Raw genomic sequence first — 43,281 nt, 5'->3', positions numbered from 1 at the left:
GGGACCGTCCACCGCATCAAGGTGAAGATGGCCAATGCGGCATAAACAAGAGCGTCAGGGTTCGGTGCCTCTTCTGGCACCATCATTTGAACATCGATGCCTTGTCGAGAGCAGGCGATCGTGAACTCTTCTCGACTTCAGCAGGGTTGGTAGTGGCGAGCGGTACCTAAGTCGCGCCGACGCGCGCTTCTCATCTCGGCGTCAGGGTAAATTCCGGATTCCATGGGTCAGCGTGAGCAGGACCGCTCTCAATGCCCCATTCAGACTTCCCAAATCTGCATCTCGTGTTCGATTTGGCTCTGCCCGAAGAGCCAAAATCGGATCGTTAGACGCTGAGATATCATCTGATGACGGGAGTTTTGTGGTCCGGCGGCGGTTTTAAAGAAGAAATTGGAATGTACGAAGAAGGAAGTAACCTTAAAATAATGCTAATAGTAATCTGTAGATATAACTATAGGTTTGGTGTAAATAATCGAATTCATATAACAGGCGAAACCTGCATTTCATCCATTGTGGAATCGAGATTTTTGGGGTTGCAAACATTCGATCTGTTTGTACCTATTAAATCGGTACGAAAATCCGATGAATCGCTTGCTGCTGTAACCATAATCGATGAAGGGGTCGCAATAATGACGCAAATCATTGAAGATAAAAGCGTTGCGATTCGCACAAATGATGACTTCGGTTATCTGGTTATCGACGATGTCGTCGTCCCGCAGGAACGGGATGAGTTGCACCGCCACGTCATGCGTGACACTTTCTTCTACGAAAATTCCTTCGAATGGAACAAGGTCTGGCACCCCCTGTCGGGGATGTCGCTGTTGACCGGCCCGAAGTCCTATGGCGAAACCGGCAAGCCCGGTCCGGCCTATCCGACCGGCACGTCGTATGACCTCTTCTTTGCGTCCGTCGAACGCCATCGCGATGTGATCACCGATTTCCTGGGGATCGACAAGGAGTCGCTGAAATATGTCCTGGCGGCCTATCTCTACCGCGCAGGCTGGGCACTTCCGTGGCACGAGGACATCGGCGAAGGGGCCGAATATCGCGGCGCTTTCTCCTATTACCTGCACAAGGAATGGCGGGGAAACTGGGGCGGCGAACTCATGATCCTCAACGACGAGCGTTTGCACGAGCCCGGCGAGAATACGATCGACCTCGCATTTTCTCAGGGGACCGGTCTCTATCCGCCTTCGCATGTTGCCGGCGGCATCGGCACCTTCATCGCGCCGAAGCCCAACCGGCTGGTCGTGATGCGCCCCAAGGTGCTGCACGCGATCAACACGGTATCGCCGCTCGCCGGCGAGAACATGCGCTTGGCCCTCGCCGGCTTCTACCTCTGACAATCGCGGGACAGGCCATGGAAGAGATACTCAGGCACGCCGAGATGCTCGATACCATCGACGCGATGGCACAGGCATCTCTCGACGAGGCGAGGGCGGAGGTCGAGCCGTCGTCGGCCCTCGCGCAGGAAGATGACGATACGCGCGAACTGGTGATGCTGCTGACGCGCAGCAACACGGCGCTGCTGCGCAAGGCGCGGCTGCGCACCTGCATTGCCGGACTGCAGGCGGTCAACCAGCATATCTCCCGCGCGCCTGACGCTTAGAACCGGAGACGAAAATGACTGTCCACCAGCCCGTCCCCGAAGCGCGCCCAATGCGGGCGGCGCTGGTCGGCATGCCTTGGTTCTGGGCGCACATGCCCTCGATCCAGCTCGCCATCCTGAAGGACATCCTGGGCAGCTGTGGGGTCGAAAGCGAGGTCTTCGAATTCTATGCCGACTTCGCGGATACCTTCGGCGTCGATCTCTACGGCAAGATCGCCAACACCGGTACCTACGTGGGCGAGCGCCTGTTCAGCCAGTTCTATTTCGACGAACTGCGCGAGCAACGGCCCGAAGACATTCCGCCGCTGGCCTTCAACGAGCCGGAGATCGAGAAGCATATCCTGCGGTTCGGTACGCCGCTGGTAGACCAGTTCCTCGATAATTGCGTGGAGGAAACCGACTGGTCCCGCTTCGACCTGGTCTGCCTGACGCTGACCGCCCAGCAGCTGGGCACCAGCATGGCGTTCGCCCGGCGCCTCAAACGTCGCTACCCCGACCTGACCGTCATCGTCGGCGGAGCGGGTTGTGCCGGGGATATGGGCAAGGCGCTGCTGCGGGTCTGCCCCGAATTCGAGATTGCCGTTCATGGCGAAGCCGAAGCGACCCTTCCGCTGCTCGTGCAAGCCTTGCGTGACGATGCCTCGCTGGAGACGGTCGGGGGTGTCAGCTGGCGCGATGCCGAAGGCGTAGTGCGAACCGGCAGCTCGACCGCGATGCATGTCTTCACCCATGCCCGCGAGCCGCTCGACTTCTCGGCCTATTTCGCTCGGGTCGGAAAGCTTCCGAACCTTGGCCGGCTGCCCAGCTGGATACCCTTCGAAAGCAGCCGCGGGTGCTGGTATGGCGAAAAGTCCCAATGCACGTTCTGTGGCCTCAACGAGATCATCAAGTTCCGCAAACGCGATACCTCGCAAATCTTCGGCGAGCTTGCGCACTACGAGAAGACGTACGGCCGGACGAATTTCTTCTCAGTCGACCTCATCATGCCGCGATCGTTCCTTGGTGATTTCCTCCCGGCCGTCCGAGAGGCGGGAAAGGACTGGACCATCTTCTACGAGGTCAAGTCCAACATGCAGCGGGCAGAAGTGCAGGATCTGGCGGCGGCCGGAATCAACTGGATCCAGCCAGGTATCGAAAGCCTGAGCGATCACGTACTCAAGCTGATGAAGAAGGGTGTTTCCGCCGCCCGCAACATCCAGTGCCTTCGCCTGTCGCGCGAGCAAGGGGTTACGGTTAGCTGGAATATCATCTCCAATTTCCCGCAGGAAACCGCGCAGGACTATGCGGACATGGCGGTGATGATGAAGTACCTGCACCACCTGGACCCCCCAAGCGGTATCGCGCCGTTCGAGGTGCACCGGTTCAGCCCGTTTCACGAGGAGCCGCGAGAGCACGGGATAACGCTGAAGGGGCCGCACCACCGCTATCGGTCGGTGTTTCCGGTAGCCGAAGAGCTGCTGTCGGAGATCGTCTATCGCTTCGAATACGATTTGATCGAGCCGGGAGACGAAGGACTGGATGCAGCGCGAAAGGCGGTCGCGGACGCCGTGGCGAAGTGGAAGGCGGCCGAGGCCCGGTCGTCCCTGTTCGAGATCGAGTACCTTGAGGACGGCAGCGCGGTCCTGCGGGATACTCGCGCGAGCGAACAGGAAATCGTCACGCGACTGCCATCCCATGAGGCCGCGTTGCTGGGTTTTCTCGATGAACTGAAGCCTAGCGTCCGCGCTGTGCAGCTTTTCGCCCAGGCCTTTCCGCAGGCTGTAGCATCGTTCGGCGGTGTCGCTGCCGTGGAAGCGAAGATCGCGGGATGGGAAGCTGACGGTACGGTCCTGAATGTCTCGGACACGCTTCAGTCGCTCGCGACACGGCGCCTGTCATCGAGGAGCGCCGAACAGCACACGCTCTCGGACCCGGAACTGGTTCCCGCCCAGTGAACGCTCAGGAAACAGGCGCAGCCCCACCCTTCCTGCGCAATCCCCTGGTCGCGCACGATCTGCTGGTTGTGCGTGGCTTGATCCGTAGCCTGACCGCAAGGGCGCTTGACGCGCTGAGCGCCGTGTTCCTGCTCTTTGTCGTCATTGCGGCCCTCAGGCATGGTCTGGCTGGTCTCCCGGTTGCTTATCGTTCGATTGCGATCTCCGTCTTACCGGGCATTCCTGCGACATTGCTGTTGGTCGTCCTGCTGCGACGGCTGGAGTTCTTCCGCACCCAATCCGTTGTGGCAAATGCGGCGTTGTGTCGCCGGCCTGCGGCTGCCTATGTCGGCCTGTTCCAGCTAGCGGCGAGCATCGCATTCTCGATCGCTTTCTTCGCGCCCGATGGTCCCGCGGTGGTGCTGTCCATGGCATCGTGGTGGATCGCCTTGTTCGTGGCCTTCGCCATCGCGCGCGGCCTGCGCCAAGTACTGTCGTGGCTGGACACCTACGGGCAGGACCGGCTTGCGCAGATAGTCGAGGCCCGTGGATCCGACCGCGTGAGGCGAGCGGCCATGCTCGCCGTTGCCATCGCCATCGCAACCGTTTCAGCCGTGATGTCACCGACCACTGCCGGGATTGTCAGCGTCGTCTCGGTACTGGCTTGGGGCCTGTTCTTCGTGCCCATTTCCTATCCGGTGATCGAATACGAGGGTATGGTCGGTCGGCCCCTGCGCGATAGTTTAGCAGGACGGCTGGGGTATCTGGCTGCGGCCACCGTCGGGTTTGCCGGGGCATCGCTCGCTTCGTTCGACTGGCGCGTGGGAGCTTCGATCGTTTCGGTGGGCGTGGCTCTGGCCGCCTACAAGATGCTTGAAATCCTGCTGGCCCGGGCGTTGGGTGGTAGTCGCGTGCAGTTCGCGCTCGCTGCCTGCCTCTTCGTGCTGGTCTCCGTTGCACTTGTCCAGCCGCTGGCATTTGCGATCATTGCACCGGTTCTTGCCTACTGGCTTTCGCGCCTGGCGCGCAAAAGACTCTGGCTCATAGCTTCATGAATGCCATCGAGCTTCGCGACATGAGCGTACGCCGCGGCCGGACCATGGCCGTCCAATCGGTGTCGCTGGATGTCCCGCAAGCCCGCTGGTTCGGCGTAATCGGAGCAAATGGGTCCGGCAAGACGAGCTTGCTCCGGGCACTTGCCGGTCGGCTGGAATGCACAGTCGGCAGCTGTCTCGTCCATGGGGTCGATCTTGCGGGCGACAGAAAGGCGCGCGCCGACGCGTTCGGCTTCATGGTTCCGGCAGAGAATTTACCTGGACCCCTCACGGCGCAGCAGTTGTTCCGCCTCATCGAGCCGGGGGAGGAGCGGTGGCGCCCGCGCGCAGGCCCAGTCTGGGATGCGTTGCAAATCGAGCGACTGCTCTCCCGCCGGATCGCCACCTGCTCTGCGGGCATGCGTCAACGGATCGCTGTCGCCGCCGCATTCGTCGGCGCCAGTAGTACCATCATTCTGGACGAGCCCTTCAATTGGCTGGACCCGGTGGCGGCAACCGATTTGCGCAGCGCGCTGAGGGAGAGCGTGATCCAAGGCGTAACTCTTATAACCGCTTTGCATGACATGATCAGCCTGGCTTCCTGCGACACGGGGATTTTACTCGGCAAAGGAAAAATCATAGAAGCCATAGACGAAAAAGCATTGGAACTTGGTCGCAAAGATCCATTCAAGTTCGAGATTGGTATAACGGAAGTCCTAAGGCTTAATAGCGTATTGGATTGACTCATTTCTGTCTTGCCTTACTGTAACGATGTCGCAGATTCCGCGGCGCGTTACGAAAGGAAACACAATGTCCAACGTCGTTGCCTTGAAGCAAATCAATGAGCCTGATCCGATCGACCAGAACGTTGCCCAGGCGCGGATGCTGCAGCGCATCAAGGAAATCAAATCCGATCCCTCGCAGTACCAGGCACTGCGCGAGCGGCTGAAAGGTCTTTCGACTGACGAAGAACGCGCGGAAGTTCTTGTCGAATTCATTACCGACAACGAAGATCTTCTCACCGCTCTGCCCGACGGAGAGGACGAGCGGATCAAGGCTGCTTGGTCGATCACGGTCACGACCGTCTTCATCTTCGCGAGCCCGGCTTACTGAGCTTGTTCCAATGATCGCGACCGGCGATGGTGCACGCCGGTCGCGAACTTCCCCCACTCAATCTGGCAGAGCCTTACGTACGTTGAACGAACCATCAGTCATGGCGGGTGACACGTCCACCCAAGCTGAGCCAGCGGCCGACGCCGAGTGGACCTTCGTAGGCCGTATGCCGAGTGTGACGCAGGGCTGGAAGCTGTATATCTCCGCCTCGGCAAGGGATTTCGCAGCGGCGCTCCAAGCGGGGCGTAGCGTTTTGGACGTCCATGGCGCCCCGTTCAAATTTGCATCAGACATGAATGTGTTACGCCGGCTGAACGCGGGACTGTGCGGCTATTCGCAAATCGGCAAATCCATCGTGGTTTATCTCGATACCGAGGTGAACGCACAGGAGCTGGTGCGGGATCTGAAGCTCGCGCTGGAGGATTTCCGCGGTTCCAACCTGAGGCCGCCCTTCGCCCATCCGATCGGCGGCGGATATCCGCTCTCCTTTCGCTACGGGGCGTTCTCAGGATTGGAGGTGGTGCTGCACGACCGAACCATTCCCGACGAACGCTCCAGGCGACAGGATCTATCGGCGCTTCCGGCATTGCCTTTCGCCGATGCGCTCGAGGTCGAAGAAGCCGACCATGCGATGAATCGCTTCCTCCTGTCCTATCCCGTGTTCGAGGTGCTCGGCCAGGCGGGCAAAGGCGGGGTATATGCAGCGCTGGACATAGCCTCGCCCGTGTTTCGCGAAGTGATCGTCAAGATCGGGCGCCGGCATGGCAACCTTCTGCCCGACGGGCGTGACGGCATGGACCTCGTCGCGCATGAGCACTGGTTCTACCTCGCCGTGAAAGACCTTGGACTGGCTCCGCACATGCCGACGCTTGTCGACTATGCCGAGTTTGCCGGCGCTGCCGCCCTGGTGATGGAGCGCCTCGAGGGCGTTACGCTTCTGGGACGACAGATCGAGGGTTCGCTGCAGACCGAGCACATTTCCAGGGCACTGGAATTGCTCGACGAATTCCATGCGGCGGGCTTCATCGTCGGCGATGCGAAACTGGCGAATTTCATCGAAACGCCCGATGGGCTGCTAAAGGCGATCGATTTCGAATCTGCGGCACCAGTCACGGACCTGCTTTCGCGCCAGCAGCATGCCAGTTTCCTGTTCGCCGACAGCGCGCTGCTGGAACGACCGAGGCTGTGGGAGAAACTGCATTTTCTCTATTCGGTCATGCACGGAAGCGGAGGCCACAGCGATGAGGCAAATGCAAGGATCGTAGATCTGGATGCGATGCTGGACAGGGGGCGCGACCTTCGACCGATCGAGGAATACGCACGCGAACTTGCGCGCGAACTTTGCCTGCGCGACGCGTTCCGAGTGGCTTAGAATGCCGTCAGGAGAGGACGGTTTTCGACGTCATGTCGGCACCGGCCTCGTATCTTTCCTGCCAGATCGAACAGTAGTCCGGCACCGAGCCCCTCGAGGGATTGTAGAACGGCAACTGTGAGGCGAACAGGCTCGCCGTCATCCTCGCGCGGTCGAGGCGGGGTACATCCGCCATCGCTTGACGCATATCGATCCCGGCCGCCTCGGGCACGATCCGGAAGAACCGATCGGCAATCCGCATCATGTTCGCGGCGAGGTGCTGGCCGACGTCGGGAAACACCCGAAGACGGTAAAAGGGTTTGCCGACCAACGCATTGTACAGCTTCAGCGCGGAACTGCGATGCTCGATCTCCTCGCAGAAATGCCACAGCAGCAAGGAGGCGACCCGCGCATCTCCCGGCAACACCAGGCGTTCGCGATGGCGGATGATGATCTTGTAGAGCGGAAGCGAAGTCCCCTCGACGATTGCCGAATAGGCCAGGCGGTATTCGGTGCTGTGGGCGGCCCACTTGCTTTCGAAATCGCGCACCGACTCGTTGAAGACATCCTGAAGGTCAGGGTAGCGTCCGATCAACCCGCGTACATGTGTCATGTGCCCTTTCGAGTGCATCATCTCCTGCTTGGCGAAATCCTCCGCCTCAGCCCTCAGCATGTGGTCTTCGATCAGCGGCAAGACCTCGTGCACCGTCTTGCAGATGAACTTCTCGAAACCGATCGTCTGGAACGAAATGACATTCGCCAGATAGGAAAAGGCGGGATTCTGTGGGTTCCATACGAAATCGATACCCTCGAAATCGTAGGACAGCTGGCGAATGTTCAAATTGCTCACGGGACCAGCACCGGGTCATGCGAAGCCACGGGCGTGGTCGGTTGGAGCGTCAGGGGAGTGGCCTGCGTATCGAACAGGGCGGGGCCGTACCTGTCGACAAGTTTCGCAATTGCACGATCGTTCAGAACTCCGCGATTGTTCTGCCAGAGCGAATTCTCGCGCGTCCCCGGCCAAAGGATCGGCAAGAATCGTGGCCCAACCTTTTTTGTGGCGAGCCCGTTCAGCCGCGCCATCGCGAAGAACCAGAGGTCGTCGGCATCCGGCGCCAGTTCCTGAAACAGGGCCACCCGGGTCGCATCTTCGTGAAATGCGTTCGGGGGATAGAGCACACCCCCCAATCCGATCGGAAGAAGGTCGCCCGATATGAGCCGCGCCCTCTCGTCGCGCACGTCGAACTTCCATTGCATGTAGGGGAGGGGGAGGCCGTCTGCGCCGCTTCGAATGCGGAACGCGATGTGGCACACGCTCGACGGGTTTGCCGGATCGTAACCTTCGACAAGTTGCCGCAACCAATAGCGGTTGTAGTAGGCATCGTCGTCGACCACCACATTGAACTCTTCGGCGTGCTCTGCAAGCGCAGGGACCAGCTTCTTGTAGGAGCGCAGGTCGTCCGTAGGGCGGATTTCGATGCGTTTGCCGTATTTCAGGACTTCCAATGGAAGGTCCGCAAAATCGTCCCGTGCGATCCAGAGCCGGATCGCGTCTGGACGCACCTCCTGCTTGAGCAAGGAATCGAGCGTGAGGTGCAGCGTGGCAAAACGCGGGGGATAGGACGTCAGGTTGACCGCCAGCGGGCGGCCCAGACCATGCGGGCGCGGCTCGATGGGATGCTTGATGGCCAGATTATCGTAATAGGCCAGCATGAGTTTGGAGGAGAACCTGTCGATCGCTGCAATAGCGGGATTGAGGAACTTCATCGTGCTTCGCTCCGCTCGGCAGGATTGAGTGCAGGTGCGGGGGCCCGCTCCATTGTGTGGACCTTGTCTGCAAGGGCCGCTTCGGAAGACCGGTGGGTCGTGTAGAGGATCGTCGAAGCGGGCAGCTTGCGTCGCAACGTTGCAAGCACTTGCGCCGCGCAGGCCTCGTCGAGATACCCCGTGGCTTCGTCGAGCAGGACGAGCGGTCGCTTTTGCAGGATGATCCTCGCCAGCGCGATGCGTTGCGCTTCCCCGTTCGACAGGCCCCCGCCCTTGTCGTCGATGACCGTATCCAGGCCAGCGCTTTTCGCGGCCACGAACCTATCCGCGCCGACTGCAAAGAGGGCATCTTCGATGGCGGAGGCCGTCGGCAAGTCTTCGCAGCCGTAAACGAGATTCTCGCGCAAGGTGCCGGGGAGCAGGGTCGCGGTCGGCGCGGCGTAGGCGATCGAGCGGCGCCATGATTTCAGATCGTAATCGTGGATGGATGTGCGCGACCAGGTTATGGCGCCCTCGCTGACCGGGTGCAGACGCAGAAGCGCCGAAAGAAAGGTAGACTTTCCGCTTCCGTTGCCGCCGACAATCGACACGAATGCGCCTTCAGGAACATGCAGGCTGGGGACCGACACGGCCGGGCGCTCTTCGCCGGGGTAGGACAGCCGCAGGCGTTCGATCACGAGCGGTCCGCAGCCGGGACCGGGCACAGGCGCACACGAGGCTCGCTGCAGCGCGTCCTCGCCCACAGCGGCTTCTTCGTGAATTCGGCAGATGGAAGAGGATGATGCCACGGCCATCCGGCTGGCTTGGACACCACTTCCGATCTGGAACAGCAAGGGGATCAGGCCGAGGATATAGGCGAAAAACGCCGCCAGCGTACCGCCGCTTAGGGTGCCGTCAGCAACCCGGGCTGCGCCCACAATGGTCAAGGCGAGGACGCCGCACGAGAAGACGATCGTAATCACCGGGCCGATGAAGGATGTCGCCCGCGACATCGCATTCTTCTGGTCTCTCAGATTGGCAAGCACAGCGCCGATCCGGTCGACCTCGGCGCTCTCCATGACATTGGCCTTCACCAACCGCACATTGGTAAACACACGAAAGAGGGTCGACCCGCCTAGTGCCAGGTTCGCAAGCAAGGTTTTCTGCAGCCTGCCGGAGATAATGGCCAGTGGCGTGACGACCAGGATCGAGACGATCACGACGAGGCTGGCCAACAGCGCCAGTCTCCAGTCCAGCGCGAAAAGGATTGCGATCGAAAAGACCAGCATGACGACAGCGACGAGCAAATTGATCGCGGCGCTGTAAATTTTAGTGGTCGCTTCAACGTCGTTTAGAATAATGGAAGTGAGAAACCCGCTGTCGTTGCCTGAAAAGAATCTCAGGTCTGTACACAGCATCTGTGCAGTAAAGGCCGCCTTGAGCCGCAAAGCCGCATCGATTTCCGCTCGATTGGCCAGATAGGCGCGCAGCCCTTCCGCCGCACTCCCGGCCACGAGGCACCCCACGAGCGCAATCACCACCGGCACGTATTGGGCGTTTCCCGTCTTGCCGAGATACGTATCGACTAGCGTGCGCAAGATCAGCGGCACGGCAAGTGCAGCGACAGCGCTGACGGCAGCCAGCAAGAAAAGTCCCGCCGTACGTGTTGCTGAAGGCGATATCAGCGCGAAAAGCTCGCGCGGATTTTCCGCAAAACTCGGACCGAGACTGAACTGATTATCTGCACTGATTGACACGATGGTAGCGAACTTCCGTATTTGAACAGATTTCTTGGCAATTGAAGTTACTGATCCAGAGAAAGGTTCAAAAGGTCAACAGTATTTGATATAAGGAATTTCTTATAGCGAGAGGAATGGCCCGAAAGAGAGGTCGCGCCTTCACTCATTTTGCAAGGCGGAGAGAAAATTTCCGGCATCTTCGACTTCTCTTGCAGAGTTTATGGTCGCACGTCTTTCAGTATGGGTGACTGGATATTCGGAACCAATCGAACTGCCGAGCCACCTGAATGTGCGCGGGGCCGCGCCGTTGGCAAAAGAGAAATTGCTTGTGCGATGTTCGGGGTCAGCGAAGCCCAGGCCGATAGTCGAGCGGCGCATCTTGAGAGGCGCCGATCACACGGCCTCGGATTCGAAAGCATAGATCGTGCGGCTTGCGAACGGCCGGTCCGGGGCGATGACCGCGGGCGGGAATTGCGGCTGGTTGGGACTGTCGGGGAAGAACTGCGTTTCGAGCGCGATCGCGCTGCGCGGGGGGTAGGGTCGGCCCTGCTTGCCGCTTGCGGCAGGGTCGAGGAAATTGCCGGTGTAAAGCTGCAGTCCGGGCAAGTCGGTCGAGACGATCATACGGCGGCCGGATTGTGGGTCTGCCAGCACCGCAACCTCGCGCAAGCCCTCGCCGCCCAGCACAAAGGTGTGATCGTAGCCGCCGCCCCGCGCCAGCTGTTCGTCGGCAGCCTCGATGTCGCGGCCCACCGGTTTGGCGGTGCGAAAATCGAAGGGCGTGCCCGCGACCGGGGCGATTTCGCCGGTCGGGATCATGGTCCCGTCGACCGGAAGATAGGTTTCGGCCGCGATGGCGAGATGATGATCCATCACGCTGCCGGACCCGGCACCGGCGAGGTTCCAGTAGCTGTGCTGCGTCACGTTAAATGGCGAGGGCGCGTCGCTGGTCGCGGCATAGTCGATGATCAGGTGGTTGTCGGCGGTCCAGGCATAGGTCGTGCTGACGTGGACTTCGCCCGGGAAACCCTCGTCGCCCGCCGGGCTGACGAGCGTGAACCGCACGCCTTCGCCGGCGGATGTCTGGATGGCTTCCGCTTGCCAGAGACGCTTGTCGAATCCGCTTTGCCCGCCATGAAGTGTGTTGGGCGGATTGTTTGTTGCCAGCACGTAGTCGCGCCCGCCGAGCGCGAAGCGCCCGCCCGCGATGCGATTGGCGAAGCGCCCGATCACCGCGCCGTGATAGGCGGTATCGCGCATGTAGTCGGCCGCGCGGTGGAAGCCGGTGACCACATCGGCAAGACGCCCATCGCGGTCCGGCACCTCGAGCGTCAGGATCGTCGCACCGAGATCCATAACCGTCAGGCCCGCGCCGCTCGCATTGCGCAAGGTCCAGCGCGACACCTCGCGGCCATCCTCCAGCGTCTCGAAAAGCTCTTCTCTGGCCACGCCGATCTGCCCCGCGATCATAGGTTTATCCTAGCGAGCAGATCGCATGCGCGACCGCAAGCCCCGCGCGCAGCTTGGGATCGAATGCACGCCACGGGTTGAAAAAGCCGCGCAAAAGGTGTGCTGGAGGGGGCAGTTCAGGAGAGAGGCTCCCACGATGAAGATGCGGTCATGGCTGTTCGCGCCCGGCGATAGCGAAAAGAAGATGGGCAAGGCAGTGGAAGGTACGGCCGATGTCGTGATCTTCGACCTCGAGGATGCGGTCGCGACCGACAACAAGCCGGTGGCGCGGCGGATGATCCGCGACTTCCTCGATGCCAACCCCGAAAGGCGCGATCGCATTTTCGTGCGGGTCAATCCGCTCGACGGGCCCTATACGCTGCATGACCTTGCGGCGGTGATGCCGGGCAGGCCGGGCGGGATCATGCTGCCCAAGGCCTATGGGCGGCAGGATGTGGAGGCGCTGGACAAATACCTGTCCGCGCTCGAGGCGGCGAACGGGATCGAGATCGGCTCGACGCCGGTAATCGTGCTGTTGACCGAAGTGGCCGAGAGCATGTTCCACGCCGGCGACTTCAAAGGTGCACCGCGGCTGGTCGCGCTGACCTGGGGGGCGGAAGACCTCGCCGATTCGATCGGGGCGATCAGCAACCGCAATCCCGACGGCAGCTTCGCCTTCACCTACGAGCTTGCGCGCAGCCTCTGCCTGCTCGGCGCAGCCACCGCTGGCGTCCCGGCGATCGAGACGATCCAGGCCGATTTCCGCGACACCGAAAAGCTGAAGTCTCGCGCCGAGACAGTGCGCCGCGCGGGCTTTCGCGGTATGCTCGCGATCCACCCGGCGCAGGTCGACGTGATCAACGCGGCCTTCACGCCGGGCGCAGACGAAATCGCCGAAGCGCGCGAGATCGTGGCGCTGTTCGCGGCCAATCCCGGCGCAGGCACGATCGGGTGGAAGGGCGGGATGCTCGACCGCCCGCACCTCTCCCGCGCACAGCAGCTGCTGGCGCAGGTCGATGGCGATTAGGCGCCGGTAAAGGCAGCCTTCCGCTTCTGCAGGAAGGCCATGCCGCCTTCCATTGCATCCTTGGTGCCGCCGGCGATCTTCTGCGTCTCCGCCTCGCGCCTGAGCGTGGTGCCGAAGTCGGAGTGCAAGCCGTCGCGCAGCGTCTGCTTCATCAGGCCGAGCGCGACGGTCGGGCCGCTCGCGAGACGTTCCGCCAGTGCTTTCGCCTCGTCCATCAGCACGTCGTCCTCGACGCATTTGTAAATCAGGCCGATCCGCTCGGCCTCTTCGCCGTGGATCTTCTCGCCCAGCATCATCATGCGCGTCGCCTGCGCCGTGCCGACCAGGCGCGGCAGCATCCAGCTCGACCCGCCATCGGGCACGAGGCCGATATTGACGAAGGCCTGCAGGAAATAGCCGCTCTTGCCGGCGAGCACGAAATCGGCCGCGAGCGCGATCGAGCAGCCGACGCCCGCTGCCGGTCCCTGCACGGCGGAAACGACCGGTACCGGCAGGGTCGCCAAGGTCTGGACCATCGGGTTGTAATGCTTCGTCAGCGACTGGAATGCGCCTTCGCCGCCGGTCACCGATCGCTCGCCGCGGGCGGAAAGGTCTGCGCCCGAGCAAAAGGCGCGGCCTTCGCCGGTGAGCAGCACGGCCCGCGCATCGCCGAGATTGCGGATCGCGTCGAAAATCTCGTCGGCCATCTCGGGCGGGCAGGCGTTGAGCCGCTCGGGCCGGTTGAGCGTGATCGTGAGCACATCGCCGCTGCGTCCGCTCGTGATGGTCTGGTACTCGCTCATGTGTGCCTCTCCCGTCTCTCGCTGTGTGGGAAGCGTCCTGCGCAATCACGTTCGCAATTGCAACCCATCGCGCGGCTTGGCATGCAGGTGGCCACGCGAGAGGAGAGAGATGCGCATGGCAGTTACAGCAAGCAACGGACCGCTGACCGGATTGAAGGTCGTCGAATTCCAGGGAATCGGTCCGGGGCCGCACGTCGCCATGCTGCTGGCGGACATGGGCGCCGAAGTCGTGCGGATCGAGCGCCAGGGCTACCGGCCGATGAACCCGGTCGTGGAACGCGCCCGGCACCGCGTGGCGGTCGACCTCAAGAGCAATGAGGGCAGGCAGTTCTGCCTCGATGCGCTGGCCAGGGCGGATGTGCTGATTGAAGGCTTCAGGCCCGGAGTCATGGAGCGGCTGGGGCTGGGGCCGGACGAGCTGCTGAAGGCGAATCCGCGCCTCGTCTATGGCCGCATGACCGGCTGGGGCCAGGAGGGGCCGCTGGCGCAGGCGGCCGGCCACGACCTCAACTATATCGCCATCACCGGCGCGCTCGATGCCATCGGCACCAAAGGCAATTTGCCGATCCCGCCGCAGAACCTCGTCGGCGATTTCGGCGGAGGCTCGATGTATTGCGCGCTGGGCATCCTCGCCGCGCTGTGGGAGCGCGAGCGCAGCGGCAAGGGGCAGGTGGTCGATGCGGCGATCGTCGACGGCGTGACCAGCCTGATGAGCTTCTTCTTCGGCCAGCCGCCGAGCTCGATCCGCACCACCGAGCGCGGCACCGGCCTGCTGGGCGGGGCGGCGCATTTCTACCGCTGCTACGAATGCGCCGACGGCAAGGAAATCAGCGTCGGCGCGATCGAGCCGCAGTTTTATGCCGAGCTCCTCCAGCGCGCCGATGCGCCCGAAAAGCTGCGCGACGGCCAGATGAACCCGGCGAATTGGGACGACTACACCGGCGACCTTGCGGCGCTCTTCAAGACGAAGACGCAGGCCGAATGGTGCGAATTGCTCGAAGGGACCGACGCCTGTTTCGCCCCCGTTATACCGATGGACGAGGCGCGCGAGCATCCGCACATGAAGGCGCGCGGCGCCTATGTGGAGCACGATGGCCGCTGGCACACCGCGCCCGCCCCCCGCTTCGACCGGACGCCGAACACAATCCGCGCGGCGGCCGAAGACGGTGCCGAGGTCGTTGAGCGCTGGCGCAAGGACGGCTAGAGGGCGTCCCCAAGAGGAGACAGCCATGTACGAATACACCCAGTTCTATATCGACGGCCAGTGGGTCGACCCGGTCACGCCGAATACGGTCGAAGTCGAGAACCCGGCGACCGAAGAGACCATCGGCCATATTTCCTTCGGCACTGCCGCCGATGTCGACAAGGCGGTGGTCGCCGCGCGCCGCGCGTTCGACAGCTGGCAATTCTCTTCGCGGGCCGAGCGGCTCGAACTGATGCGGTCGATCCTGGCGGAGATCGAGAAGCGCAAGGAAGACCTTGCCCGCGCGGTGAGCGACGAGATGGGCGCGCCCATGAGCCTCGCCAGCGGGCCGCACACGGGCCTGCTCGCCGGCCACCTGCAGACCGCCATCGGCATCCTCGAGAAGTTCGAATTCGAACGCCAGGACGGCCCGACGCTGCATATCTACGAACCCATCGGCGTGGTCGGGATGATCACCCCTTGGAACTGGCCGCTGAACCAGATTGCCTGCAAGGTCTTCCCGGCGCTCGCGACCGGCAACACGATGATCCTCAAGCCTAGCGAAATTGCCCCGTTCGATGCGGCGATCTTCACCGAGATCATGCATGCGGCTGGCGTGCCGGCGGGCGTCTACAACCTCGTCAACGGTGACGGGCCGGGCGTCGGCACCGCAATGTCGGGCCATGAGGACATCGACATGATTTCCTTTACCGGTTCGACCCGCGCCGGCATCGCGATCGCGGCCAACGCCGCGCCGACGGTCAAGCGCGTGGCGCAGGAACTGGGCGGCAAGAGCCCCAACATCATCCTCGACGACGGTGCCTTTACCCGCTCGGTCGCACGCGGGACCACCGCGATGATGGGCAATTCCGGCCAGACCTGCACCGCGCCCAGCCGCATGTTCGTGCCGCATGCGCGCATGGAAGAAGCCAAGGTGGCCGCGAAGGAAGCCGCCGAAAGCGTCATTCCCGGCGATCCCAGGGGCAACGCCACCATCGGCCCGGTCGTTTCCAAGGCGCAGTGGGACAAGATCCAGGGCCTGATCGCCAAGGGCATCGAGGAAGGCGCGACGCTGGTCGCCGGCGGCCCGGGCAAGCCCGAAGGCCTCGAGACCGGCCATTACGTCAAGCCGACCGTCTTCGCCGATGTCACCAACGACATGACCATCGCGCGCGAAGAAATCTTCGGACCCGTGCTCTGCATCCTCGGCTACGAGGACTATGACGACGCCGTGCGGATCGGCAACGACACCGAATACGGGCTCGCCAGCCACATCATGGGCGAGGATATCGAGACCGCGAAGCAGCTGTCGCGCAGGATCCGTGCGGGCCGCGTTGCCATCAACGGCGGCTACGACATGAACGCGGCCTTCGGCGGCTACAAGAAGTCGGGCAATGGCCGCGAATGGGGCGAATTCGGCTTCCACGAATTCCTCGAGGTCAAGGCCGTGATGGGCTTCGACGCCTGATGGCAGGGCGGCATTTCGACAAATGGCAGATGGGCGACCGGATCGAGCACGAGATCCGGCGCACCGTCACCGAGACGGACAATCTGCTGTTCACGACCATGACTCACAACCCGCAGCCGCTGCACCTCGACCTCGAGGCGGCCAAGGCGAGCGAATTCGGGCAGATCCTCGTCAACGGGACCTTCACCTTCTCGCTGATGGTGGGGCTGTCGGTCGGCGACACGACGCTCGGGACGCTGGTGGCGAACCTCGGCTACGACAAGCTGGTGATGCCCAAGCCGGTATTCATCGGCGATACGCTGCATGCGACGAGCGAGGTCGTGGGCCTGCGCGAGAGCAAGTCGCGGCCCGATGCCGGGATCGTCACCTTCGTGCACGAGGCGATCAACCAGCGCGGCGAGGTAGTGTGCCGCTGCGAACGCTCGGCACTGCTGAAGAAGCGCGGCGGGAGCTAAGCGAGCTATGAGCCGTTGGGTGGCGAGGAGAAGCGGCCCATGGATGCAACCGGCAAGGAACCGGAATCGGTCAAGGACGTACTCGGCGAGCTCGACGAGCTGGCCGCGACGCATGACAATGTCTGCATCGGCGACGTGCTCGACGATTTCGGTGGGCGAAGTTTCGGGCCGCTGATCATGCTCCCCGCGCTGCTCGAGCTGAGCCCGGTCGGCGGCATTCCCGGCGTCCCGACCTTTCTGGCGCTCATCATCGCGCTCACCGCAGCGCAACTGCTCTTCGGCAAGGATCATGTCTGGATGCCGCAGTTCATTCAGCAGCGGTCGGTGAGCGGCAAGAATTTGCACAAGGCGGTCGGCAAGCTGCGCGGCGTAGGCGATTTCCTCGACCGACACAGCGAAGGGCGGCTGGAAAACCTCACTCAGGGTCCTGCGATCAAGCTCGTCGCGGTGGCCATCCTGCTGCTGTGCGCGACCGTCCCGCCGCTCGAGTTCCTGCCTTTCGCCAGTTCGATCCCGATGCTGGCCATCGCGATCCTGGGACTGGCGCTGCTGGTGCGCGATGGCGGCCTGGTGCTGGGCTCGCTGATCTTCACGGGTTTCGCCACGGCCATCGGCCTGTGGGTGTATCTCACGCCCGACGGAGCCACGCCCTTCGGCAGTTGACGCTGGCTAACTGCACGCGCAAACTCGGCTCGCGAAAAGCAATTGGGGAGGATTGCAATGCGCGGGACCTGGGCTGTTCTGGTGGCGTGCAGCCTGTTGGCGGCCTGCAATGCGGCGGTCAGCGACACCGCCGACGGAGCGCAAAGCGGCGACGGAACGGAGACGATCGCACTCGGCGAGTTTCCCGACCGGCCCTATTGGGGCGACACCCATCTCCATACCGATATCTCGGTCGACGCCTTCGGTTTCGGCGTCCGCCTCGGGCCGGAAGACGCGCTGAAGTTCGCGCGGGGTGAGGAGGTGACGGCGACCACCGGCATGAAGGCGCAGCTCGCCCGGCCGCTCGATTTCCTCGTCATCTCGGACCATTCGGACGCCATGGGCGCGACGCGCAGGCTCTACGATGCGCCGCGCATGCTGGTGCGCGACCCGACGCTGCGGCGCTGGCGCGACATGATGCACGTGAGCCCCGACCAGTCGACCCGCGCCGTGGCCGAGCTCATCACGGCGGCGGCGAACGACGAGATCCCCGAAGCGCTGCGCGATCCCGAGCGGCAGGGCAAGGCCACGCGCGACCTGTGGGACAAGCACCTCGCGCTGCTCGACCGCTACAACCAGCCGGGCACGTTTACCGCTTTTGCCGGTTTCGAATGGTCGTTGATGCCCGATGGCAACAACCTCCACCGCGTGGTCATGTTCAGAGATGGCAGCGCGAAGACCGGCACGGTGGTCCCGTTCCCCGGCATCGACACCAAGGTCGAGCAGCTGTGGGACTATATGGACGCCTACGAGGCCGAGACCGGCGGCAAGGTGCTCGCCATCCCGCACAATTCGAACCTGTCGAACGGCATGATGTTCGACCTCGTCGGACCCGACGGCGGACCGATGACCGCGGAATACGCCCGCCGCCGCGCCGCGCGCGAGCCGGTGGTCGAGGCGACGCAGATCAAGGGCGACAGCGAGACGCATCCACTGCTCTCGCCCAATGACGAGTTCGCCGGTTTCGGCGTGGCGGGCTGGGACCTCGGCAACCTCCCGCTCACGCACAAGACCACGCCCGGAATGCTGCCCGGCTCCTACATCCGCTCGGCGCTGCTACGCGGGCTGACGCTGGAACAGCAGCTGGGCGTCAACCCCTATGCCTTCGGCCTGATCGGCTCGACCGACAGCCACACCGCGCTCGCCACGGGCGACGAGGACAACTTCTTCGGCAAGCACACCAATAACGAACCCAAGGCGGAGCGTGCGATGGCGCCGCAGAACCTCGGCACGCGGGTGGGGCGCTTCGGTTGGCATTACCTTGCTGGCGGCTATGCGGCTGCGTGGGCGCGCGGGAATACGCGGGCGGAAATCTTCGACGCCTTCATGCGGCGCGAAACCTACGCGACCACGGGCCCGCGGATGGTGCTGCGCCTGTTCGCCGGCTTCGATTTCGAGGCCAACGAGTGGGAAGGCGATTGGGTGCGCGCAGGCTACACGCGCGGTGTGCCGATGGGCGGTGAACTGGAGGATGGCGGCAAGGCCCCCGTCTTCCTCATCTCGGCGCTTAAGGACCCCGACGGGGCCAACCTCGACCGCGTGCAGGTGATCAAGGGCTGGGTCGACGCGAACGGCGAAGCGCAGGAGCGCGTTTACGACGTCGCCTGGTCGGACATGGACGGCAAGCGCGCCCGGGTAGGCGGCAAGATCCCGCCGGTCGGCGACACCGTCGACCGCGCCGAAGCCAGCTACGAGAACAGCATCGGCGCTGCGGAGCTGCGGGCTACCTGGACCGATCCGGATTATCGTGCGGGCCAGCGGGCGTTCTATTACGTGCGCGTGCTGGAGATTCCGACCCCGCGCTGGACCCTGTTCGATGCCAAGCGGTTCGGCATCACCCTGTCGCCCGAGGCCCTTGCGGACGGCGTCGCGCAGGAGCGTGCCTACAGCTCGCCCGTGTGGCTCAGGCCCAAGGCGCGCAAGCAGGTCGGCGATGCGCCGATGATCATGGGGAAGACGTGATCCGCAGCTGGCTGCGCGAGCCGCTGGTCCATTTCCTGCTCGCCGGCGCGGCGATCTACGCGGCGCTGGGCTGGTGGGGCAATCCGGTCGATCCGGCGGACCGCACGATCGCGATCACGCGCGAGCGGCAGGCGGGAATCGCGCTCGGTTTCGAGCGGATCATGGGCCGCCCGCCGACCGATGCGGAGATGGACGGCCTGATCGATCGCTGGGTGCGCGAGGAGGTGCTCTATCGCGAGGCCTTGCGGCTCGGGCTGGACGAGGACGACGCGGTTGTCCGCCGAAGGTTGGCGACCAAGATGGACGAGCTGGCTACCGCCAGCGCCGAAACCGCGACTGTGTCGGAGGAGACGCTCGAGCAATGGCTCGCGGCGCATCCCGAACGGTTCGCCGGTGGCGGGGCGCTGAGCTTCGACCAGGCGTGGTTTGCCGGCGAGGACACGGCGAGACGGGCGCTCGCCACCCCCAACCCGCGCGGCAACCCCATCAGCCTGCCGCGATCGGTGGCACGGATGCCGACCAGCGAGGTACGCGAAACCTTCGGCCAGCAATTCGTGCAGGAACTTGCCGTGCTGCAGCCGGTCGAGAGATGGCAGGGACCGGTCCCATCTGGCTTTGGCTGGCACCTCGTCCGCCTGCGCGAACGGACCCCCGGCAAGGTGCCGCCGCTCGGCGAAATCCGCGATCTCGTCGAGGCCGACTGGCGCAATGCGACCATCGCCGAGCGGCGGGAGCGCGCCTACGAGGTCCTGCGCGAAGCCTATCGGGTCGAGCGCGAATGAGGTGGCTGCTCGCCGCTCTGGCCTTGCTGGTCGGCTCGCCGGTCCTGGCCGACGAATTGCGTCCCGTCTCGATCCAGTTCGAGCAAGTGGATGAATCACTTTGGGTGCTGACCTGGAAGCAGCCGGTCGCCGGGCCTGCCGATAGTCGCCTGACGATCCCGTCCCTGCCAGCCGCTTGCGCCCTCGATGGCGAGCCGCGCCGCGATAGCGCCGCGCTGGCCCTGCTCGGCAGCGCGAAGGTGCGGTGCAAGGGCGACGTGGCGGGCAGCACAATTGGCTGGCCCACGCTGGCGGGGCAGGGCGATGCGATCCTGCGCGTCGCCCCGCTCGGCCGACCGGTGCAGGTCCACCGCCTCACCGTCGACCACCCCGACGCGACCATCGCGGTGCGGCCCGGTGCGGCACAGGTATGGCGCAGCTATTTCGCGATCGGGGTCGGGCATATCCTCGGCGGGTGGGACCACCTGCTGTTCGTCATTGCTCTGGTGTTGCTCGTGGCGCGGCCCTGGCCGGTCATCAAAGCCGCGACTGCCTTCACTGTAGCCCATTCCATGATCCTGGTGGCGACGACGCTCGGCGTCACCGGGCTGCCGCAGCGCCCGGTCGAGGCATTGATCGCGCTCAGCATCGTGTTTCTCGCGGTCGAGCTGGCCAAGGGCAGGGACACCTTCACCCGCCGCCTGCCGTGGATCGTGGCCTTCGCCTTCGGCCTGCTCCACGGCTTCGGCTTCGCCGGTGCCCTGCGCGAAATCGGCCTGCCCGAGGGCGAGGTGCCCGCGGCGCTCGTCAGCTTCAACCTCGGCGTCGAAGCTGGGCAATTGCTCGTGATCGCCGCTGTCCTCGCGATCCGCGCGGCGATTGCCAGAATTGCCCCGAAGGCCGAAGCGCCCGCACTCAAGCTCGCCACCTATGCCATCGGCATCACCGGAGCCTTCTGGCTGATCGAACGGATCGCTGCCTGAGAGCGAAAATATCGCAAGCGCAGTCAACTTGCCATTCACCCGTGCGATCCTACATTATCGCCAACGAAAGGACTCCTGCGCATGAGCGAGCAGAACACCCCGCCCGAACCGGAGGGCAATGGCCCCAACCCCTGGGTGAAGAGCCTGATGATCTGGGGCGGTATTTTCCTCGCCCTGCTGATGGTGGTTTCCGTCTTCGGCGGCGGGGCGCAGGGCAACGGCACCTCGATCCTCTATTCGGACTTCCGCGACAAGGTGGCCGAAGGCTCGATCAAGTCGGTCCAGATCTCCGAAAAGCTGATCGTGGGCGAGACCAAGAACGGCGAGGCTTTCTCGACTGTCCCAATCCCCAAGGACGAAACGCTCCCGCAGCTGCTGGAGGACAACGGCGTCCAGTATTCGGGCAAGGAAGCCGACAACCAGAACATCCTCCTCTATGCGCTGATCCAGATCCTGCCCTTCGTGCTGATCCTTGGCATCGCGGTCTTCGCACTGCGACAGGTGCAGAAGGGCGGCGGCGCGGGCGGCGCGATGGGCTTCGGCAAGTCCAAGGCCAAGCTGCTGACCGAACGCCAGGGCAAGGTGACCTTTGCCGATGTCGCCGGCATCGACGAGGCGCGCGAAGAGCTGGAAGAAATCGTCGAGTTCCTGCGCGATCCGCAGCGTTTCTCAAAGCTCGGCGGCCAGATCCCCAAGGGTGCGCTGCTCGTCGGCTCGCCCGGTACCGGCAAGACGCTGCTCGCCCGCGCGATCGCGGGTGAGGCGGGCGTCCCCTTCTTCACCATCTCGGGCTCGGACTTCGTGGAAATGTTCGTCGGCGTCGGCGCGAGCCGCGTGCGCGACATGTTCGAACAGGCGAAGAAGAACGCGCCCTGCATCCTGTTCATCGACGAAATCGATGCGGTCGGCCGTTCGCGCGGCCACGGCCTCGGCAATTCGAACGACGAGCGCGAGCAGACGCTGAACCAGCTGCTGGTCGAGATGGACGGCTTCGAAGCGAACGAGGGCATCATCATCATCGCGGCGACCAACCGCCCCGACGTGCTCGACCCTGCGCTGCTGCGCCCGGGCCGCTTCGACCGCCAGGTCGTGGTGCCGGTGCCCGATATCGACGGACGCGAGAAGATCCTCGCGGTGCATATGAAGAAGCTGCCGCTGGCGCCGGACGTGAATCCGCGCACGATTGCCCGTGGCACCCCTGGCTTCTCGGGTGCCGATCTCGCCAACCTGTGCAACGAGGCGGCGCTGCTGGCGGCGCGCCGCAACAAGCGCCTCGTCGCGATGCAGGAGTTCGAGGATGCCAAGGACAAGGTCATGATGGGCGCGGAGCGCCGCAGCATGGTCATGACCGAGGACGAGAAGAAGATGACCGCCTATCACGAGGCCGGCCATGCGCTCGTCTCGATCAACGAGCCGGCATCCGATCCCATCCACAAGGCGACGATCATCCCGCGCGGCCGCGCGCTGGGCATGGTGATGCGCCTGCCGGAACGCGATAGCTATTCGTACCACCGCGACAAGATGCATGCGAACCTCGCCGTCGCCATGGGTGGACGTGTCGCAGAGGAAATCATCTTCGGCCACGACAAGGTCTCGAGCGGAGCCTCGGGCGACATCCAGTATGCAACCGACCTTGCGCGTAACATGGTCACCAAGTGGGGCATGTCCGACAAGCTCGGCCCGCTGCAGTACGAAGCCAGCCAGGACGGTTATCTCGGCATGGGTTCCACCCAGCGGACCATGGCCGGCGCGGAAACCAACAAGCTGATCGACGCAGAGATCAAGGACCTGGTCGAGGGCGGCCTGAAGCGCGCCACCGAAGTTCTCACCAGCCAGGAAGACAAGCTCCACCTGCTGGCGCAGGCGCTGCTCGAATACGAGACGCTGACCGGCGAGGAGATCGACCAGCTCATGAAGGATGGCCGGATCGACCGCCCGGACGAGCCCAAGGGCCCGATCGCGGCCAAACCCGTCGCCGGTGCGGCGGTGCCCAAGGCCGGCAAGAAGTTCGGTGGAGGTACCGCGCCGCAGGGCGCCTGACCCTCACACCAATCTGGCGAACGAAGGGCGTCCCGATCGGGGCGCCCTTTCCGTTTCAGGGCGTCAGAACGCGCCCAGCACCAGCAACAGCTGCAGGAACAGGCTGAGCACGATCCCGATGAACACCATGAGCACGCACAGCCGCCAGAACGCGCTGAAACGCGAAAGCCCATAGGCGCCGCGCAGCTGCTTGTAGATATGGATCGGCGGAGCGAGCCCAATCAGCGTCCCCCATGCCCATTCCGGCGCTCCGATCTTCACCAGCACCGACACCACGATGAACAGCAGCGACATGAAGGCGATCGAGTAGGTCACGAAGATCGCGTGATCATAAGCCCTGAAGCGGCGCTTCCAGAAGAACAGCAGCCACATGAACGGCACCGAGAGCGGGATCAGCAGCCAGCTGAACTTGTAGCTGTTGGTCTGCAGTTTGTAGACCATGAGGCCCGGGTTCGTGCGCCACTTCTCGATCGCGTGGTCGAGGAAATTCCAGCCGGTGGAGCCGAGCTCGGCGTCTTTGAGTGAGCCGCCGCCGCGCACCACCAGCTTGCCGGTTTCCTCGATCCCCGCAACGGTTTCCTGCGCTTCCTTCAGCGCCCTTTCGGTCTGGGCATATTCCGGTGTGCCCTTTTCCATCCCGGCGAGCGTCGCCGAGAGCGTGTCCCGTTCCTTCTCCGCATCGGCCAGCATGGTCTTGAGCCCGCTCTGCACGCCATCGGCCGAGCTTATCTCCGTCGGCGCGGTCAGCCCGACCATCTGGAAGACGGCGAACATCAGGAAGATCGAGAACAGGAACAGCGCCATCGGGCTGACGAACCGCGCCCGCTCGCCGTCGACATAGCGGCGGGTCAGCTGCCCGGGCTTGAACGCCAGCAGGGGCAGCGTCTTCCAGGTCTTGCCTTCGAAGTGCAGCGCGCCGTGCATCAGATCGTGCATGAACGCGCCCATAGTGCGGTGGAGATGCGCCTTCTGCCCGCAGGCGTGGCAATGCGCGCCGACCAGTGCGGTGCCGCAATTGAGGCAGGCCCCTTCGGCGAAATGTCCTTTTTCGAGCGGCGCGGTTTCGGGCAGGTCGGTGCTGCCCTTGGCGACCGCCCTGGCGAACAGTCCCCCTTCCACGGCCGTGCCCAAACCCTCGCCGAAATCGCTCATGAACCCTCCAGTTGCGCCGTCAGGATAGCGAGGGCGGTGATCGTGCTGCAATGCAAAAAGGCCGCCCTATGGGCGGCCTTTCCACTATTCGTTCGTGATCGGAAGGGCTTAGCCTTCGTAATCGCCGCCGATCGAGGTCGAGCGGGTCGGCGCAGAGGCGGTGATCCGAAGCGCTTCCGCCGACTGGCTCAGCGAGCCGACTTCATCCATCTCGTCATCGTCGTCCGGCAGGATCTTCTGCAGGTTGGTGATGGCGGCTTCCTGGAGTTCCTTGGGCTTGATCGTGGTTTCCGCGATCTCGCGCAGGGCGACAACCGGGTTCTTATCGCGGTCGCGATCGACGGTCAGTTCGGCACCGCCCGAAATTTCGCGGGCGCGCTGGGCAGCCAGCAACACCAGGTCGAAACGGTTGGGAACCTTGTCTACGCAGTCTTCAACGGTAACGCGCGCCATTCGGGCACTCCGGTCATTCGTGATTCTTGGAAAGCGCGGCAGATAGGTGGTGAGGGGCGGATAGTCAAGGATTTGCGCGGGCGCGCAGGATGGCTAAAGCTGCGGATCGATGAATGCGCAGGAACCCTGCCCGAGCCCCGTGGGCTATCGCGACCCGGCCCCGTTTTCGCATCGGGCGCAGGGCCAGTCGCTGACCTTCTATCCGGGCGGCGCCGACCGCCGGGCGGCCCTGATCGAGCTGGTCGAAGGGGCCCGCGAGACCCTCGACGTGTGTTTCTACATCTTCGAGGAAGACCGCATCAGCACCGAGCTGCGCGATGCGCTGGTCGCTGCGGCCGCGCGCGGCGTCGCGGTGACGCTGGTGATCGACCGCTTCGGCGCCTCGGCTTCCGACCTGTTCCTCCAGCCGCTGGTCGACGCCGGCGGACGCTTTTTCTGTTTCAGCCCGCGGCTCGGTTTCCGCTACCTCATCCGCAACCACCAGAAGATGGTCATCGCCGACGGCAAGCACGCCATGTTCGGCGGGTTCAACATCGCCGACGACTATTTCGCCCCGCCGGAGGAGAACGGCTGGAACGACCTCGCGATCCTTCTCGAAGGCGACGCGGTCGAAGGCCTGGCCGACTGGTTCGCCAAGCTCGTCGCGTGGACCGACGACAAGGACGCCCATTTCCGCGCGATCCGCCGGACCGTCGCGGAGTGGGAATGGAAGAGCGAGGACGGCAAGGTCCGCTGGCTGGTCGGCGGGCCGACCCGCGGGCTGTCGAGCTGGGCACGCTGCGTGACGCGCGATCTCTTGGACGGCGAGCGGCTGGACATCTTCATGGCCTATTTCTCACCGCCCTATACGCTGCTCAGGCGCATTGCGCGGGTCGCGCGCAAGGGGAAAACGCGCCTGCTGATGGCCGCCAAGAGCGACAATGGCGCGACGCTGGGGGCGACCCGCTCGCTCTATTCCTACCTCCTCAAGCGCGGGGCGAAGATCTGGGAATTTAGCCCCTGCAAGCTGCACACCAAGATGCTCGTGCTCGACGATGCGACCTATGTCGGCAGCGCCAATTTCGACATGCGCAGCCTCTACCTCAATCTCGAGATCATGCTGCGGATCGAGGACGAGGAACTGGCGCAGGCGATGCACGATTTCATCTCGCGCCACATCGCGGCGTCGGAGGAAATCACCCCCGAACTCCACCGCCAGCGCAAGACGCTGTTCAACCGGGTGCGCTGGTGGATGGGCTGGGTGCTGGTCTCGGTGCTCGACTACACGGTCACGCGCAGGCTGAACCTCGGCATCTGACCTATTCGTAGTCCTCGTAGTTTCGCACGTCGGGACTGGAGAACTTGGTGAATTCGCTGTGGAAAAGCAGGGGCACGTTGCCGGTCGAGCCGTGCCGCTGCTTGGCGACGATCAGCGTGGCCTTGTTGACCAGTTCGAGGTGGCGGGCTTCCCATTCGGCATATTTCATCCGCACCTCTTCCGAAGAGGTTTCGTCCGGCGTGTCGGGCTTGGTGGCGTTGTGATAATATTCGGCGCGGAAGATGAACCACACCATGTCGGCGTCCTGCTCGATCGAGCCGGATTCGCGCAAATCGGCGAGCTGCGGGCGCTTGTCCTCGCGCTGTTCCACCTGACGCGAGAGCTGCGACAGCGCGATCACCGGCACATGCAGCTCCTTCGCCAGCGTCTTGAGCCCGCGGCTGATCTCGGAGATTTCGTTGACGCGGTTGTCGCTCGCGCGGCCCGAGCCCTGCAGCAGCTGGAGATAGTCGACCACTACCAGCCCGATATCGTGCCGTCGCTTCAGCCGCCGCGCGCGGGTGCGCAGCGCGCCGATGGTCAGCGCGGGCGTGTCGTCGATATAGAGTGGAAGGTCGGTCAGCTCCTGGCTGGCGAAGCTCAAACGCTGGAATTCCTCGCGGCTTAGCTTGCCCGACCGCAGCTTCTCGCTCGAAATCTCGGCCTGCTCGGCGAGGATACGCGTGGCGAGCTGGTCGGCGCTCATTTCGAGGCTGAAGAAGGCGACGCCCGCGCCGGGCGAATCCGACGGCTCGATCCCGTCGCGCAGGTCGCGCATCAGGCGCGAGGCGGCGTTGAAGGCGATGTTGGTCGCGAGCGAGGTCTTGCCCATCGCCGGACGGCCGGCGAGGATCACGAGGTCCGAATTGTGGAGGCCGCTGGTCTTGTCGTTGATCGTGTCGAGGCCGGTGGTCTTGCCCGAGAAGCGCCCGCCCGAATTCATCGCCGCCTGCACGACCTGCAGCGCGCCGAAGGCGGCAGTGCGGAAGCTTTGCGCCTCGCTGCCCGTGCTCGCGCCTTCCGCCACGCGGTAGAGATCCGCCTCGGCCTGCTCGATCTTGCGGAGCGGCTCGACCTCGTCCGAGGTGTCGAGCGCGCCTTCGACGAGGTTGCGCCCGACGCTCACCAGCTGGCGCAGCAGCGCGAGGTCGTAAATCTGCTCGGCCAGCTCGCGCGGGTGCAGCAGGCCCTGCCCGTCGGCGGTGAGCTGGGCGAGATAGGTCACCCCGCCGAGCTGTTTCAGCGCCTCGTCGCTCTCGAAATAGGGCTTCAGCGTGACCGGTGTCGCCACCGAATTGCGGTCGAGCAGCTTGAGCACGCGCTCGTAGATTCGCTGGTGGACCGGCTCGTAGAAATGGTCGGGGACCAGCGGCGTGGTCAGTTCCTCGATCACCTTGTTGTCGATCAGCACCGCGCCCAGGAAGGCGGCCTCCGCCTCTAGGTTGGAAGGGAGCTGCGTGCCCTTGGCTGCCTTGTCGGCAGTCGAATCATCGGCGGGGAAGAGGAGATCGGTATCGGCCATGGGTCCCTGATGGAGGGAGGGGCAGGGCACTGGCAAGTTGCAATGGGGCCACGCCGCTTGTGGATATCGGGGACTATTCGGCAAGCACTTGCCCCGGCCCGCATAAACCTGCGAAAGCGGGCCCGGACATGAGTGATTCCGCAATCTCAAGTGGCGACCATCGCATCGCGCAGATCGAGCTCGACGAGCAGACGATCATCTGGCGCAATGCCGATATCGAGCAGGAGCGGCGGATCGCGATCTTCGACCTGATCGAGGAAAACGTGTTCAAGCCGGTCCGCGCGGTCGAGCGCGGGGCGAACGGGCCATACCACCTCACGCTGGCGGTGCGCGACGGGCGGTTGCTGATGACAATCGCGGACACGGACAACCAGCTGCTCGAGGAATTGCTGCTGGGTCTCGCCCGGTTTCGCCGCCCGATCCGCGAATATTTCGCGATCTGCGACAGCTATTACCAGGCAATCCGCAAGGCGACGCCGATGGAGATCGAGACGATCGACATGGCCCGGCGCGGCGTCCACAACCGGGCCGCCGAACTGCTGATGGAACGGCTTGAAGGCAAGGTGGAAACCGATTTCGCCACCGCGCGGCGTCTCTTCACGCTGATCTGCGTGCTCCACATCAAGGGCTGAGGGCTTGGCGCGCAGGAAACGCACACGGGCCCGGCACGGGCTGTCGGGCGCGGCCAAGGCGGCGCTGGTCCTGTTGCTCGTGCTCGGCATGGGCGCGGCCTATGGCTTCTACGAGCGGCGCGACTGGCAGCCCGACGAAGCCGCATGGCCCGATCAGGGTGCGCTGGTCGGCGCGGCGGACGGGCCGGTGGCCTTCGATACGCTGGCGGGGCTCGGCGCGAAATTCGTCTATCTCGAAGCGAGCGATGGGGCCGGCGGGAGCGACATCGCCTTCGCCCAGAACTTCGCCCGGGCGAAAGCGGCCGGACTGGAAGTCGGCGCGGCCCACCGCTTCGACCTGTGCGACGTGGCCGACGGGCAATCGGCCAATTTCGTCACCATTGTGCCACGCGATCGGGGGCTGCTTCCTCCCGCAATCCTGCTGGAGGGCACGGCGCAGGACTGCCCATCCCGCGTCTCGGACGCGGCGGTGCAGAGCGAGCTGATGACGCTGGTCAACCAGATCGAGGCGCATGCGGGCAAGGCGGTGATCCTTGCGCCCGACGAGCCGTTCGAGGAGGCCTACGGCATCTCGCGCCGGATCGACCGCCAGCTGTGGCTCACCAGCAGCTGGTTCGAACCCGATTACGCCGCGCGGCCCTGGCTGATGTGGACCGCCAACCGCTGGCACAAGACAGAAGCCGCCGACCAGCCGCTGCGCTGGGTCGTGGTGCGGCCCTATGAATGAGGACCGGATGACCGATGACGACCTGATTGCAGCAGCGCGCGAAGCGGCGGCGAATTCCTATTCGCCCTATTCGAACTTCGCGGTCGGCGCGGCTTTGCGCTTTGCCGATGGCAGCGTGGTGACCGGCACCAATATCGAGAATGCGAGCTACGGGCTTGCGCTGTGCGCGGAAACCGTGGCGGTCTCGAAAGCGATGGCCGATGGTGTGCGGGGCGGGCTGGAGGCGGTGGCCGTCACCGGACCCGGCACCGATCCGATCACGCCCTGCGGTCGTTGCCGCCAGGTCCTCAACGAGCTCGCGCAGCTGGGCGGAACCGATCCGGATATCCTGTGCGTCGGGCCGGACAGCGTGACGCGGGTGAAGCTGTCGCAGCTGCTGCCCCACGCCTTCGGCCCGGCCAGCCTCGCATGATCGACCGCCGGGCCGCGCTCGGCGTGATGGGAGCGGCCATGGCGACCGCTGCCTCGCCCTTTCCAGCTCTCGCCGCATCCCCGGCGAAGCCGCCTCGTCTGCGGATCGGCGACACCGTGGGCCTCGTCGCCCCGGCCAGCGCGGTGACGCTGCCGTATGAGCTCGACCGTGCTCAGCACTGGATCAGGGGCATGGGTCTGGTCCCGAAACTCGGTCGGCATGTGGACGATCGGAACGGCTATCTTGCGGGCGCGGATGTCGATCGCGCGGCCGACGTCTCTGCCATGTTCGCCGATGCGGAGGTGCGCGCGATCTTCGCCGTGCGCGGGGGTTGGGGCGGCGCGCGCATCCTGCCGCTGCTCGACTGGCAGGCGATCCGCGCCAATCCGAAACTGCTGATCGGCTATAGCGACACGACCGCGCTGCATCTCGCCATCGCGCAGCGGGCGGGCTTCGCGACAATCCACGGCCCCAATGGCGCGAGCCGGTGGGAGAAGGCGAGCTGGGAAAGCCTGTGGCGGCTCGCCTTCACCGGCGAGATGCCGGTTCTCGGCGGGGCAGAGGCCGAGGGGGAGGTCGGCAGGCCGGGTCGCACGATTGCCGGCGGGATCGCGCAGGGCCGATTGCTCGGCGGCAACCTCACCATCCTGTCGACGCTGATGGGTACGCCGTGGCTCCCGGATATGGGCGGGGCGATCCTGTTTCTCGAAGACGTGAACGAGGCGGTTTATCGCGTGGACCGGATGCTCCAGCAATTGCGGCTGGCCGGCGTGCTCGATCGCGTCGCGGGCGTCGTCTTCGGCCAGTGCACGCGCTGCGATGCCGAGGATCAGGAGCAGGCGAGCGTGACGCTCGACCAGATCCTCGATCATCATCTCGGCGGGCTGGGCGTGCCTGTCTTCACCGGCGCCAATATCGGCCACATCACCAACCAGCTGAGCCTGCCGCACGGCATCCGGGTCGAGCTCGACGCCGATGCGCGCACGCTCCGCCTACTCGAACCGCTGGTCGCCTGATCGGGCTTGCGGGCCCGCCATCCGGCGCTAGGGTGGCAGGCCAAGGGGAGAATTCCATGCCGCGACAAACCGTCCGCCGCGCGAGCCTGCTGGCCTGCGCCGCTGCCATTGCCTGGGCCCAGCCGGTGCTGGCACAGGAGCGCCCGATCGCCTTCGAAGGCGCGACGATCCACACGATGGCCGGACCGACGCTCGAGAATGCGACGCTTGTCGTCGCCGACGGGAAGATCCGCGCAGTCGGCACCGATGTCTCAATCCCCGCCAATGCCGAGCGGCGCGATGCGAGCGGCATGGTCATCATGCCCGGCATCGTCGACACGCATTCGCATATCGGCTCGGTCGCAGGCGCGGACCGCTCCTCCCCGATCCAGCCCGAAGTGCGCGCGATGGACGCGATCGACCCGCGCGATTCGAGCATTGCCAAGGCGCGCGCGGGCGGCGTGACCACCGCCAATGTCATGCCCGGATCGGGCTGGCTGGTGAGCGGCCAGACCTTCTACATGCGCCTGCGCGATGGCGACACTGTGGAAGACATCGCCTGGCTGTGGCCCGACGGGTCGGTGATGGGAGGCCTCAAGATGGCCAATGGCACGAACCCGATCCGCGAGACCCCGGGTTTCCCGACCACCCGCGCCAAGTCTGCCGCCCTGGTCCGCGCCGCCTTCACCGAGGCGCAGGCCTATTGCAAGGGCGATCGCAAGACGGTCGATCTCGGCAAGGAAGTGCTGTGCGAGGTGCTGTCCGGCAAGCGGCTGGTCCACCATCACACCCACCGCGCCGACGACATCATGACCGTGCTGCGGCTGCAGCGCGAATTCGGCTTCAAGGTCCTGATCCAGCACGGCATGGAAGCATGGAAGGTGGCGGACGAGCTTGCCGCAGCGGGCGTTCCCGTTTCCAACATCCTCGTCGACAGTCCCGGCGGGAAGCTGGAGGCGCAAGGATCGCGGCTGGAGACGGCGGGGATTCTCGAGCGGGCAGGCATTCTGACCTCGCTCCATTCGGACGACGGGATCATCGATTCGCGCCTCCTGTTCCGCGAGGCGGGGATGGCGGTGCGCGGCGGGATGAGCCGCGACGGGGCGCTGCGCGCGCTGACGATCAACGGCGCGAAGCAGCTCGGGCTCGACGATAAGGTCGGCAGCCTCGAACCAGGCAAGGATGCGGACTTCATCGTCCTCTCGGGCGATCCGTTGTCGGTCTACAGCCATGTTATGGAGACCTGGATCGAGGGCGAGAAGCTGTTCGATCGCACGACGGAGGAGGGCCGGCTGATGGCCGAAGGCGGCTACGGCGCGGGCAGTCCGATGGAGCTCGCCCATCACCACTGGGAAGCAGCGGAAGCGGAGGCAGGCCAATGATCGCGCGTTTCGCAAGACCGCTCGCCGCGCTGGCGGTGGGACTTGCTCCGGCCCAGCTGGCGGCGCAGGATATCGCCATCCGCGCGGAGACGCTCCACACCATGGATGGCCCGGCCATCAGCGAAGGGATCGTCGTGATCCGCGATGGCAAGATCGTCGCGGTCGGCCCGGCTGCCACCACCAGCGTGCCCGAGGGCATCGAGGTGCTGACCACCAAGGTCGCCACCCCCGGCCTTGTCGATGCGCGCACCGTGGTCGGCCTGGCGGGCTATCTCAACCAGTTCGACGATCAGGACCAGCTCGACACGGGCGCCGCGCTCCAGCCGCAACTGCGCGCGATCGACGGCTACAATCCGGACGAGGTGCTGGTCGACTGGCTGCGCTCGCTCGGCGTCACGACGATCCACACCGGTCACGGCCCCGGCACGGTCGTCTCCGGCCAGACGATGATCGCCAAGACCTGGGCGAAGACGGCCGACGGCGCCGCCATCGTGCCGCGCGCGATGATCGCGGCCAATCTCGGCCCGAACGCTATCGACAGCGAGAAGGGCCCGGGTACACGACCGAAGCAGATCGCGCTGCTGCGTGCTGCCCTGACCGCGGCGAAGGGCGGCGCTGCGCCCGATCCCAAGAAACCCGGCACGCCGGACAAGCTCGATATGCAGGTGTGGAAGGACGTGCTCGCCCGCCGCGTGCCGCTGATGATTACCGCCAACCGCGCGCAGGACATCATGAGCGCGCTGCGGCTGAAGGAGGAATTCGGCATCGACATGGTGATCGATGGCGGCGCGGAAAGCTATCGCCTGATCGACGAGCTGAAGGCGGCGGGCGTCACGGTGATCCTCCACCCGACCATGGCGCGCCACTATGGCGACATGGAGAACGCCAGCTTCGCCACCGCGGCCAAGCTGCGCGAGGCGGGCATCCCCTTCGCGCTGCAATCGGGCTATGAAGGCTATGTGCCCAAGACCCGCGTGATCCTGTGGGAAGCGGGCTGGGCGGCGGCCAACGGCCTCGCGCCCGAAGATGCCTTGTCTGCCATTACCATCGACGCGGCCAAGGCCATCGGCATGGGCGAGCGGCTCGGCTCGCTCAGCGTCGGCAAGGACGGCGATGTCGCGCTGTTCGACGGCGACCCGCTCGAATACACCAGCCACGTCACCGGCGTGGTGATCGACGGGCGGGTGGCGAGCCGCGAGGTGCGCTAGGGCTAGGGCTGCCTCAGTTCTCCTTGCAGCGGATCCAGTGGGTCTGGCCGCGCCAGGTCACCTGCCCGTCGTAATACGGCTCGTTCCACGTGGTGCGCATGACCAGCAGCGATTGCATGGCATCGGTGTCGGTGAACTCGATGCGCATCTCCTTGCCATCGAGCCACCATTGCGGCGCGAGAACCGGCACCTCTTTCCCGTCGACCCGCAGCCGTTTGGCGACCAGCGGTGCGCCCGGCACATGGCCAAAACCGACGGCCACTTCGATCGCCGGTTTCGAGGCGGTCTTGCAGAGGAAACCGCCTGTCGCCGAAGCCGGCGCGGCGACCACAGCAGCAGCGAGAGCGGGGATTGCGAGGAGACTGCGCATGTCGCCGCTCTGGCAGGGCCTTACTGAATACTTGCTGGACCGGCGTTAACCATTGCGAACCGCCTGACGCGCTAACCACGGCGCGTCAGGAGATGATTCGATGAAATTCGTGAAACTGGAATCGCGCGGCGGCAATTATCTCGTGGTCGCCAGCAATATCGCCTGGTTGCGAACTGCCGAGAACGGCCAGACCAACGTCGGCATGGTCGGCGGCCAGCCGCTGCTGGTCACCGGTTCGATCGAGGAAGTCGCCCAGAAAATTCTCGACGGCGTCGCCGCCAGCTGAGGATACGGGTCGCTGCGCCGCGACCCGTATCGTATCGCTCAACCTTCGCCGTCGAGCCACTCGAGCAGGCTCGCGAGGCAGTCGCGCGCCAGCATCTTGCAGCGTTCCGGGCTCCAACCCTGCTCGGGTTCGGGCTTGGCCGGATTGTCCTTGTAAGGCATTTCCAGCGTCATCGCCGTGGCGCCGAACCGTTCGGCCACCTGGTTGGTGCTCATTGCCAGATTGGCCTTGCCCGGCGCGGCCTTGGTATAGCCGTGCTCGGTCTGGAAATCGGGAGTGCGGCGGTCGAGGATGCGTTCGTAGCGATAATATCGCTCGCCCTGCTCGTCGGTCCAGCTCGGGATCCCCTCGTATCCGGCGAGGAAGGCGACCGGGATCGCCTCGTCGCCATGCACGTCCATCGCGAAATCGACGCCCGTCTCGTCCATCGCATTGCGGATGGCGAGCACTTCGGGGCTCTTTTCGGCAGTCGGGTTTTCCCATTCGCGGTTGAGGTTCACGCCCACCGCATTGGTGCGCAAATGGCCGCGGCGCGAGCCGTCGGGATTGGCATTCGGCACGACATGGATGCGGCAGCGCTGGCGCAGCTCGCGCCCCACGCTGTCGCTGGGGTCGGTCAGCACTTCGAGCGCGCCTTCCATCCACCATTCGGCCTGCGTCTCGCCCGGATGCTGGCGCGCATAGAGCCAGACCTGCGTGCTGCCTTCGCCCATCGAGAGGCAGTCGATCGGCTGCCCGTCCAGCGTGGTGCCGAGATGGCGGTACTCGACGCCTTCGGACGCCGCCGCTTCGGCGACGAGATCGTGGTGCCGCTCCATCGAATAGGGCGCGAAATAGGCGAAATACGCAATGTCGCTCGCGGGCGCGTAGCGGATCGTCAGCGTTCCGCCATCGGCGTCCTTGTCCCAGCTCGACGAGGCGCGGCCCCAGTAATCGCGATCTTCGGAAACGCAGCTGTCATAGCCCGGCCAGCCGCCGGGATAGGCGCTATCGTTGAGGCCGGTGATGTTCAATTCGAGCTCGCGCCCTTCGGCGCCACTGACGCGGAAGTGATACCACTGGGCGAATTCGCTCATGTGATCCTTGCGGATCGCCAGTTTCGCCGTCGCCCCTTCGATCGACAGCACCTCGATATTGCCGCTGTCGAACCCGCAATCGATCCTGATATCGCTCACTCGCTAACCTTCACTTCTATCGTTTCGCCATTGTTGCCGGGAAACTCCCGGAACAGCGCGGAGGCGACCGTCTGGGCGTTCGCCGTACCGCGTGCAAGGGGGGAATTCTCGGGCGGACTGAAATCGGCGCGGCCTTCCCACAGGCTCGTGCCGCTGGCCGCATCGGTGATGCGCACCGACAGTTCGGTGCCGAGGCGGTCCTTGTCGCCGCCGAGATTGATGCCGAGGCCGACACCCACGCCGGAACGGTATCCGCCCGTGCCACCACCAACGCCGACGCTGACCGGGCCGCGCCGGTCGCCCGCCTCGCGGAAATACTTGCCCACGCCGACCTGTGCGATCTGGCCGGCCGAAGCTCGGTCGCTTTCGACATAGCCCAGCGCGGTCAGCTCGGCGGCTACGGCCGCCTTGTAGGGGGCGAGCTCCAGGCTATCGCCATCGGTGCCTTCCATCGTCTCGATGAAGATCGTCCCCTGGCCGAGACGGCTCGTCTGGTCGACCGCGACGAAACGGGTCACTTCGACCGGGCCGGGCGGCGTCGCGCAGCCGCCGAGGGCGATGGTGGCCACGAGGCCGGCAAGCGGGAGGAGGGGTTTCATCATGCGATCCTTTCACGTCTCTCTTGTCGCGGCGCGACACCTGCACAACGCACAGCTACCGCAATCCGCTCCGGGACGCCTCGGGCGGGCCCCTAGACGGCTTGCCGTTACCAAATCGTATGCTACGGCGCGGCCCCATGAGCAGCGACCAGAAAGTGCCCGTCCTCGTCACCGGCGGTGCCGGCTATATCGGCAGCCACGCCGTGCTTGCCCTGCGCGATGCGGGCTGGCCGGTCGCGGTGATCGACAATCTCTCGACCGGCTTTGCCTTCGCCGTGCCGGAAGACGTTCCGCTTTACCGCGGGGACATCGCCGACGGCGTCCTGCTGGCACAGATTTTCGAAGAGCAGGGGATCAAGGCGATCATGCATTTCGCCGGCTCGATCATCGTGCCCGAATCGGTTGAGAACCCGCTCAAATATTACGAGAACAACACGGTGAAGAGCCGCGCGCTGATCGAAGCCGCGGTCGAGTGTGGGGTGGAACACTTCATCTTCAGCTCGACCGCAGCGACCTATGGCATGCCCGATGTCGAGCAGCTTACCGAAGACACGCCAAAGCAGCCGATCAATCCCTACGGCTGGTCGAAGCTGATGACCGAGCAGATGCTCGCCGATGCAAGCGCGGCGCATGGCTTCAACTTCTGCGCGCTGCGCTACTTCAATGTCGCGGGTGCCGATCCCGATGCGCGCACCGGCCAGTCGACCGCGGGGGCGACGCACCTGATCAAGGTGGCGTGCGAGGCGGCGACGGGCAAGCGCAACCATGTCGGCGTGTTCGGGACCGATTTCGACACGCCCGACGGCACCGGCGTGCGCGACTACATCCACGTCAGCGATCTCGCCAATGCGCATGTGCTGGCACTCGAGGCGCTGATCGAACAGCCGGACCGCTCGCTGACCATGAATTGCGGCTACGGGCGCGGCTTCTCTGTGCTCGAAGTACTCGACGCGGTGGACCGCGTGACCAACCAGACGATCGTGCGCGAGATGCAGCCGCGCCGCGCGGGCGATCCGGGCAAGCTGGTCTCCGACCCCTCCCGAATTCGCGCGACCCTGCCGTGGGAGCCCAAGTATGCGGACCTCGACACCATCGTGACCCACGCGCTGCAATGGGAACGGCGCCTGTCCGAAATCCGTCAGGACACTTGACCGAATCCCTCCCCGCCGTTAACGGGCGCGCTTGAATTCGGCGCGTCGGGGCCTATCTCCGGCGCGTATTTATTTGACGAGACCTATCATGAAGATCCGCAACAGCCTCAAGTCGCTCAAGGACCGTCACCGGGATTGCCGCGTGATCCGTCGCCGCGGGCGCACCTACGTCATCAACAAGACCAACCGCCGCTTCAAGGCCCGCCAGGGCTGATTCGGCGCGCTGCCCGATGGGTGGCGTAGTCTTGCACGACCGGCCCGGCCCCGAAAGGGGTGCGGGCCGTTGGTGTTTGGGGATCCGCAAATGGCGATAGAAGCCGTCGTGTTCGATGTCGGGCGGGTGCTCTACCAGTGGCAGCTGTCCCATCTGTTCGAACGCATCGTCGACGACCCGGTGCGGCTCGAGACGCTGCTCACTGAAGTCGTGACCGAGGAATGGCATTTCGAGCATGATCGCGGCCGGACGCTGGCCGACATGGTGCCCGAACGGATCGCGCGCTATCCCGAGTTCGAACCCGAGATCCGCGCCTATGCGACGCGCTTCAACGACACCATCCCCGGCCCGGTGCCGGGTAGCCTGTCGCTGGTCGAGCGGCTCGACGAAGCCGGCGTCCCGCTGTTCGCGATCACCAATTTCGGTGCTGAGTTCTGGGCGGGGTTCCGCCCCACTGCCCCCATCTTCGACCGCTTCCGCGACATCGTGGTCTCCGGTGAGGAGACACTCGCCAAGCCCGATCCCGCGATCTTCCGGCTCGCCGAGCGGCGCTTCGGCCTGCCCGCCGCAGCCATGCTCTTCATCGACGACAATGCCGCCAATGTCGCGGCGGCGAGCGAGTGCGGCTGGCAGGTCCACCATTTCGCCGATGCCCCGACGCTGGAGGCGGACCTCGTCTCGCGCGGACTTATCCGCCCATAGAAAAAGGGCCCCGGCGAATGCGTGCCGGAGCCCTTGAGGTATCCCACCTGATGGAGAGGGGTGGGGGAAGTTCAGGTCAGCCGTTGCACTTGGCCAGCTTGTCTTCGGCCAGCGCTTCGCCCTTGGCGGTGAAGCCGGCGATCTCGCCGTGTTCCTTCTGCAGTTCGCGGCAGACGCGCAGCGGGCGCGAGGTGCCCTTCGGCGCGACGCAGGTCGTGCCCTTGCAGTTCCAGGCCACGCCGCCGGCGACCACGGTGCCGCCTTCGACAGGCTGCGCCAGTTCGGCGGTGTAGAAGGGGGTGTTACCGGCAGCCGATGCCGGGCTGGGGGTTACCGCGGCGCCGAAGCTGAGCGTGGTCCAGGCGATCGCGGCTGCGAAGACGCCGACATTGAGCGAGCGGGGGAGAGAGAGGTTCATGGGGAGGTCCTTCCTGACTTGCAATTTGTTCAACAGGGCTTGCTTTTCATGCAATTGAGTTTCAAATAGCAACCCGTTGCGAATCGCTACCTATGACTTTAGGTTTCGTTTGGCAACCCAATTTTTGAAAAACTTTCGCAATCCTGATTTTCGGGTTAGATAGGTTGCAGGAAGGGGACTGAATTTATGGGTGACATCCGCGAACCGCTGCGCGAACTGACCGAATGCGGCCTGCCTCAGGCGCTCGAGGTCATGGGTGAACGCTGGTCGTTCATGATCCTGCGCGCCAGCTTCAACGGCCTGCACCACTTCGAGGAATTCCTCAGCGAGCTGGGGATCGCCCGCAACATCCTTTCCAACCGCCTCGCCAAGCTGGTCGAACACGGGATCCTGCGCCGCGATCCTTGCGCGGACGATCGCCGCAAGATCGAATACCGCCTGACCGACAAGGGCTTCGACCTGCTGCCCACCATGGTGGCGCTGCGCCAGTGGGGTCAGAAATACGGCGCGGAGGTGGTGGAAAATCCGGTGCTGGTCGACGAACGCGACCGCCTGCCGATCGGCCCGACCTCGATCCTCAGCCACGACGGCCGGATTCTCGGCCCTGCCGACCTCGCGCTGGTCGAGCGTGGCAATCTGGGCATCCGTGCCGACGGCTCGCGCGCGCAGCCCGCGAGCGAGCTGGGCCTCGGCGACGTGATCGCCATCGAAAGCCTGCGCCGCGCCAAAAACGCCGCCTGAACTCACGCCCGACGGCCGCTACCTCATTGTCCGCGGGCGGCTGTGGCGCGCGAGCAATCCGGCGCTCGCCGAAGCGGAGCGTCAGCGCCTCGTCGATGAGTTGATGAACGCCCGCCGTGCCGTCGCGGCGGCGAAACGCGCGCAAGATTCTGAGGATGAACGACAGGCGCGAGCGCGCGTTCACGCGGCGAAGGTTGCGCTGGGCGAACGCGGTCCGGTCTGGTGGGACGACGGGGCACCCGACTACAACCGCCACCTGCTCCGCAACACACCCTATGCCGATGCGCTGGAGAATGATCAGTCGGGATCGGCCGGTGCACCCTGGCGAATCTCGTAATCGATCCTGATCCGCACCCATTCACCGACCTGCGGGCGCCCCCCGATCTGGGGCGGGCGCACCTTGAACTGCCACGCCGCCGCCAGCACCGATCGCCCGATGTTCGAACCCTTCGGCCATTCGTCGACCAGCACGCAGTTCTCGACCCGGAATTGCGGCGCGGTCCGGCAATTGATCAGCCCCCATCCGGGACCCGAGGCGGTCGAGAGATAGCCCCGCAACTCGTCGTTGGTCGGCTCTCGATACCAGCGCGCGGCATAGAGCGGCTCGCCGTTGGGCCCGCTCCCCGCGATCCGCTGCGAATCGCCGGGGCGCGGCGTGAAGGCCGGGCCGACGGGGCCTGCGCTCTGCCGGGTCTTCGCCTGCGGTTGTCGCGCCAGGTCGAAACTTGGCGACGCAGCGGGCGCGGTGCGCAACAGGGCCGGTGGCGGCGATGGCTGCGGTGCCGGCGTATCGGGAAGGGGCTCGGGTCGCACGATCTGCGGGGCAGTCGCGGCCGTGCGCGGGTCCGGCTGCGGCGCGGGCTCTGCCGCCGGCTCGTCGGCGTCTTCCCGCGAATCGCTCACATCGAAGGTCGACACCGCGTCGCGCATCGGCACCGGCTCGCGCTCGACGATGCCGAGCGACAGCAGCAGGAGCACCAGCACCCCTTCGATCGCGATCGCCAGCGCAAGGCCGATGGCCTTGCGCCGCCGCTCCGGGTCTAGTCCGCGCCACTCCGCCCGCAGCCGCGCCGTCGGCCGCGCGACGGAATCCTCGGAGGCAAAAGGGTGCATGCGCGTCTGGGTCAGCCCGGCAGTGTGACGTCACCGCGCAACTGGCTGCGTGACGTCATCGTTAAAGTGATCTCAACATCCGGCCCGTAACGCCGTTGTCTATTCGCGAATCTGCATAACCGAGCCGGCACCAGTGATCGATATCGAAATCCAGAACGAGACGCACCAGACCGTCTTCACCATCAAGGCAGTCACCGTGCCGCGCATCGGCGAGGGCATCCGCCTGAAGGAGCCGAACGGGCAGTGGGCGTCCTACGACGTCCTCGACGTGTGGTACCAGCAGGCCGAGATCGGCGCCTTCTGGGTGCCCTACATCCACGTCCGCATGACGCCGGACGAGCTGAAAGCGGTGGAAATGGCGAAGTCCAACCCGATGGTCGACAAGACCCAGCAGGTCCCGATCGAGGACTTCCTGCGCAAGTTCGAAGGCGACCGCGAACACCAGCCCGTAAAGCTCAACCTCGACATGACCGAGGATTGAGGAAGGTTCAGTAGTCCTCGCGCGTTTCGGGCTCGAACGGCTGCGGATCGGCGATCCGCCCCAGGAACAGGATTGCCCCTGTTTGAAGATCGCGGATGACGACCGTGAACGGCCGGTCGACGATGAACTTTTCCGGCTTCCGATGGATAGTGAGGCCACTGACCGGGACGATCCGCAGGACAGTGACAGCCGCAGCACGGGTGCCCTGTTCGTAAACCTGCAATTTGGTGATCTGGTACGCCTCGCCGACATAGAGGTCGTTGGGCTTGCCGTCGGTCATTACCGACAGATCGGCTGCGTCGGGATCGAACGGCAGGCCGAGGCCGAGCGCGATGAGGGGCTGGGCCACCGAACTATCGTAGTCCACCTCGAAGCGCGGCAGTTGCAGATCGGTGTAGCCGGGCTCGCCGGCCGTCAGCTCGGCGTCGAGCCTGGCCAGCAGCGCCGCCGGGGGTGCCGTTGCGACCACGCGGCGGCGCTCCGGCATCACGACGTCCATCGCGAAGCGGTCGCCGGCATAGGGCAGGCGGATGGCGCGCCACTCGTCTTCGCTGGTCGTGACGAAATTGTCCTGCTCCTGCATGAAATAGAATGGCCGGTCGCTGCCGTCGCCGAACAGGAAATCCTGCGTCGGCCCGCCGGACAGTTCGGTCTTCCAGCCGGCATCGAAATAGAGCGCATTGGTCAGCACCGCGGCGGTCGCATCGGCGAGTTGTTGCGGGGTGATGATCTCGCTGATCAAATTATCGGTCTTCTCCGCCGCCCAGCCATTGATGATCCTGGCCGAATCTTCCGACGGTCGCCCCGGGCTGAAGTCGAGCGCCTCGACCCGTGCGTCGTAGTACGACCTCGCCGTGGCGACGTAGCCGGTCCCGAATTGCCATTCGCGGGAGAGCCACAGGGCATTGGCGAGCCGGATGTCGGCGGGTGTGCCATGCGCCAGCAGGTTGCGGCGCTGTGCCAGCAAGGCCTCGTCGGCGGCAGTCCCTGCAGGCCAGCCGAAGAAGCCTTCTATCTGGCTTCGCGTTTCTCCCGCAGCGCCGGCATGAAGGAGGCCGAACGCCTGCTCGACACTGACCGGTGAGAAGAAGACGTTCTCCTCGGCGCCCGCCTTTTCATCGAGCTTGGCGAAAAGTGCCATGGACCCCTCGCTGACCCCGAGAGCGGGGGCCATCGCGTCGGGAGCAGCAGGCACCCCGTCGGGCCGGTCGACCGGGGCGCAGGCGAACAGGGCGAGGGTGGCAAGGCAGCCGGACAAGGTTCTCATTATGCCGCAACGCCTTGACGGCGCTTCGGTTCACGCCCGCGGCGCCTGCCTGCGGTAACTCAGCGCTTCGGCCACATGGATGCGGCCGACCGTTTCCGATCCCGAGAGATCCGCGATCGTGCGCGCCACGCGGAGCATGCGGGTGTAGCTGCGGGCCGAGAGGCGCATGGCGGTGGCGGCTTGAAGCAGGAGCTGGCGGCCCGGTTCGTCGGGCGTCGCGAAGGTTTCGAGCGCCTCGCCGTCGAGTTCGGCATTGCTGCGCACGCCGGTCTCGCCCTTGCGGGCGGTCTGGCGGTTTCGGGCAGCCATCACGCGGGCGGCGACCTCCTCGCTGCCTTCGGCAGGCGGGGGCAGGGCGAGATCGGCGGCGCTGACGGGATCGACCTCCACATGCAGATCGATGCGGTCGAGCATCGGGCCGGAGACCTTGCTCTGGTAATCGGCGGCGCAGCGCGGGGCGCGGCTGCAGGCGAGCGCGGCATCGCCGAGATGCCCGCAGCGGCACGGGTTCATCGCCGCGACCAGCTGGACATTGGCGGGGAAGCTGACGTGGGCATTGGCGCGCGCCACGTCGACCTTGCCGGTCTCCAAGGGCTGGCGCAGCGAATCGAGCACCGCGCGCTGGAATTCCGGCAGCTCGTCGAGAAACAGCACGCCGAGATGCGCGAGGCTGACCTCGCCGGGCTTCACGCGCAGGCCGCCGCCGGTGAGCGCCGCCATGCTCGCCGAATGGTGCGGGGCGCGGAACGGGCGGGCGCGGCTGATGCGCCCTTCCTCGAGCGTGCCGGCGACCGATTGCACCATGCTCACCTCGAGCGCCTCGGCGGGCGAGAGCGGCGGCAGGATCCCCGGCAGGCAGCTCGCCAGCAGCGACTTGCCGGCACCCGGCGGCCCGATCATCAGCAGGTTGTGCCCGCCCGCCGCCGCGATCTCGAGCGCGCGCTTGGCGGTTTCCTGTCCCTTGACCTGTTTGAGGTCCGGCCCGCGCCCCGGCTCCTCCACCTCGCCCGCCTCGGGCGGCGGCAGGGTCTGCGTACCCTTCAGATGGTTGAGCAGGCTCGCCAGGTCGGGTGCGGCGCAGACCGGCACCTCGCTCGCCCAGCGCGCTTCCGAACCCTGTGCCCTGGGGCAGATCAGCCCGCATTCCTGTTCACTCGCGTGGAGCGCCGCCAGCAGGACGCCGGGCGATGGCACGATGCGCGCGTCGAGCGCCAGCTCGCCCACCGCGATCCACTCGGCCAGCTGCTCGGCATCGGTCACGCCCATCGCCGCGAGCAACGCCAGCGCGATCGGCAAGTCGTAATGCGAGCCTTCCTTGGGCAGGTCGGCCGGCGAGAGGTTGATCGTGATCCGCTTGGGCGGCAGCGCGAGGCCCATCCCGGCGAGCGCGGCGCGGACGCGCTCCTTGCTCTCGCCCACGGCCTTGTCCGCGAGGCCGACGATGTTGAACTTGGGGAGACCGGGCGCGACCGAGCACTGCACTTCGACCGCGCGCGCTTCCAGCCCCAGATAGGCGACCGTCCTTACCAGTGCGACCAGTGTTAACCCCTCGTGTCTCCGCGCAGGGATGGGGCCAAGAAGCTGAAATGTCGAGAGGAAACCCGCTCCGATCCGGTGAGAAAACCTGCGCGCTTAACCTCTGTTTCACCAAGTGCCTTGGCAAAGCG

46 protein-coding genes are annotated in these 43,281 nt (G+C 64.8%); 30 read left to right on the top strand and 16 right to left on the bottom strand.

Going from position 1 to position 43,281, the window contains the following annotated elements; translation table 11 throughout:
- Positions 1 to 533 precede the first annotated feature (533 nt).
- From K3172_RS15165 to K3172_RS15135, 7 genes are all read left to right on the top strand, one after another.
- Entirely contained in the window at positions 534 to 1,343 is an 810-nt protein-coding gene (locus tag K3172_RS15165; protein ID WP_221591506.1) for a 2OG-Fe(II) oxygenase, read from the top strand.
- A 17-nt stretch (positions 1,344 to 1,360) separates the two neighbouring features.
- Positions 1,361 to 1,609 (top strand): hypothetical protein, encoded by a 249-nt coding sequence (locus K3172_RS15160; RefSeq protein ID WP_221591505.1) that lies wholly within the window; start codon positions 1,361 to 1,363, stop codon positions 1,607 to 1,609.
- Between the two features lie 14 nt (positions 1,610 to 1,623).
- Positions 1,624 to 3,543: a RiPP maturation radical SAM C-methyltransferase gene (locus K3172_RS15155; RefSeq protein ID WP_221591503.1), complete on the top strand. Its 1,920-nt coding sequence runs from the start codon at positions 1,624 to 1,626 to the stop codon at positions 3,541 to 3,543.
- Entirely contained in the window at positions 3,540 to 4,577 is a 1,038-nt protein-coding gene (locus K3172_RS15150) for a hypothetical protein (RefSeq protein ID WP_221591501.1), read from the top strand. The genes K3172_RS15155 and K3172_RS15150 overlap by 4 nt, the downstream gene beginning before the upstream one ends.
- Positions 4,574 to 5,299 (top strand): ATP-binding cassette domain-containing protein, encoded by a 726-nt coding sequence (locus K3172_RS15145; protein WP_221591499.1) that lies wholly within the window; start codon positions 4,574 to 4,576, stop codon positions 5,297 to 5,299. Before K3172_RS15150 ends, K3172_RS15145 begins: the two co-directional genes overlap by 4 nt.
- A 28-nt stretch (positions 5,300 to 5,327) precedes the next feature.
- Positions 5,328 to 5,669 carry a hypothetical protein gene (locus K3172_RS15140; protein WP_221591497.1) on the top strand — a complete coding sequence of 114 codons (342 nt, stop codon included), beginning with the start codon at positions 5,328 to 5,330 and terminating at the stop codon, positions 5,667 to 5,669.
- A 100-nt stretch (positions 5,670 to 5,769) separates the two neighbouring features.
- A complete protein-coding gene (locus K3172_RS15135) occupies positions 5,770 to 7,041 on the top strand; it encodes a class III lanthionine synthetase LanKC N-terminal domain-containing protein (RefSeq protein WP_221591495.1) in 1,272 nt (423 codons plus the stop codon).
- A 7-nt stretch (positions 7,042 to 7,048) separates the two neighbouring features.
- Here the strand turns inward: K3172_RS15135 and K3172_RS15130 are convergent, their stop codons facing one another.
- From K3172_RS15130 to K3172_RS15110, 5 genes are all read right to left on the bottom strand, one after another.
- Positions 7,049 to 7,870, bottom strand: a complete 822-nt coding sequence (locus K3172_RS15130) for a metal-dependent hydrolase (RefSeq protein WP_221591494.1) — start codon at positions 7,868 to 7,870, stop codon at positions 7,049 to 7,051.
- Positions 7,867 to 8,787: a hypothetical protein gene (locus tag K3172_RS15125; protein WP_221591492.1), complete on the bottom strand. Its 921-nt coding sequence runs from the start codon at positions 8,785 to 8,787 to the stop codon at positions 7,867 to 7,869. Before K3172_RS15125 ends, K3172_RS15130 begins: the two co-directional genes overlap by 4 nt.
- On the bottom strand, positions 8,784 to 10,523 hold the full coding sequence (locus K3172_RS15120) for an ABC transporter ATP-binding protein (protein ID WP_221591490.1): 1,740 nt from the start codon (positions 10,521 to 10,523) through the stop codon (positions 8,784 to 8,786). Before K3172_RS15120 ends, K3172_RS15125 begins: the two co-directional genes overlap by 4 nt.
- A gap of 141 nt (positions 10,524 to 10,664) precedes the next feature.
- The gene (locus K3172_RS15115) at positions 10,665 to 10,883 is read right to left on the bottom strand and encodes a hypothetical protein (protein ID WP_221591488.1); all 219 of its coding nucleotides are present in this window, start codon (positions 10,881 to 10,883) and stop codon (positions 10,665 to 10,667) included.
- A 15-nt stretch (positions 10,884 to 10,898) separates the two neighbouring features.
- Entirely contained in the window at positions 10,899 to 11,975 is a 1,077-nt protein-coding gene (locus K3172_RS15110; RefSeq protein WP_221591486.1) for an aldose epimerase family protein, read from the bottom strand.
- Positions 11,976 to 12,111: 136 nt separating this feature from the next.
- Here K3172_RS15110 and K3172_RS15105 point away from each other — a divergent pair, with 136 nt between their 5' ends.
- The gene (locus K3172_RS15105; RefSeq protein WP_221591484.1) at positions 12,112 to 12,981 is read left to right on the top strand and encodes an HpcH/HpaI aldolase/citrate lyase family protein; all 870 of its coding nucleotides are present in this window, start codon (positions 12,112 to 12,114) and stop codon (positions 12,979 to 12,981) included.
- On the opposite strand, the gene K3172_RS15100 is transcribed toward K3172_RS15105, so the two are convergent.
- Positions 12,978 to 13,763: an enoyl-CoA hydratase-related protein gene (locus tag K3172_RS15100; protein ID WP_221591483.1), complete on the bottom strand. Its 786-nt coding sequence runs from the start codon at positions 13,761 to 13,763 to the stop codon at positions 12,978 to 12,980. The two genes, K3172_RS15105 and K3172_RS15100, sit on opposite strands and share 4 nt — an antisense overlap.
- A 115-nt stretch (positions 13,764 to 13,878) precedes the next feature.
- On the opposite strand from K3172_RS15100, the gene K3172_RS15095 reads away from it, so the two are divergent.
- The 8 genes from K3172_RS15095 to ftsH all read left to right on the top strand — a co-directional run bounded on the left by K3172_RS15095 (position 13,879) and on the right by ftsH (position 23,317).
- Positions 13,879 to 14,967 (top strand): CaiB/BaiF CoA transferase family protein, encoded by a 1,089-nt coding sequence (locus K3172_RS15095; RefSeq protein ID WP_221591482.1) that lies wholly within the window; start codon positions 13,879 to 13,881, stop codon positions 14,965 to 14,967.
- 25 nt (positions 14,968 to 14,992) lie between these two features.
- Entirely contained in the window at positions 14,993 to 16,414 is a 1,422-nt protein-coding gene (locus tag K3172_RS15090) for an aldehyde dehydrogenase family protein (protein WP_221591481.1), read from the top strand.
- Entirely contained in the window at positions 16,414 to 16,869 is a 456-nt protein-coding gene (locus K3172_RS15085) for a MaoC family dehydratase (protein WP_221591480.1), read from the top strand. Before K3172_RS15090 ends, K3172_RS15085 begins: the two co-directional genes overlap by 1 nt.
- 39 nt (positions 16,870 to 16,908) lie before the next feature.
- Positions 16,909 to 17,532, top strand: a complete 624-nt coding sequence (locus tag K3172_RS15080) for an exopolysaccharide biosynthesis protein (RefSeq protein WP_221591479.1) — start codon at positions 16,909 to 16,911, stop codon at positions 17,530 to 17,532.
- A gap of 57 nt (positions 17,533 to 17,589) precedes the next feature.
- Positions 17,590 to 19,533, top strand: a complete 1,944-nt coding sequence (locus tag K3172_RS15075) for a DUF3604 domain-containing protein (protein WP_221591478.1) — start codon at positions 17,590 to 17,592, stop codon at positions 19,531 to 19,533.
- Positions 19,530 to 20,315, top strand: a complete 786-nt coding sequence (locus tag K3172_RS15070) for a peptidyl-prolyl cis-trans isomerase (protein ID WP_221591477.1) — start codon at positions 19,530 to 19,532, stop codon at positions 20,313 to 20,315. The genes K3172_RS15075 and K3172_RS15070 overlap by 4 nt, the downstream gene beginning before the upstream one ends.
- A complete protein-coding gene (locus K3172_RS15065; RefSeq protein ID WP_221591476.1) occupies positions 20,312 to 21,277 on the top strand; it encodes a HupE/UreJ family protein in 966 nt (321 codons plus the stop codon). Before K3172_RS15070 ends, K3172_RS15065 begins: the two co-directional genes overlap by 4 nt.
- Before the next feature lie 81 nt (positions 21,278 to 21,358).
- Entirely contained in the window at positions 21,359 to 23,317 is a 1,959-nt protein-coding gene (gene ftsH / locus K3172_RS15060; protein WP_221591475.1) for an ATP-dependent zinc metalloprotease FtsH, read from the top strand.
- A 63-nt stretch (positions 23,318 to 23,380) separates the two neighbouring features.
- Here the strand turns inward: ftsH and K3172_RS15055 are convergent, their stop codons facing one another.
- Together K3172_RS15055 and rpoZ are read right to left on the bottom strand one after the other, a co-directional pair.
- The gene (locus K3172_RS15055; protein WP_221591474.1) at positions 23,381 to 24,469 is read right to left on the bottom strand and encodes a DUF3667 domain-containing protein; all 1,089 of its coding nucleotides are present in this window, start codon (positions 24,467 to 24,469) and stop codon (positions 23,381 to 23,383) included.
- Between the two features lie 108 nt (positions 24,470 to 24,577).
- Positions 24,578 to 24,922, bottom strand: coding sequence for a DNA-directed RNA polymerase subunit omega (rpoZ, locus tag K3172_RS15050; protein WP_221591473.1), 345 nt, complete (start codon positions 24,920 to 24,922; stop codon positions 24,578 to 24,580).
- A gap of 109 nt (positions 24,923 to 25,031) precedes the next feature.
- Here rpoZ and K3172_RS15045 point away from each other — a divergent pair, with 109 nt between their 5' ends.
- Positions 25,032 to 26,219 (top strand): phospholipase D-like domain-containing protein, encoded by a 1,188-nt coding sequence (locus K3172_RS15045; RefSeq protein WP_221591472.1) that lies wholly within the window; start codon positions 25,032 to 25,034, stop codon positions 26,217 to 26,219.
- 1 nt (position 26,220) lies between these two features.
- On the opposite strand, the gene K3172_RS15040 is transcribed toward K3172_RS15045, so the two are convergent.
- A complete protein-coding gene (locus tag K3172_RS15040) occupies positions 26,221 to 27,741 on the bottom strand; it encodes a replicative DNA helicase (protein WP_221591471.1) in 1,521 nt (506 codons plus the stop codon).
- A 128-nt stretch (positions 27,742 to 27,869) separates the two neighbouring features.
- Between K3172_RS15040 and K3172_RS15035 the strand changes: the two genes are divergently transcribed.
- From K3172_RS15035 to K3172_RS15010, 6 genes are read left to right on the top strand one after another with little or no spacing between them, the layout of a single operon-like run.
- Positions 27,870 to 28,373, top strand: a complete 504-nt coding sequence (locus K3172_RS15035; RefSeq protein ID WP_221591470.1) for a UPF0262 family protein — start codon at positions 27,870 to 27,872, stop codon at positions 28,371 to 28,373.
- Between the two features lie 4 nt (positions 28,374 to 28,377).
- Positions 28,378 to 29,100, top strand: coding sequence for a glycoside hydrolase family 25 protein (locus K3172_RS15030; RefSeq protein ID WP_247718261.1), 723 nt, complete (start codon positions 28,378 to 28,380; stop codon positions 29,098 to 29,100).
- 7 nt (positions 29,101 to 29,107) lie between these two features.
- Positions 29,108 to 29,512: a cytidine deaminase gene (locus K3172_RS15025; RefSeq protein WP_221591469.1), complete on the top strand. Its 405-nt coding sequence runs from the start codon at positions 29,108 to 29,110 to the stop codon at positions 29,510 to 29,512.
- Positions 29,509 to 30,528, top strand: a complete 1,020-nt coding sequence (locus K3172_RS15020; RefSeq protein WP_221591468.1) for a S66 peptidase family protein — start codon at positions 29,509 to 29,511, stop codon at positions 30,526 to 30,528. The genes K3172_RS15025 and K3172_RS15020 overlap by 4 nt, the downstream gene beginning before the upstream one ends.
- 56 nt (positions 30,529 to 30,584) lie before the next feature.
- Positions 30,585 to 31,889 (top strand): amidohydrolase family protein, encoded by a 1,305-nt coding sequence (locus K3172_RS15015; protein WP_221591467.1) that lies wholly within the window; start codon positions 30,585 to 30,587, stop codon positions 31,887 to 31,889.
- Positions 31,886 to 33,097 (top strand): amidohydrolase family protein, encoded by a 1,212-nt coding sequence (locus tag K3172_RS15010; protein ID WP_221591465.1) that lies wholly within the window; start codon positions 31,886 to 31,888, stop codon positions 33,095 to 33,097. Before K3172_RS15015 ends, K3172_RS15010 begins: the two co-directional genes overlap by 4 nt.
- A 13-nt stretch (positions 33,098 to 33,110) precedes the next feature.
- On the opposite strand, the gene K3172_RS15005 is transcribed toward K3172_RS15010, so the two are convergent.
- Complete coding sequence (locus K3172_RS15005) at positions 33,111 to 33,467, bottom strand: hypothetical protein (protein ID WP_221591464.1); 357 nt, start codon at positions 33,465 to 33,467, stop codon at positions 33,111 to 33,113.
- 100 nt (positions 33,468 to 33,567) lie between these two features.
- Here K3172_RS15005 and K3172_RS15000 point away from each other — a divergent pair, with 100 nt between their 5' ends.
- Entirely contained in the window at positions 33,568 to 33,753 is a 186-nt protein-coding gene (locus tag K3172_RS15000) for a hypothetical protein (protein ID WP_221591463.1), read from the top strand.
- A 38-nt stretch (positions 33,754 to 33,791) separates the two neighbouring features.
- Here the strand turns inward: K3172_RS15000 and K3172_RS14995 are convergent, their stop codons facing one another.
- A complete protein-coding gene (locus K3172_RS14995; RefSeq protein WP_221591462.1) occupies positions 33,792 to 34,928 on the bottom strand; it encodes a M14 family metallopeptidase in 1,137 nt (378 codons plus the stop codon).
- The gene (locus K3172_RS14990) at positions 34,925 to 35,530 is read right to left on the bottom strand and encodes a DUF4136 domain-containing protein (RefSeq protein WP_247718260.1); all 606 of its coding nucleotides are present in this window, start codon (positions 35,528 to 35,530) and stop codon (positions 34,925 to 34,927) included. Before K3172_RS14990 ends, K3172_RS14995 begins: the two co-directional genes overlap by 4 nt.
- A 134-nt stretch (positions 35,531 to 35,664) precedes the next feature.
- On the opposite strand from K3172_RS14990, the gene galE reads away from it, so the two are divergent.
- The 3 genes from galE to K3172_RS14975 all read left to right on the top strand — a co-directional run bounded on the left by galE (position 35,665) and on the right by K3172_RS14975 (position 37,594).
- Entirely contained in the window at positions 35,665 to 36,678 is a 1,014-nt protein-coding gene (gene galE / locus K3172_RS14985) for a UDP-glucose 4-epimerase GalE (RefSeq protein WP_221591461.1), read from the top strand.
- A gap of 88 nt (positions 36,679 to 36,766) precedes the next feature.
- A complete protein-coding gene (ykgO, locus tag K3172_RS14980) occupies positions 36,767 to 36,892 on the top strand; it encodes a type B 50S ribosomal protein L36 (RefSeq protein WP_029941846.1) in 126 nt (41 codons plus the stop codon).
- Between the two features lie 90 nt (positions 36,893 to 36,982).
- Positions 36,983 to 37,594, top strand: coding sequence for an HAD family hydrolase (locus tag K3172_RS14975; protein WP_221591460.1), 612 nt, complete (start codon positions 36,983 to 36,985; stop codon positions 37,592 to 37,594).
- 76 nt (positions 37,595 to 37,670) lie between these two features.
- Here K3172_RS14975 and K3172_RS14970 read toward each other — a convergent pair whose 3' ends face one another.
- Positions 37,671 to 38,012, bottom strand: a complete 342-nt coding sequence (locus K3172_RS14970; protein WP_221591459.1) for a DUF8200 family protein — start codon at positions 38,010 to 38,012, stop codon at positions 37,671 to 37,673.
- A 186-nt stretch (positions 38,013 to 38,198) separates the two neighbouring features.
- Between K3172_RS14970 and K3172_RS14965 the strand changes: the two genes are divergently transcribed.
- Complete coding sequence (locus tag K3172_RS14965; protein WP_221591458.1) at positions 38,199 to 38,753, top strand: winged helix-turn-helix transcriptional regulator; 555 nt, start codon at positions 38,199 to 38,201, stop codon at positions 38,751 to 38,753.
- 103 nt (positions 38,754 to 38,856) lie between these two features.
- Positions 38,857 to 39,090 carry a hypothetical protein gene (locus K3172_RS14960; RefSeq protein WP_345725675.1) on the top strand — a complete coding sequence of 78 codons (234 nt, stop codon included), beginning with the start codon at positions 38,857 to 38,859 and terminating at the stop codon, positions 39,088 to 39,090.
- Here K3172_RS14960 and K3172_RS14955 read toward each other — a convergent pair.
- Positions 39,051 to 39,866 (bottom strand): hypothetical protein, encoded by an 816-nt coding sequence (locus K3172_RS14955; protein ID WP_221591456.1) that lies wholly within the window; start codon positions 39,864 to 39,866, stop codon positions 39,051 to 39,053. The two genes, K3172_RS14960 and K3172_RS14955, sit on opposite strands and share 40 nt — an antisense overlap.
- A gap of 133 nt (positions 39,867 to 39,999) precedes the next feature.
- Between K3172_RS14955 and K3172_RS14950 the strand changes: the two genes are divergently transcribed.
- Positions 40,000 to 40,347 (top strand): hypothetical protein, encoded by a 348-nt coding sequence (locus tag K3172_RS14950; protein WP_221591454.1) that lies wholly within the window; start codon positions 40,000 to 40,002, stop codon positions 40,345 to 40,347.
- Positions 40,348 to 40,354: 7 nt separating this feature from the next.
- Here K3172_RS14950 and K3172_RS14945 read toward each other — a convergent pair whose 3' ends face one another.
- Positions 40,355 to 41,614 carry a serpin family protein gene (locus tag K3172_RS14945; protein WP_221591451.1) on the bottom strand — a complete coding sequence of 420 codons (1,260 nt, stop codon included), beginning with the start codon at positions 41,612 to 41,614 and terminating at the stop codon, positions 40,355 to 40,357.
- 30 nt (positions 41,615 to 41,644) lie between these two features.
- Positions 41,645 to 43,153, bottom strand: a complete 1,509-nt coding sequence (locus K3172_RS14940; RefSeq protein ID WP_221591535.1) for a YifB family Mg chelatase-like AAA ATPase — start codon at positions 43,151 to 43,153, stop codon at positions 41,645 to 41,647.
- Between the last annotated feature and the right edge of the window lie 128 nt (positions 43,154 to 43,281).

The organism is Qipengyuania proteolytica, from assembly GCF_019711565.1.
In the GTDB taxonomy this organism is placed as follows: domain Bacteria; phylum Pseudomonadota; class Alphaproteobacteria; order Sphingomonadales; family Sphingomonadaceae; genus Qipengyuania; species Qipengyuania proteolytica.
The sequence above is the reverse complement of the archived record's forward strand: the minus strand, read 5'-3'. Positions and strand labels throughout refer to the sequence as shown.

Coding starts and splice junctions, on each gene's coding strand:
- ftsH (WP_221591475.1), top strand. CDS start 21,359: ATGAGCGAGCAGAACACCCCGCCCGAACCGGAGGGCAATGGCCCCAAC.
- K3172_RS15025 (WP_221591469.1), top strand. CDS start 29,108: ATGACCGATGACGACCTGATTGCAGCAGCGCGCGAAGCGGCGGCGAAT.
- K3172_RS15040 (WP_221591471.1), bottom strand. CDS start 27,741: ATGGCCGATACCGATCTCCTCTTCCCCGCCGATGATTCGACTGCCGAC.
- K3172_RS15010 (WP_221591465.1), top strand. CDS start 31,886: ATGATCGCGCGTTTCGCAAGACCGCTCGCCGCGCTGGCGGTGGGACTT.
- rpoZ (WP_221591473.1), bottom strand. CDS start 24,922: ATGGCGCGCGTTACCGTTGAAGACTGCGTAGACAAGGTTCCCAACCGT.
- K3172_RS14960 (WP_345725675.1), top strand. CDS start 38,857: ATGAACGCCCGCCGTGCCGTCGCGGCGGCGAAACGCGCGCAAGATTCT.
- K3172_RS15065 (WP_221591476.1), top strand. CDS start 20,312: ATGAGGTGGCTGCTCGCCGCTCTGGCCTTGCTGGTCGGCTCGCCGGTC.
- K3172_RS14990 (WP_247718260.1), bottom strand. CDS start 35,530: ATGATGAAACCCCTCCTCCCGCTTGCCGGCCTCGTGGCCACCATCGCC.
- K3172_RS15085 (WP_221591480.1), top strand. CDS start 16,414: ATGGCAGGGCGGCATTTCGACAAATGGCAGATGGGCGACCGGATCGAG.
- K3172_RS15135 (WP_221591495.1), top strand. CDS start 5,770: ATGGCGGGTGACACGTCCACCCAAGCTGAGCCAGCGGCCGACGCCGAG.
- K3172_RS15095 (WP_221591482.1), top strand. CDS start 13,879: ATGGCAGTTACAGCAAGCAACGGACCGCTGACCGGATTGAAGGTCGTC.
- K3172_RS15155 (WP_221591503.1), top strand. CDS start 1,624: ATGACTGTCCACCAGCCCGTCCCCGAAGCGCGCCCAATGCGGGCGGCG.
- K3172_RS15110 (WP_221591486.1), bottom strand. CDS start 11,975: ATGATCGCGGGGCAGATCGGCGTGGCCAGAGAAGAGCTTTTCGAGACG.
- K3172_RS15045 (WP_221591472.1), top strand. CDS start 25,032: ATGAATGCGCAGGAACCCTGCCCGAGCCCCGTGGGCTATCGCGACCCG.
- K3172_RS15055 (WP_221591474.1), bottom strand. CDS start 24,469: ATGAGCGATTTCGGCGAGGGTTTGGGCACGGCCGTGGAAGGGGGACTG.
- K3172_RS14965 (WP_221591458.1), top strand. CDS start 38,199: ATGGGTGACATCCGCGAACCGCTGCGCGAACTGACCGAATGCGGCCTG.
- galE (WP_221591461.1), top strand. CDS start 35,665: ATGAGCAGCGACCAGAAAGTGCCCGTCCTCGTCACCGGCGGTGCCGGC.
- K3172_RS15005 (WP_221591464.1), bottom strand. CDS start 33,467: ATGCGCAGTCTCCTCGCAATCCCCGCTCTCGCTGCTGCTGTGGTCGCC.
- K3172_RS15035 (WP_221591470.1), top strand. CDS start 27,870: ATGAGTGATTCCGCAATCTCAAGTGGCGACCATCGCATCGCGCAGATC.
- K3172_RS15080 (WP_221591479.1), top strand. CDS start 16,909: ATGGATGCAACCGGCAAGGAACCGGAATCGGTCAAGGACGTACTCGGC.
- K3172_RS14975 (WP_221591460.1), top strand. CDS start 36,983: ATGGCGATAGAAGCCGTCGTGTTCGATGTCGGGCGGGTGCTCTACCAG.
- K3172_RS15100 (WP_221591483.1), bottom strand. CDS start 13,763: ATGAGCGAGTACCAGACCATCACGAGCGGACGCAGCGGCGATGTGCTC.
- K3172_RS15075 (WP_221591478.1), top strand. CDS start 17,590: ATGCGCGGGACCTGGGCTGTTCTGGTGGCGTGCAGCCTGTTGGCGGCC.
- K3172_RS15000 (WP_221591463.1), top strand. CDS start 33,568: ATGAAATTCGTGAAACTGGAATCGCGCGGCGGCAATTATCTCGTGGTC.
- ykgO (WP_029941846.1), top strand. CDS start 36,767: ATGAAGATCCGCAACAGCCTCAAGTCGCTCAAGGACCGTCACCGGGAT.
- K3172_RS15145 (WP_221591499.1), top strand. CDS start 4,574: ATGAATGCCATCGAGCTTCGCGACATGAGCGTACGCCGCGGCCGGACC.
- K3172_RS14955 (WP_221591456.1), bottom strand. CDS start 39,866: ATGCACCCTTTTGCCTCCGAGGATTCCGTCGCGCGGCCGACGGCGCGG.
- K3172_RS15115 (WP_221591488.1), bottom strand. CDS start 10,883: ATGCGCCGCTCGACTATCGGCCTGGGCTTCGCTGACCCCGAACATCGC.
- K3172_RS15125 (WP_221591492.1), bottom strand. CDS start 8,787: ATGAAGTTCCTCAATCCCGCTATTGCAGCGATCGACAGGTTCTCCTCC.
- K3172_RS15140 (WP_221591497.1), top strand. CDS start 5,328: ATGTCGCAGATTCCGCGGCGCGTTACGAAAGGAAACACAATGTCCAAC.
- K3172_RS15015 (WP_221591467.1), top strand. CDS start 30,585: ATGCCGCGACAAACCGTCCGCCGCGCGAGCCTGCTGGCCTGCGCCGCT.
- K3172_RS15105 (WP_221591484.1), top strand. CDS start 12,112: ATGAAGATGCGGTCATGGCTGTTCGCGCCCGGCGATAGCGAAAAGAAG.
- K3172_RS14970 (WP_221591459.1), bottom strand. CDS start 38,012: ATGAACCTCTCTCTCCCCCGCTCGCTCAATGTCGGCGTCTTCGCAGCC.
- K3172_RS14945 (WP_221591451.1), bottom strand. CDS start 41,614: ATGAGAACCTTGTCCGGCTGCCTTGCCACCCTCGCCCTGTTCGCCTGC.
- K3172_RS15090 (WP_221591481.1), top strand. CDS start 14,993: ATGTACGAATACACCCAGTTCTATATCGACGGCCAGTGGGTCGACCCG.
- K3172_RS15020 (WP_221591468.1), top strand. CDS start 29,509: ATGATCGACCGCCGGGCCGCGCTCGGCGTGATGGGAGCGGCCATGGCG.
- K3172_RS15160 (WP_221591505.1), top strand. CDS start 1,361: ATGGAAGAGATACTCAGGCACGCCGAGATGCTCGATACCATCGACGCG.